The sequence below is a fragment of the Photorhabdus sp. RM96S genome (assembly GCF_042879335.1).
Taxonomy (GTDB): domain Bacteria; phylum Pseudomonadota; class Gammaproteobacteria; order Enterobacterales; family Enterobacteriaceae; genus Photorhabdus; species Photorhabdus kayaii.
Window position 1 is genome coordinate 57,672 of sequence record NZ_JBHFKT010000002.1, and the last position, 54,840, is coordinate 112,511.

Below are 54,840 nucleotides of genomic sequence, written 5' to 3' on the forward strand. Positions count from 1 at the left end.
GGTGCGTGGCTTTCCTACATAGGTGTCGATGTAGTCCAGCACGGGCGCGTAGTTTGAAATCTTGATGGCGAACTCGTAGGAGCGTTCGCTACGCCCCTCGTTAGAAGAAGCCCCCTTGACATAGGAATATCCGTAGACAAACACCTTGTCGCTCTTGGGCTCGTACTCGACAAAACGTGGCTCGAACCGCATAGTCACGCGGTCGTTCTTGATCTGTTGAGCTTGAATTTCGATGGCATCAATCACATCCTGATAGATGCTCGGTGAGAGAAGCGGTGTGATCCGCTCTTTTACAAAGTCCACCGTTCCTGGCGTTACGTTCCCGAGGAGCTGAGCAAAGGCGAAACCCCAGGCCTCTTTGTAGGACTGAGAGGCGTTGCTTTTCGTCACCCAGGCTTCTTCCGTCAATGTGAATGGCTGGATAGTGACGATGGTTTCCTTGCTGAACACTTGAACCACCAGCAGGAAAACGATAGCGATAAGACCACCCTGAAAGATTCGACCCCACTTGTTTTCTGTTTGGGTCCCTTCCCAGGTCTTGAGATACTTTTTCAGGTTCAAGGCAAATACCTCCGGACAAACGGGTTCTTGAGAGATTTGGCCTTGGTCATGATGAACCCGGCCCAATAGATCATGTGGAGCAGGTATCCATCCGGATGGTTATCCCTGAATCGACGATAAAGGTTGGTTACAAGTAACCCCCCCAGAAAGCAGATCAGGGCCTTGCCGATGATGACCCCAATCGTTAGCCCCAAAAGCATTGGGGCCAACTCATCTGCGCTCCACAACAGCAGATGCGGGGGCTCATCGACCCGGCGCGGTATCTTTACAGGCTTCATAACAACCCTCTTCTTTTCCTAGTGGCCTGTATTCTCATTCAGGGTCACTGATTTTTTGCCACGGCTTCGCGCCCTTTTCGGGCACTTCCAGCGACAAATAAAAAAAGGTGGCCTGAGCCACCTCTTTTACATTTACTGGATCGGTTATTGATTTTGAGGAACCGCTGCCGAGTCTTCTTCATTGGCCGGACGGATAACTCCCTGCGCTTCCTGTTCCTTTTTGGCCTTAGCTTTAAACTTGAACATGAAACTGTAGGCCGCCAGTAGGAAGAAGCTAAGAATGCCCCAGTAGGTCTGAACTGACCCCAGAGCCTTAGTCGGATCATTTGCAGCTCCGTTGACAGCTTCGGCGGTCAGCGTGACCCACTGATTCCAGTCAAATCCTGCTGCAAAAGCAGACAACCAAAACGCGACCGCTACGGGAAGGATAAAGATGCACATAAGCACCGCGTTCATCAGAAACCAGAAAAACTGTTTATTAACGTTCACACTTCCTCCCATTAACCAAGAAAATTGAATGCGTGTTCCAAGTTGATCCCTGCAACAACGCCTATAACGAACATCACCTGCCAGACGAGAAACTGCCAGGAGACGAATGAACCAGATGAGCTTTCGCTTTCTCTGACGTGAGCTTGTGTGGACATAGACCCTCCAAATAACTTGTCGTCATCACGGAGTAATCGTCTCTTAATTGAGCAATCTAGGCACAGTGCTGTTACGGCCCATTTTGGGCACCTTGAGGATGTTTATTCGATAGGGGGGAGGAAAAGACGGGAAGAAAAACTTTCACATGTGAAAGTTCAAAAGCGGCCAGTGGCCGCCTGTTTCACATTGTTCTGTTGTGCCGGAGCTCTCGATAAGCATCCCATGCCTGCTCTGATGAGACACCGCGACGACCAACATCAGTAGCGCATTCAAGGTCCATCTTGTACTGCTTAACCTTCTGGTCTGCTGTGTCGCCCCAGCTCATGGCTGATGGGTACTTGGAAACCAGAAACACATTTTCAAGTTCAGCCTGAAAGTAGTCGTTTTGTAGCAGAGGTTCGGTTTCACCATCATCCCAGCGGATGTAAGCCTTATCCTGGAGAGCCTTCAAGTGCAAAGACAGCAATGTGGAGATTATTTCGTCAGCCCGGATGTCCTTATAAGCACACCAGTGTGGCTTAACGGTGATGACGCCATTAACCAAAACGATGTCACACGCCAACGTGGCTTCCACATTATCGTTGACATCTTGACGCGCATAAATTTCCACAAAGCCAACCTGCTTGGTATCAACCTTGTCGATGAAACTCCAAAAGCTGGGGTGCGACGTTCCATCGCTGATCGTCAACAGACCGTCATGCTCTTTCAACATTCGATTCAGTTGTGAGGTGAAGAATTCTGCTGACACTTTTCTTGCAAGGGCCTCCATATCACTCAGTCGTAAAGTGGCTCCTCCACTCCCCTCATACACATCTCCAAAAAAGAAATCTCTTTTACGCATTAGGCTTTGCCTCCTTTAATTGCTTGCTGGGTCTGCTTGATCCAGTTCAACGGGTTTTCACAGTCAACATGGTTGGCAGCGGCACCAACCACTGTTTTGTATGCTTCCGTGCCAGCCGCTGTGTGTACCGCCAGCATAAACGAAAACATAGGATCATTTTGCATAGTATCTATCATCATTGCACTGGAGGTGTCTCTTAGCTGACAGTTTTGAACCCTCAGGTTGAGCACATCTTTTGCCACCATTTCACAGTCAGGACATACCTTCTCAAGGTTCTTGAGCTTTGCGTCGTCATTGAGCACATCAGGTGCTGCTGCGATGGCAGTACCGGCCATAAATAATCCCAGCGCCAGCAGATGAATTTTCGTGGTTACGTTCATAGTTCCTCTATATCATTCCAATTTCGTTTCGGTAGAAGAACAGTGGTCCATTAACTGTTCTGAGTTCCGGCGTTACTTGTTTTACTCTTGAGCAGAGATACTGATTGAAAAAGTTGTGGTATCCGTACATAGCTGGACGTGTAAAAACAGAGTAGATAGTGATGGTAATGGCCACACCTGCGGCCCACCCGATGATCTCTGGAGAAAAAAGCCCCGGCACATCGTTGACACGATCTGAGTCTACCAAGCGGCACACCACCAGCACCCAGAACCACATCACCGGCATTACAAAGAGCATTCGTCCGATACTAGCAGCGACCACCTTCACCAGATTCACACTCTGCGACCAGTAAAGGCCAAAAGCTGATAGCGACTGGCGACGTGACATCTGGTAAACGTTCAATGGGATGTCGCATAGATGCACCCCATCTTGATTGAAAACCGAGTAGCTCATCACCCCTCCCTATACTCGTTTCTGGAGGTTGCCGAATGTCAGACCAACCAAAACGCAGCACGTCATCATTGTCATCGGAATGACAACCGGATCGAGCGCTATAGGGATGAAGAATGCGATGAATAATCCTGCCATCAGGTACATTGTTCCGCGAACGCTATACCGATGGAGAACCGGACTCGCATAATCGAAGTTAGTCCGCTTAATTCTCCAGGTCATCATCCCGTCATATACCGCAGGCACAAACAGGATAAGCATATAGGGAGCCCACGCGGCGAGGAGCGCTACCCGTGTGTAGAACTGGTAAATGACGTTGACAAAGGCTTCCATGCGGCCTCTGACCCACGCAAACCAGACCTTTCCCATGTCCTGCATACCTTTGGACTTTTGCCGCTCCTCTTCTGATGGGATAAGCGTTTGGTACATCCCCTCATAGAAGCCTGAATCAATAACGCTCGACCGGAACCAGGTGGATGCTTTGTCCTGTATCCAGTCCCTAGCTTCTGTTCCAAGACTTTGCTCCACCAGCACAGACTCTCGCTTTATCGCTCTGTCTGTCCAGTCACCAGGGATCAGCAGCAATATTGCCAGCAGCTCAATAACCAGCAGCCATGCGACCAGCAACCACGGCTTTTTCATAGTCGGTTCTCCTTAAAACAGTTTTCACGCTCTCACAAGTGATGAGTTCATAAAGCAAGCCACGCAAAGAGGTCTCATCCTCATGAGGCTGCGGGTTAATAGATAGTTCTCCTGGATGGGAAGAAAGCCACAGGGAGAAAGGTTCTCCTGAATCGACAGACCATGAATCACCGCCACTATCGACAATTTGCACTTCCAGCGCACGGCAGGTTTCAGTGATCAGGGTTTCCAAAAACGCCCCTATTCTGGCCGGGTCTTCGTACTTTTCTCTTTGCTCATGAAACACGAGCTGGCTGTAGCGATGCAGGGCCTCTTCAATGATCGGGTATATCACCGGCTCCTGATTAGCCTTAATCCCATCAGTGATGTAGCAGCTTAGCTTCTCGATGATGGCCTCCGATGCAGGCCAGTCGAATTGAAGGATACTTAGGATGTGAGCGTTCTTGCGTCCGCGATTTTTCAATTCATTCATAACCCTGTCGAAAGGGTTCAGATCGACCATGATGGCTACCTCGTAATCTCTATACTTCTTGTCACACATAGCTCTTCTCTTACTGGGTCAATATGGGCAGACGGCCTTTTACGATTGTCCCGCCTGAAATTTTGGCTATGTATTCTAGGTTCGGAAGCATCCCAAGTAACCGGGCAGGGAACAGATCCGCTTCCTCCTCCATCAAACGCTCGCCTTGGTTGCCTCCGTGCATAATGGGCTCCTTGCCATCAGAGTTCTGGCCCTGGGTTCGCATGACGTACTTGAGCCTGGTCTTTGGCAGGTTATCTGCGATATACTCCTGGGTTTCACCATCAACAATACGAAGAGCAAAAGTGTTGTTGATATTTCCCAGAACCTGGAGCGCTTTGTCTTTGCTACCCAGTCGAGCGGCAAAGTCAGCAAAGGTCTGGGTTGCAACGAAGAGACGAAGTTTCGCGCCACGACCTTTGTTCAGAAGTTGGATGAACGGGTCGTTGATCACCTCTGCGGCCTCGTCCACAAAGATGTTTACGGGTCTGTTGTTGACGCCATAGTTGTATCTGTCACCCGCAACGGCTGTCAGATCTGACAGGAAGATGGAACCCATAGCGCTACCGACCATGTTGTCGGTCAATGAGTCCAGCCCCAGGTAGGCCACTTGAGCGTTATTGATGATCTTGGCGGAGTCAGTTATCTGACGCTCGTCACTCAAATCTGATGAGTCTGGAGACAGGAGCGGCCCGAGCTCTCCGGACGTCAACATGTTCATGATAGGCAAAAGGTTTGCCACCATCTTGGAGAAGTGCGTCTGGTCGTGTTGGAACATCGACAGCAGACCTTCAAGGTCTGAGTTAGGGTGTTCAGGCTGAATGACGTCGTAGTAAAACTTCATCAGCGCGAAAGCGATCTTCTCACGAGAACCGTTTTTGACTTTCTCCAAATAAGCCGCGGCTTCTGCTTCCCAGTCAGGCATCACTCGTTCTGAGTAGGCCTGAACGGCTTTGATGACCAGACCAGCAGCACCCCCCTCAAGGAAGCGACGGAGCTTTGTCAGGTTAGGACGATCATGAGTGATGACCAAACCCTGAGCGATGTTATTCAGCGCCTGCCAACCAAATGACTTGAACGGGTCGGCCCCTGCTTCCGAAGGGATCAGCGCGGCCAAGCGACTTGCTATCTCAGTCACTCGGGTGAAGTTCCGCAGAGGGTCGATACGCACCGACTCTTCCGGGAATGCCGGATGGAATGAAACGAATCTTTCCGGCTGCCCCATAGCTTCACAGGCTCGTCGGGCATTGTCCCGCATCTCCTTATCCCCTTTCGGGTCTATGATGATCACCGCCTCTCCGCGCAGAATGGCCTGTGAGATCAGGATGTCAAACATACGGGTCTTGCCCGAGCCGGTGGTTCCTACTATCAGCGAATGCCCCTCGGTGTGCTTGAGTGGCTGCATCAGCTTCTCTTCTTTGGGCTCTACCCCGTGAATCCAGGGCTGGCCGATAGGCAGCTCCTTTTTCTTACCCTGTATCTTCCGGACAACCTTTTTGACCGTGGACTCTTTGCCTACGATGGAGGTCCAGTCGCGTTTCAGGATTTCAAACACGCGTTGGGCATGGCGGTTTTCCCACAGAAATCCACTACCAAGCCACATATCTTCCGGCGTGTCATTGATGTACTTCTGGAGCTCCGCAATGGAAATGAACTCCAGGTCCCGGCCTCTCAAATGCTTTTGGAGCAGATGAAGTTTGATGGCCTTGGGCAGACGAGCCATTGCCATCACGCCACAGATCCCCGTCATCCAGTAGAAGGGCTCCGGAGGCATCGTGCTGACTTGCTCTACGGCCAAAGCCGCTCCGGAGGCGGCAAGCCAACCTGCCACAGCATTTTTTTCATAGTTGGGCCGCCACGGCATCTCGTAGGCGAGCGGGTCATAACTCATTGTCATGTTTCATCTACCTCTAAATACAATTTTCCCTGACGTTTCTTGAGCAAAGGGCGTCTCTGTGCCCTACTCAGCATCCCGCCGAGGATGTGTTTGCTGATCCCGATATTTTCCCCGGCAATCATGTCGAAGGCTTTGTCGCTGGTTACTAAGCAGCCATCCTCTTCCAAGACAGGTGTCACGAGCCATCGGCCCGAGCGTTTTTGGATCATGTCCTTGAGCATCTGGATCGCTTTCTGAGGGGTGACACCGGACGGCAAGAAATCTTCCTCGTTGATGTCTTTCGGGTTTGTTTTCGCCTTAGGTGGCTCAAACTCCCTAACCTCTGGCTCTTCCCTTTCTCGCACCTCGACGTGCCCCAGCTCCCTCTCTCGCTCAACTTTTGGCTCTGGAGCCGTTGGTTGAGCCTCTCGTTTGGGAAGGTGAGCCACGTTCTGCTTTTCTTGGAGCGGTTTGCTTGTCTGGTTTTCCACACCGGCAACGACACCAGCTATCTTCTCATTCGGCTGCTGAGAGGGCTTACCTTTCGCCCTTTGTGCCGGTGCGTCTTTTCCGGAATCAACCACTGTCTTCTGCTGTTGTTGCTTTTTCTGACTCTGTTGTTTCGATGCAGACTTTTTCTTGCCTGCATCCAAGCCAGGAGGAGAGACAAGCTCAAAGGCATCCTGGTATCCACCCATTGAAGCCTCTACATCCTTGATGGCCGCCACAACTGCATTTGAAAGCTGTTCTGCCAGAACAATCGCTTTCACGCCGCTGAAATCACGGACTTTGCGACCGGGCATAATAGGATCAGGGACAATCGCGTTGGCTTGAGACAGCTTCGATAGAACCTCTGACGGCGCACCCAATGATCGAGCTCCTTCTGGGTATAGGATGACAACCTGCCCTTTCATCAGGCATAGAACCTCACCTAGCGTCGTTTTCCCTTCCAGAACAGGCATGATCGCTTGCTCAAGTAGAGAGGTGGCATCCCCGTAGCCTGCCAACATTTCAACGAGCAAGGTCTTAGCATCTTTCTCATGCTGGTTGGGTTTATCCGTATGTGGCATTTCTGGCGCTGATGCTGTTTGTTCTGGTGAGTCAGTCAGCATCGGTAGTGGTTCAATAGCCCATGATGGCGGTTCATCAGAGCCTCCTAACATTGGGAAGTCATCGCCCTGCAGGAGGTGTTGTTCTTGTGCAACAAAGTCCGATTTCGGCTGCTCGCTTTGCTTTTCAGGTGCCATAGCGTATGAGCTGTCAGAGTTCGTTTCGTCAGTGCTGCCTGTGTCTGCCGATGCGCTGAAAGCGTCAAATGGGAAGTTGATGTCCCCCAATCCCCCACCAACATCCCTGAGAGCTTGCAGTGGGTTGTCGTTTGCCAAAGGCGGTGCGTTTTTGGCGATGTCCTGAGGTGATAGCTCTTCTTGGGTTTGTTCCTTTGTGTCACTCTTCGATTTTGCTTTAGCCGATTTAGTCTGCTGCCTGACCTTCTTGCCAGCGTCTGGCTTAGGCATTTCAGTTGATCCAGCACCCTCTTGCTGTGGTGCCTCCTCGACTGGCGTTGAAGTGCTTTTCAGCATCTCCATCGCATCACCAAAACCAAGACCCGCTAGGGCTTTCTCGGCTTCCCGCTCTGCGGCCAACATGTCGTCGTTCAGAGCGGCACCACCTTCATCTTGGTCGTCATCGGCATCATCTGGATCAACGAACTCAATCTCAGCATCCTCAACATCGCCAACAACTTCCGCAACGACTGCCGCAGGAGGCTCAGTCGTAAACACCAAATCGTTTGATTCGAGACGGAGCATAAGGATCTTCACGGAACCAGCCGCTTCTTGGAGCATCTCAGGCAAAACTTCCCAGTAGCGGTAGTACGCACGTTCGCCTTTTTCCTGCACCGTGTTTGGGACAGCAAAACCACGCTCGATGAGAATATCGGCCAAAGTGTCAGGGTCTCGTGGGATACCGGGGATCTTGTCGTGGCTGATCAAGTCGTAGAGATCGCCAAGCTGTTTCCATGCGATGAATACACCTTGGTTGAGATGCCAAACTTTCGCGCCGGGCTCATTGACTTTCCATTTCCCGGTTTTCACCAAGCGACGGATAGCATCGAACACGTACCGCTCAACAGGCACACCATAGGAGAACTCGTCCACATCGAGGCGACTCTGGCGAAGGTCCCTTGATACGCTCTCTTGGTCAGCGCGAAGCATCAGCTTAGTAACAGGCTGATTGACACTGGTGCCAGAGATCGCTTCCAGCATTGCTTCCATGATGGAAGGCCCTGACTTGGATAGAAATTCCCGCGTTTCAGCCGGGATGATTCGATCAACAGCCAGCAATGAGAACTGCTCGTGTCTTTTGTGTCGCTTATCGCGCCACCGGATAAAATAACGGTCGATTTTGTGACGGTCTGCCCAGTCATGAAGTGACTCTGAATACGGATTCCATGTGATCGACCCATCTTTGTCCGTAATAGACACATCTGAGAGAGGTTTGCCCACGTCATGCAATAACCCGGAGAAACAACTCGCAAGTCTCCAACGCGGCTCATTGTCACGGCGTTCCCGAGGTGTTCCCTCGATTGAGAAGATCACCGCCTCCGATGCCTGAGCTGCCCAAAAGGCAACTTCAAGTCCGTGCCGGAATAAACCACCAGCGCCACGGTGGTGGTGAGATTCGGAAGCGGGGAGCAGGTGAACAAACGCGGCATACCGCTGGATCACAGGCAGAACCAGTCGGTTGAAGTCGTCCACAGTAAAACCGAGAGAGTTCCGTACTTTCTCAATCAGTTCTGCTTGGGTTGCCAGTATTTTGTCGAGCGGGGCCACTGGCAGACCCTTGGCAAAAGGTGGGTATCGAGGGATTTCTTCATCTTCCACGTCTTTAAGCGGCAGCACTCTGGCGCTTGGCGCAGTCTCGATCACACCACTTCGCCCACCAAATAACTTGTTCAGGGCTTTCAGCATGTAGGTTGACCATATTCCTATCGTATTTCTCGTCGCTACATGCTCTCAAAACATCTTTAGATCGCACACACGCCTATCTGTCCAATTTGGGCAGTTTGAGAAACCAGCTTTCCATCTCCTCCCTTTTAGAATGGGCTCATCGACAATTTTTGATGAGGAACGACACGATGAGACAACTGATAGCAATTCTGGGCGTGGCAATTTTGGCAGGGTGCGCCTCTAACGCCACCGAGCAAAAGCCCCAAACTCAGGCTGTCCCTGCCGAGAATGACAAACCGGCCCGAGTCAGCCGTGAGTTGTCTATGGCGTGGGACAACATGGGGCGCGGTGGTGCTGCATTACGCCAACCAGGTTATATCCATGTTCTGGGCGACGGTAACGTCAGCGCAACGTTGAATAAGGCCAAAGATGAATCTGTTGGTTATGACAAAACCCCAGTAGGAATTAAACAGAACGGCGACGTGAGCGAAGCCATCAACACCTTCAAGTCCATGAACAAAGGCAAAGGCTACTCGCTGTATGAGTTGTCACGCTGGGAACGCTATTGCAATAGCGGTAAAGGTATGGATGAGCACGATTGGCGCTTTGTTGAAGCTGAGGGGGCAACAAACATCCCCCAAGATGTTGTAACCGGCTGCATACCGCCCACTCACTCCTATCAAGATTATCTGAATGCCTGGACGCATTTTTGTACCAGTCAGGCTGTAACCGACGCAGACCGCCGCATTGTGCGCGAATCGGTGCGTCCCTATTCAGTGGTGAACCCATGCAAAACTCTGAAATAATAAACCACATAGAGCCGGGCCGTAAGGCAGAGCTCTTCGACGCTTTATCAATCATGCTCCAGGAGGCCGGTTCGAGGGGTAATTCCCACGAAGCGGCCTATGTCATTTCTGGAGTCCTTGAAAACCTCTCCAGAGACTATCCAGAGGTAAGAGGTCTGGCGCAAAACTGGACTGAGCTGGCGAATCTGGAAACAAAGATTAAGGGGGCTGCTTAATGGACCTTTATATCTGCGAAAAGCCCCCCCAGGCCAAAGATTTAGCCGGAGTAATGAAAGCCTCACAAAGAGGCGACGGGTTTCTCCATGATGGGGGAAACCGAGTCATTACCTGGGCCTTCGGACATCTCCTTGAATTGTATATGCCGGACGACTATGACGAGCGATACAAGTCATGGTCGCTGGAAACACTTCCTATTGCTCCTGACTCTTGGCGTTACAACGTTCGCAAGAGTGCGTTCAAACAGTACAAAATCGTTGAAGGCCTAGTTAAAAAAGCCAGCACCATCTACATCTCCACCGACTACGACCGAGAAGGTGAAGCTATCGCCCGATCACTTCTGGATCGATTTCGTTATTCAGGTCCTGTTCGCCGGGTTTGCTTGACGGCTCTCGATGAATCAAGCATCAAGAAAGCACTGAACAATATCAAAGACGGCAGCGAAACCGTCTCGCTCTACTACGCAGCGCTGGCAAGGCAACGTGCTGACTGGCTGGTTGGGATGAACGTAAGCCGCCTCTACACAGTGCTGGCCCGAGATGTAGGCTTCAATCACACACTTCATGTTGGCCGGGTTATCACTCCAACTGTCGCCCTTGTCTGTCAACGGGACAGAGAGATCGCTGGCTTCACACCGTCCCCTTATTGGACGCTGGGCGTGAACGTGTCGGTGCAAAATGGTCAATTTGCTGCCCAATGGATACCGCCCGAAGAGTGCAGCGACGAGCAAGGGCGGTGCGTTAATAAGGCCTATGCCGAACAAGTGGCCTCCCAAGTTAACGGTGCCAATGCTGTTATCAGCAAAGCAGAGACCAAACCGGGCAAAGAGTCTGCTCCCCTCCCCTTCGATCTGACTTCGTTGCAACAATACGCAAGCAAACGATGGGGATATACCGCTCAGCAGGTTCTGGATGCGGCTCAAGCCCTATACGAGACGCACAAAGCCACAACCTACCCCCGTACCGACAGTCGTTACCTGCCTGAGAGCCAAAAGGAGGACATCCCGGATATTCTCCAGGCGCTTATTTTGTCCGATCAGAACGTTTCAGGGCTGGTGGCTGGCGCAGACACCCATCGCAAGGCTAGGGTCTTCAATGACTCAAAAGTGACCGCGCACCACGCAATCATTCCAACACCCGCCAGAGCAGACATCAGTGCCATGTCTGAGATCGAGTTCAATCTCTACGACGCTATACGTCGTTTCTACATCGCGCAGTTCTACAGCGAGTTTGAGTTCACCAAAACTTCCATAGAGGTGCAGTGTGAACGTCACATCTTTGCGGCCTCAGGTAAGACACCTGCCAAACAAGGCTGGAAGGTATTGTTTGCTTCTGATAGCGAAAGCAGCCCCAAGGATGAGGGAGAGGATACCGACGCGCCGGTGGAACAAGAGAAGCTCCCAAGGGTTAGCCAGGGCGAACCCGCGTTGCTGAATGGTGCTGAGCTGGCAAACAAAATGACTCGGCCACCACCACACTTCACCGAAGCGACATTACTTGCCGCGATGGAGAACATTGCCCGGTTTGTGACTGAGGAGAAGTTCAAGCAGATCCTTAAAGACACAGCCGGTCTGGGCACTCCAGCAACACGCGCCAGCATCATCCAGGGAGCTGTAGATAAAGGCTATTTCAAGCGTCAGAAAAAGGTACTGCTTGCAACAGATAAGGCTCATGCACTTATCGCCGTGCTTCCACCAGCAATCAAGTCCCCTGGCATGACTGCGGCCTGGGAACAAGAGCTTGAAAAAGTCGCCACCGGCTCAGGCAACATGTCTGTCTTCATGAAACAGATTTCCACTTGGATTTGCCAGATGGTCGATCAGCTCAAAGTGGCTGCGCCGGTTCTGACCAAAGAAGGTGGTGCGATGGCTAAAGCATTTGAAAGCGCAAAACCTCCCTCACACGAATGCTTCAACTGTGGTGGAGAAATGCACAGAATCAAAGGGAAAAATGGCTTCTTCTGGGGTTGTCAGAACGAGGCTTGCAAAAAGACATTCCCAGACAACAGAGGCAAACCTGAGAAGCGTATCGCTGCGGAGGATTGCCCAGACTGCCCGGATTGCGGTAGCCCGATGCGCCTTAGAAAAGGGAAAGCTCCTGGTAAAAAACGAGCCTCTAAGTTTTGGGGTTGCACCGCTTATCCAGACTGCAAAGGCACAATGCCTTTCAAAAAATCAGACTTAGAATGAGGAATTAACTATGTTCGGATCAATCATCTTAGCTTCCATACTAACAACAAGTTCAGCCATTACCCAAGATACAGGTAAAAGTATTTCATCTGGAATAATGGCTGCGTCAGCAAGTTATTTGGCACAAACCATAATGCCGCTTACTTCTGGACTGAAAAGTAATCATAGCTATCAGACCACGGAAGTAGTTGATATGGCAAAGGCTTTGGGAGGTCTAAAAGATCTTCCTGAATTTATTTACGTCATTACTGATGTAAATGCCCACATGGCCGATATGTGTAATCGTGTCTGGGAACCACAATCTTTGGCCCTAACCCCATTCATTGTAGAGATGGTAGAACTGCGGAAAGCAAATGAAAATAGCGCCTACGAAAAGGCGCTATCCGAACTCAACTACTCGCTTTTAGAAGATTAAAAAAAGGGGCCTGATGACGGCCCCTAATTTCAATTGACTAAATTTCTTTGTTATAACTCACTCTAATTCACATGAATGGCGAATACTTCAACCGGGTCCGACCCAAAGTGAGGATGCGTAATAATAATCTGAGAAAAACCACGCCAAGGCCTAACTTCTATCCTGGACATGTCGCCAGCCTTTGGATAGCCACACTTAACATGGACTTCATCATAATCACGGCCTTCAAGCCTCTTTTTCCAATACTCGGTAACGAGGCGATATTCATCTGATTTTTCTCCAGATTTAATTTGATCGAAGTAAATCTTTTTTACTGGCAGATGAAGTATTCGTTTTTTCATAATCACCCTTAGGGAGTAAAGTTGGGGCATCGAGGCACCCGGCAAAAAACTCCTTTTTCAATTTCCGTCTCTCTTGTTTCATGAGCCAGTATAATATCCGCAATAACACGAATATTTCCCTCGTAGTTGCGAATGGCCGCGTCCCTCATAGTATTTAAGGTATCTTGACACTTCGCTCGCCTGAATTTAACAAGCCAACTTTGCCGATCTATCTTGTCCACACCAAATCCCATTTAACGAACCATGTATCCAGCTTTTTTGGCAGCAACATCAAGTTCGGCAGAAAAACTGACGTCGGACTTATCTGCCGCATTATAAAGGGCTCCACACGTAGGCCATGAGCGGCCCACCAGTTTCATAGCCAACGCATCCGCCAGCATTTCTCTGATCTGTGTTTCAACCTCACCAAACTCGGCCAGAGTTTCATCTATGCCAGACTCTTCCATCAGCTCGATGAGCTGCGGCCGTTTGAGCCAGACGCCTGTTTGCATTTCCAACTGATCTCTGGCATCAGCCACCAATTGGCGTTCAAGGGTGACTCCATTCGCGGTTTTAACAATGTGCTTTGGCTGACGTTTTACCTTTTTTGGCCTGGACACATCAGAGATAACCGTCACCGGCTTGCCACGCAGTTCACGCGGCAACGGTCCACTTAGCCCCAGAACTAAGCGACGAGCATACTCATGCTCGTATGGTTTCAACCCTCGACCTTCACGGTACATCTCAGTATCCACCAGCAGATCACCGCGCTGCCTCGCATTTTCCTGAGCTTGTTGGGAAAAGACAGATTTACCTTTTCCACTGGCCCCCATAACGAAAATATGATCCCCGACGTTGTTATCAAAAAACATAATGTCTCCTACGTGCCTGAATTTATGCTCTTATCGTTCAAATAGCTGGTGGCTTGATTGTTATGCCCACTGATACTCTGGGCCACGAATTATGTTTCGACCGCTTTTCCCTTTGCCATTAGCTATATTCTCTTCGTTCTTCGCATAACTCAGCTTACTCAGTATTTCTTCTTGTGTGGCGATATGGCCGCGCATTAAAAGAGCATTCAGCAGGTATCCAGTGAACACATCCTTACTCGGCATACGGTCAAGTAATTCAACATACTGCTCGTTCGTCAAATCGTGGATCTCACAATATTTTTCCACCGCCTTTTCGTAGGCTTCTGCGTAGCCATGTGTGGAGATCCTGAAAGCAATATCCCCGTTGCCGTAACCTGGCTTTGTGACGAGAAAACAAGGTGTAAAGTAGGTTCTCTTCACCCCCATCCGGCTCCGGTTCTCGATACTGATATAAGCTCTCAGACCCTCAGCAATGATGTTTGGCCCGGAGTTACGCCGCAGCTTACAAGTCTTATTCTGGCGTTTGACATATTCTGCCTCCGCTTCCCATTTTCGATCCAAGCTGTAGGCCAGCCTGTGAGCCGTTGCGTAGGAATACTCTCTCAAGGAGAAGTATTCCTGCCTGTAATCATCCGCAACCCCAACTGTTCGAGCTACACGAAATCCGACAAAACCGGCGTCATGGGTCCCCTCGCCGTAGTAAATGACTGCCATTATCTACCTTCCTTATTTCTGATACCGTGCTGCACCACGGTATGGCGACCGCAATTCACATTCAGGTGGTCCCGAACTGCGGCCATAACCGCCGAATGCAATCTGTAATCCACACTTTGCCCAAGCGTTTCTGTGGCTTGTTCTTTTGCCATCCACGACACATCAAAGCTCTCAGGGATCGACATCAGATCTTGAACCAGATCGACCGATGGCTTGTAAATGCGTCCACCATCTTGGATGTACACCGCGTCTTTGACCCCTCTATCCTGAGACTTGAGAATGGTCGGGCAACTGGTGCTTTCTCTCGTCAAGAACGCAGGCATCCTGCGAGAAGTTGACTCTCTGGCTTGAATTGACTTCAACGCTGTGACGTCAGCACAATCCCCGAGGTGTTTCTCGATCACCGGCCACAACCGTCCACCAGCTCGCTGTTGAGGTTTCGGTGGAACGAACCCAGGGAAGACCGAGGCCACCATGTAATAGCGCTCTCTCCCCTGGTATGCGCCGAAATCAAGACCGTTTAAGACCATCTCAGTGAGGAAGTACCCCATACGCCGCAAAGTAGTGCCCATCATCGCCCCAGCTCCGGATGCTTTGAAATTTGGCACGTTCTCCACCAGCACGACCGCAGGGTTTACCACCTCGATCTGTTTCAATGCCGGATAAACCATGTCGAGCATAGTGGAGAGGTCTTCAAGAGAACGCTCCTTGTCCTTTGGGCTTTTGGCGTTTGAGTGGTCATCACACCCCAGCGAATAGTGGGCCAAACCAATTGGTGGACATTCTGCCAGCAAGGTTCCAAGGCGATCCAGCTCCAGATGATGAATGTCTTCATTCAGCAGGATACGCGGGAAGCTGTTCACCAGCGTATTGAGCGCATGTACTTCACTCAGGTTCCGCCCGGAAGCCCTGTCTCTTGCTTCAACTGGACGATGCTCCAAAACAATCTCAGCCTTCCAGCCAAGAGCCTCCATAACATGAATGTCTACCCCGCCAGTCAATGCCACAAAGGCACGGAAAGGGCTGGTTTTTTTGAATCGGTCAGCAATAGCAAAGGCTCTGTTTGCTACAGGAGTGAAAACAACTCGGCCTTTACGCATTTCGACGTGGAAACGCTCTGTATAGCGAGGAAAGCACTTATCTATGAGCCCTTGCCCAGAAAACTCAATGACGGTTTCCAGCGAGTTATTGGAGCGACTCTTTGGCTGATACCGGCGCTGATAAACCTGGTGTGTCTGTAGCTCATCAGACGCCGGGATCACCGAAAAACCGCGCATCCTCTCACCTGGCTCAACGGCGATGCCCATGCCAGGCTTGAACCCTATAACATCCAAAAAATTGGACGAAACTCGCACCTTGCGCTTATCACCTACCCGATTGAACGCAAGTTGTTTGGTTACTACGCAAGGGGAGACAATCGGCAACATTGGTCAACCTCTTTTATTATTGTTTTGTTCTCTCTTCACCATTGAGGCAGCGGTTTTCAGAAGTCTCTGGTTCTCCGTCAGCTCCTCTTGGAGCTGCTGGGTCTCCTCTTCGGCTTGTAGCTTTTTCAGCTCGTTCTCGCAATATTGGACTTCTTCCTGCAAGCTGGCTTTCGCAAATTTGAGTGCCGCCAACCTTGTCGTGTAGATACCAAACGGCAATTCGCCACCTTCCCTGAATTGCTTCAAGCACCAGCTCGGTATAGATGGCAACCAACCAAAATCCCCGTTCTTTCTGGATCTCTTTCCCCAGGTAACACCATCTATCTTTTGAGCCAAATTGACGTAGTGCTGATCGCTGGTTGAGATAGCCCCTTCCTTTCGGAACGGACAATTGGCGCAAGGTTTCTTCAAACGGAGATGATTTTCTTGCTTTGGCATACACACCACTTTCACAGCATCATTTTTTGGTTCTATGATATGGACATATTCCATGTAGTCAATATCTCACTAACAATTACTTTATATGGGACGCAAACACGCCCATTTTGGGCAGATAGCCAAGTTATTTGGAGGTTTGTATAGACCGAGGAGGATAAGGAGGAGACTTTCACATGTGAAAGTTTTGTTTCTTGGTATCGTTTTATTGTATCTTGATATTATTTTATGATGCTGTAATAATCATAAATAAGGGCCGCATCGCTCTTCGACCTTCGTTGCAGCCCTTACAACACAATCAAGCAATTAAGGAGCTTTGTTATGCTGCAAGGCAATACTAACACGAATAAGCGCATCCCGCTCGCGGCGTTCATGAAATGGCCGCTGGCAAAACGTCAGGACTTCATCGACCGGGAAATGTCCGGTTGCCCCGACTTTATCAAGACGTCTTTGCTTCGGCATTAAGGCGATCAGGAAAGCAAAGAACCTCGCTTCGGCGCTGAGGAATCCCCAGAAAATAGACAGGCATAGCGTTATGTGATCTACTGATTGTTCCACCAAGTCAATAAGGTCACTGCTATGCCTGTACGTGAAGTATGTCATAACTTCTTTAAAGATGCTTTATCACCCTTTCATAAATATCGTCAGAATGCATTAATCGATGCCACTATCGCTTTGATTAATGGTGCTTCTCTTACGTTAACCAGCATTGGGCGCTTTTTACCCGGAAACGCTCACGTCAAACATAAAATTAAACGTATTGACCGGCTACTCGGTAATGAAGCTCTTCATAGGGATATTCCTGATATCTTTCGCAACATTATTTCAATGCTCACTGAGTCTCTGTCGCTGTGTGTCATTGCTGTTGATTGGAGTGGATATCCGTCACAAGAACACCATGTGCTCCGTGCGAGTTTAATTTGCGATGGACGCTCAATTCCTTTGTTAAGTCAAATAGTTCCCTCATGTGAACAACAAAATGTAACGATACAAAATGCATTTCTTGACAGGCTAGCGCGTGCTGTTAACCCTAAAGCCAGAGTAATTATTGTTACGGATGCAGGTTTTCAAAATGCATGGTTCAAACATATAAAAACGCTCGGTTGGGATTTTGTCGGACGCATTCGAGGCAATACTCAACTAAGACTTGAAAAATATGGTGAGCTTTGGTTTAAACGGCAAGCTTTAAAAGCCACTACAACCCCACAGTTTTTAGGGTTTGGTACATTATCAAAAGCAGAATATGCACGTTGCGATGGTTATTTTTATCTTCATAAAAGACCGAATAAAGGTAGAAAATTCAAAAAATCACGATATCGAATGGTGCGAAAATCTCAGGTCAAAGATGGGCGTTCGGCAGCAATGGAGCCTTGGCTTATTTTTACTAGTATGGATGATTTTAAACCTCGTCAGGTGATGAAAATTTACAGCCGAAGAATGCAAATAGAGCAAAATTTTAGGGATGAAAAGAGTGAACGTTTTGGATTTGGTCTTAGAGCAAGTTATAGCCACGGGGCTGGTCGTTTATCAGTATTGAGTCTACTTGCTACACTGAGTTCGGTTGTACTTTGGCTGATTGGTTTTTATGCCGAAAATAAAGGAATACATCTTAATTATCAGGCAAATAGTATTAAATCAAGAAGAGTTATCTCTCATCTGACATTAGCAGAGAATGTCTTACGCCATTCCCCGCTAATATTATTTGAAATAGTGCTTAATAAAACCCTCAAGCATCTCGCCAAAATCTACCAAAATATGGTTTTGATTTATTAGCGCTGATTTGTGGGGATCCTTCAGCGCTTCGGCGGGGTTCTTCGTTTCTACCTCTTGAATGTTTCGTCAGAACAAACTGGAGCGCTTATGTCGCCAGAAACACAACAACTTACATCCAAGGCTTTATCTCTCATTGAGCAGTCCCGTTACCGAATGGGCACTTCTCGGTTTGTTGAGGCCTTTATCGACCAATGGGCTTATTTGCAGACTGGCCTATATCCAGCCAAGGAGGAGATCCCGGAGGAACTACAGCCGGTCGCCTTCGAGCTTTCCCATGTCCTGTCTGCGGCAATGAAGCGTGATCCCACCAGCGATGTTTTGGGCTACGTCCTAAGCATGTCTGGCTTCCACAAGAAGGGCACTAATTACTTCCCCACCCCTCCAGAGATTGGCCGCTTGCTGTCACTCATTGTTGGCTCACAGTCTTCGACAGACTTCTATGAGCCCTGCTGTAGCTCTGGCATCAACGCCATTCACTGGATGGAAAACCTGATCGAGAACAAAGGCCCAGAGGCCTTGGCCGAAACCTCAATCTACCTGGAAGACATCGACCCATTAATGGTGAAGTGCTGTATGCTCCAGCTCTTCCATTATTTCGAGTCCCGTGACGCCACGCCAAAAACGCTGAGTATCATCGGCATAAACACCCTCAGCAGACGAACCAAGAATATCGCCTACTACGCAGAGAAACCTCCAGCATCCGCCGCCACCGTGGCCGCATAAAAAACCCGCCATCTGGCGGGTTTTCCATTCAATGCGCTGCACGATAGCACCTTACAGCTTTCCGTACCGGTTCAAGAACGAAGACCTGTCTAAGATCCCCCAATCTGTCAGCATGTAGTAGCCGGTGGCACCCCGTTCGCCGGTTGATTCCCTGACGAACAAGATATTCATTCCGAATTCATCACGCAGAGCAGACAACTGTCTCTTGATAGTTGATTCAGGAATTTTTGTTGCCTTGTGAAGGTCCTGGAGACTTGGCTTCTCCGTTTTAGACAGGGCATTCACCAAAGCAAATTTTCTTTTCATGTCCTGTGAGATCTTCATATTCACCTGTTCTTGACAGGCCCAACCTCTCTGGCTGGGCCTCCTTTATTAGCCTTCGACACTCAGGAGTTCAATGTCTGACACAGGCACATGAACATGCTTTTCCTTGCCTTCGCCATCGAGCGTTTTAACCCAGACAGTAGACGGAACCAAAGCAACACGGTCGGTCATGATGACTCCACGTTTGGTCTCGCCATCCAGTTTAACGTTGACAGCAAAAATCAAACTGTCAGCCCGAACGTTCTTCCATTCCTTGTCCTTCGGCAGAGGAGGAAGAGCATCACCGCCTTCTTCATCTTTGTTCTTGCCGCTGTTAGCTGGCTGCTGGACAGGATCTTTGTCCTCACCCTCTTCGTCACGCAAAGGGTCTGGGTCTTGGTCATCATCGTCCTGACCATCGGAATTTTTACCCCCTTCCAGTTCCTCTTGGACAGGGATCTGGTCGTCATTCCCGATTTGTTCCGACGTACCATCCCCGCCTGAGTTAAGGGCTTGCTCGTCGGTGTTGCCAGCGCCAGGTTCATCATTCTGGCCAGAGCCAGTCAGAGGGCCTTTTTCCATTTCGTCTTTGATACGTTTGGCATCATTCAGCAGCTCACGGCTTTGTTTCCGGGTAATCCCGTCAGACATAGCCACAGCGCAGACAGCGCGACATCTTTCTTCGTTCAGATCGAACAAAAGACGAAGATTATTCAGTGTTTCTGTGTCAGAACATACTTCATTATCGTACAACTCGCGCACACAGTCAGGTAGCTTGAGTAACGACAGATGCGTAGATACGAAAGTGATATTCTTCCCGAGACGGTCAGCAATATCCTTTTGCTTCCAGCCATCTTCGATAAACAGATTTAAGGCCTCGGCAATTTCTACCGGCGTCAAGTCATCCCGTTGGATGTTTTCTATCAACTCACCCGCAGTCTCGTCCAGGTTGCTCTGGACCTTATCGTTGACCACCAGGTCGATGGTCTCAATACCGGCATGTTTACACGCCCTCCAACGCCGCTCCCCTTTTTGGATGACGAACTTGCCTTCTTCGTTCTTCGGGAACACGATGATCGGAGATTGCTGTCCCTCGGTCAGAAGGGTAGCCGCCAGCTCTTCAATGTTATGGAAACGCTTACGAACCTGGACCTTGGATACAACGTCATCAACAGGTACGGTAAGAACTTCTTTGCCTTTCTTGCCTTTGGCGGCTTTAGCAAGTTCGGACAGGCCTTTTAAATTATTCAATGCCATCGCTTAGCCCACCTTCTCTAATAGTTCTTCCAACACCGCCTCAACCTCTTTGGCCGCGACATGCCCATAGCGCAATTCCCAGACCGGGATGCCATCTGTGGTCGCCGTATCGAGCGGAGGCCGGTGCATGATTTTGTTCTCAAACAGCAGATCCGGAACTGTGTTCTCAAGCGACTTGAGGGCTTTGCCATGATTGACAGAGCGGTCCATGTCGTTGATCACAATGCCTAAAATTTCCAAATCTTGGTTGTATACCTCGCGCACACCAATAATCGTGTTCAGGAGACCTTCTACGCCGTCCACAGCGAAGCCGGAGAGCTTTACAGGACATGCCACATGGGTAGACATCACCAGCGCAGCCACCAGCTTTCTGCCAAGGCTAGGCGGACAATCAATCAGCACGTAGTCGTAGTTCTCAAACAGTTCAGCCAAATGGCGAGCCGGATTCATAGCCTGGTCAAGAGGCACCGCCTCCATCTCAAACAGATCCGGGTCGTTCTTCGGCGTGTGAATGAGGTCAGCCCCGCAAGGGCAGTGCATGACCTCAATGCCGTCCAGCTCGTAAGCGAACAGCTCTGCGGTTTTGGTTCCAGTGAGGATAGGCTCGTAGTCGCCATCCTCAAGCTCTCGTCTGGGGGCCAGTCGAGAGGACGTGTTCCCCTGACCATCCATATCCAAGACCAGCACTTTCTTTTTCTTCTGTAACGCCAGATAAAAGGCCTGCTGGATACAGAGGGTACTCTTACCCACCCCGCCTTTCTGGTTGGCGAAGCTGATTACTTTTGCCATACCCACCTCTATTTTGGTTTCTTGCAGGTGATCCAGACCACCCCCAAACTTTCACATGTGAAAGATTGTAGCGATCATAAAATGATACTGCAATATCTAATTATGGTTCTGTTAAAACAAACTTGAAACAAAAAAACGGCCATAAAGGCCGTGTATTGACAAGGTTTGTGCTGTCAGCGCAATTGACTTGCTGCCCCAAGGCCATTCGCCAATAACTGCTTGGCATCGTTGAACAGCGCGGAGCCCCGTTCCGGCGTGAGCAATTCCGGCATATCTTCTCGCGGCCAAGTACCGGCAACTTGAATGAGCAAACTGGCGGCCCAGTGAATCTGCTTTTCTTCACTTTCATCGGCCAGGGTGCATACGACAGGGAAACCGTACTTACGCCTCCAGCGACTCACCTCTTTGAACGATACCAGCTCAGGCTTTTGCAGATCCCGGCTGTAGGCCTCAACTATCATGTGGTTCAGTTCTTGAGCGTCCATTTATCCCCCTTAACGGTTTTTTCAAATTCTTCCTCAAACATCGTTTTTAATGTGATTCGTATCTCTTCATCCTGGATGTCATTGACATCAAAACTGGTAGCGACAGCCTCACTTCCAATGCCACAGAGAACGTAGCCCCGGCCATCAGGACCAATTTTAAGAGGCACAACGGGAAGTGGTGTATTGGAGCACACTCCAGCAATGCCCGGAGAAATAATTGGCCCCCCGCGAGGAATAACCCAGTTACCTATAAACCCCCAACCAATTTGCGTCGAGATGGCATCAGGCTGGTATTGTTCACCCCAGAAGTTGATTGCTGCCTGCTGATGTTGTTTACCAGCATGGTAGATATATCCGGCCACAAGAAGCACGGAGAGAACAAACATAATTGCCAATTGGCGCAAGATTTTTGCGATAAAACTTAAACTCATAGGTATTGTTCTCTTAATTAAAAGCTCCACCGCCCACTGTTGCTATAGCTGGGTTCATCCAAAATCCATCAAAGCCGGTGAACATTTCCGCCTGGGTGCGAATGTACTCTAGGATGATGTCACAAGCGATCCAGCGCCGGTTATTCCTTTCTGCGGCCAACCCGCTCTTATTCGACCCACTAAACGGATCAACAACCAGGTCGCCCTCTTCCGTCAGGAAGCGGATAGCCATCTCAGGTATGTCTGTTGGGAACATTGCCGGGTGCGGTGGCAAACCCAGTTCTATAGCGATTTTCCGAAGCTCCAGCGTATCCGCACAACGGTGGCCGCGCTGGATAACGTTTTTCGGTATCCGTCCTTCCGTGACATTAGAGAATGCGTTCCCTCTCAGTCGATATGCCCCGTCACCATAACTGACCACTCGACTATCACCGCCTTGGGCCATCAGCTTCTGATGTTTCTCTGTATGAGGGATCAGGACCCTTCTGTTGTCAGAACGCACCCTGTCAGGGTCGTTGGTGAACCAATAAACAGGCTCCCATCCGGCACACAACTGGTAACGGTTCACACAAGCCCAGTGGGTTGGACTTGGTGGTTTGGACAGGTTGATCCACGGCCATCTATCCATGAGAGACAGCCCGAGCCGATCATGGAGCGCCAGCACCATTCTCTCAACGTAGAGAGATCTGGAGGGGCTCTTGGCCTCGAAGATGTCATTGCTGACATTCAGAACAACGCTTCCTCCAAGCACCAGGTTCTTGACTATCGGTTCGAGCGCCTGAGTAATGAAATCCACCCATTTGGCTTCATCAACGTTTCCATAGCCACGCTGTATCCGGAGCGGAAACGGCGGAGATGTCACACACAGATGCACCGGCTCATCGAGGTCAGAGAAAAAGCTCTTGTTGTTTGACCACACCGCCAGCCCAAGATTTGTTGAACAGGCGACAAGTCGAACTCCACCAAGCGCTTCATGCAGGCCCTTCTTGGTTTTGCTTGAGAGCTCCCAGACACCCCGCTCGCCGTCCACCTTCTGGAGAAGGTTCATCGACTTGAGGGTTTGCTGATACCAGCGTATCTGTCTTTTCAGCTTGCTCCGCTTGACCTCATCATGCCCCTCCGTACCCTGGAATATGTTATTGAGCACAGAGGTCGTTCGGTGCTCTTTACATCATGCTCAGTGTAGAAAGGCCACCAGGTTAACCCAATAGACCCTGTTAGCAGCACCAGCAATACCGATGAATAGGAAAGCCAGTATTGCCCCGGCCTTCAACCATACAAAAACACTTCTCACAATCATCCTTCCTGCTTTACAAATGGGCCTCTGCCATCGAGAGGCTTTGAAAAAATAGCCCCCGGCTCAGACATGGCCGCCTCGACCTCGTTCTTGTTAAAAGTCTCTGTCCACCAGCTATTCATCTGGTAAACCGTGATATTAAGAATTGACGCAGCCTTACTCTTACTTGTGGCCGCAACGACAGTTCTGAGCTGTCCCTCATCCCCATAAGTGATCCCGCCATAGACCTTCAACTTCGCCACTATCGCTTTCTCCACCCAAAGATGTCTCTCACGTCCCGCACACAGAAGAACCAACTTACCTTTGGCAGGAACGCATCGACCAACACACCTAAGGCCATAACAAACAATGGTGCCATCAGGATTAAGCCCAAACGTGCAACAGTCCCATATATACCTGCACAGATGAGTAAGGTTGCGATGACAGAGCAAACTAGCTGATGCTGACGCTTCAGTCTGGCTAGTTCAGACGATTTCTGGTCACTGTTCATCATTGAGCTCCGCGAGTTGAACACTGATACTTACTGCCGCTGGAGGGGAAAACTGTACTGTCAGTCCAGATTCAAGTCTGATAGAGGAAACCACCAGCGCCGGATGACGCCGGTACGACCGCAATAATGGTTCCCCCTTCCAGCAACTGGATCGCATCCTCAACAGTACAGCGCCCCATTACTGATTACCCGCCAGATCCAGCTCTTGCTAGTCTTCATTGGGCTCTTCGGTCTTGGGCTCCAGCTCCGCCAGCTTGGCTTTCAGCTCCTGAAACGCATCGACATCTTCCCGGCTCAGAGTCAGGGTGAACGTTTCCCCATCATCGTTCGACTTGATGTTATCCAGGCGACTGGTGATAGAGCTCACGCCTCGGTGCATGACTTCAACCACTTTTTTGCCCAGGCGGGGACCTTTCTCGACAGACTTTTTGGTCAGTTTTTTCGGGGGCTTCTTGCCGCCATTGCCATTGGCATTGGCCTGATCTTCCTGCGCTTTTTTCAGGATCTCAACAGCGTTGGTGCCGTGCTCGTTGTAGAGCTCCTGAGCATAGGTGGCAGCCACTGAGCCTTCCTGAATCATCCGTTTCAGCTCCAGAGGCATCTCCAGAAGGGCTCGGGCGATACGAACGTGCTCAGCCGAACGACCAACACGCTGGGCAATCATCTGGTCACTCCACCCCCAGTTTGCAAGCCGAGCGTAGATCACCGCTCGCTCAAGCGGAGAAAGAGGGAGCCCGTCGTTGCTGGTGGCGATGAGAAGGCTTTGTTCAGCTTCATCGCCTTTATGCTCACGACCTGCACGAACTGAATGTCGGCACCTTCCTCGATAGCGAGCAAGATGGCGCGGCGACGGCGATGCCCTTCACGGACATACACCTTTCCGTCGATAACCTTGACGATGATCGGCGGAACATAGTCACCACGCTTGTAGGCATCGGCCAGCACTCGAATACCAGCTTTGATGTCAGGGCGCTCGTAGTAGTTCTCGCAGAAAGCGCCACGGGTGTTAAGCCCTTCTTCTTCCAGCAGAAGCTGGGGAGCAATAGTGAATCCATCCCCCTTTTTCAGTTCTTCGGGGGCGGTTACGCCTTTGAGAGCGCGGAGTGAGTTGATAGCAGCCATTCGTTGGTTCTCCTTGTGACTTGCTCACTTTATAGAATCACTTTTTGATACTGTAAACAATAAAAAGACACCTTGCAAGACTTTCACATGTGAAAGTTTTATTTGTTCGCTGAGTCGTCTTGCTCCGACTCAATCATCATTTTTCGCATCACTGCTATGATGGCTTGTGCCGGTTGAGCGCCACCGAGGAGCTGGCTCTTTCCGGTCTGGTTGTCCACGACAAAGGTTGCAGGTGTACCATTAACGCCGTAACTCTTAGCCTTCTGGATGTCAGCTTGAACTTTTTCTTCGTACTTGCCAGAGCTGAGACACTCACGGAAAGCATCCAGATCAGCGCCTACACCAGTGACCACGGAAGCAAGGTCATCAACGCCACGACCATTACCTTGGGAACGGTGGAATACATCATTAATAAAGACCCAGAAGCCTCTATTGCCCTTCTGCTCTGCAATACATTCAGCGGCCAGAGCTTCCTTATGGGCAGCAGGGTTATGGAAGTCGAGCGGCATGTGCTTCCACTGCCAGTTCACATTGCCTTTGCTGGCATCCACAATCTGTTTCGGTGTGTCATGGAATTGCTTACAGAACGGACACTCCAAATCAGAAAACTCCACCAGCGTGAATCGAGCACCAAGGTCCCCATAGATGTGTTTGCCATCTTCGACCTTTTCAGGTGCAGCCTCGAACTGGGCATACTTCTGATCGATGTCAGCTTGTTGTTTCTGCGCGATAAACTTGTTGATGCTTTCGGCCACAGCAGCTTCAAACTCTGCCTTGCTTTTGAAGGTGATGCCTTCGGCATCCTTCACCTGGTTGACCGTAGATTTCACGCTGGCGATTTCTTGCGCCAGCTCCTTCTCTTTCACGAACTGGTAAATGCCGAGGCCGGTTCCTACGAGTCCCAAAAGAACGGAGGCAACAACCCCGAGGCGTAGCGTTTTGGTGCTTTGTTCTGTCATGTCAAACTGCTCCTATCAGTAAACTTTCACAGCGCTGAGTTCTTGCACAAAAGAACTGGCTTCGAGCTTGGCTCGTTGAGTCAGTCTCCGGATGATGTCTTCGGTTGGTGTGTAATCCACCATACTGGTCTGGTGAATGACATCTCGCGCCACGGAGTTCAAACTACCCAGTCCATCAATCAGACCAATCTCTTTGGCCTGTTCACCGTTCCAGAGCAATCCAGAAAACACCTCTGGGTCGTCTTTCAGTCGATCACCCCTACCTGCTTTCACTCGCTCGATGAACTGCTGGTGGGTTTTTGATAGAACGCCTTCCCAGAACGTCTTCATGTCAGCGGTAAGAGGGGAGAATGGATCGAGAAGCGCTTTATGCTCTCCGGAGGTGATAGCCCGGCGCTCGATGCCGAGTTTGTCCATCAAGCCGGTAAACCCGAACCCAGAGCTGATAACGCCGATAGAACCGATCAGACTGGAGCGATCAGCGTAAATCTCATCCGCCGCAGAGGCGATGTAGTAACCGCCTGAGGCACCAATGTCATCAATGATTGCGTAGACCTTTTTATCCGGATGCAAAGCTCGCTGCGCCTTCACTTCTTCATAAATTCGCCCTGCTTGAACAGGGCTTCCGCCAGGGCTGTTGATCCGAAGCACGACGGCTTGGGAGTTAGGGTTGTTGAAAGCAGCTTGAATGGACGGGATAAGGTGATCAGCATCTGCAAGTGTGCCAGCAGCAATTTCGCCACGGATGTTGATATACGCTGTGTGAGGGGCTCCCACTTTGGCGCTTTGCCACGGCATCCCACCTGGATTAGATGCCAAGATGATGAAACCGATCATGAGAAGCACAAAACCCGAAGCCCTGAGCACACGGATCATGGTCCGCCAGCGGCGGTCTTTCACCTGCTCTTTGTGGAGGGTGAACATGTATTTCTCGATGAGTTCTTTCTCCCAGGGGATCTCTTTGTTTTCAGCCATTAGTCTTTCCTTTTGCATGTTTCGATAATTTGTCCCCAGAACTCTTCATCAGCGCTATCAGCCCGTTCTTTGACTTTCTGGTAAACAAGGTTGGTGTTGAGCTTGTGCTCCCGGCAGAACTGCGCGACGTTGCTGTAGGTCCTGTCCAGATAGGTGAAGGGTTTTCCTTTACCTTTCTTCTTGGCGAGGATGAGTTTCCACTCATCATTGGTGAGCTTGTCTGCGGCCTTTCCTTTTTCCGCAATGCGCCTACGCACAGTTACTGGGTCAAGTCCATGCGCTCTGGCTATGCTGGCAACGCAATTAAACTTCCGACCGTCAATCAGTACGGTAGGCAAATCCCCTGCGGCGGCTTCTTTGAACCGAAAACCTCTGTGTCCGGGCTTGAAGATCCCCGGTGCAAGTTGCTCCCGGAACTCGATCTCTTGTTCTGACCTGACAAACTTGCTGTCGATTTTGCTAAGCATGTACTTAGCCCGAGCGATTACCTGGTAAAGCGTCTTCTCCAGGAGCATGGCGTCAGCAGCTCGACTCGGAAGACCAATGTCGTCTTCTTGCTCGATACCCAACATTTCTGCATGGCTGGAGCCTTCGGCATGTCGGAAACAGCCGTCGTACTCAAAAAGAAAGGAGGCCAAACCTCCTCTCAGCTTTGCTTTGAACCGGGTATTGGCCGCGTTCTCTGGCGCTGGTGCCAGCTCGGACACTTTTAGCGGCCAACTTCCGTAGGTCTTCCTCTCCAATCCGGCATCCTGGCTGCATAACCTGAGCCAGAGCAGATTCATCAGCACACCCGCGTTCTTTCAGCTCAGCCAAGAGGTAGGGAACTCGTACTACCCCCATAAGCTCAAGCTCCCTGAATCGCGTGGACCACCAGCTCACAGAGTTTCCCGTACACAGGAGCCAGGCAGAGTGAAGCCATCACCATGCCAAAGGCTTTCGATGGAGCCTCTTTGGCGAACTTGGTCAACCACGGCATCATGCCGCACAGAGCAGCAACCATAGCGCCAGCCATCCCCAGGGAAGGGAATGCCATCACTTGGGCCAGAATGAAGAAACACTGGGCGTATGCCGCATAGGTCATCGCCTTCTTATCTGCTGCCGTGAACTCCACGGCATCTACGCTTTTGACTTTTTCCATCACATTGTCCTCATGCAACATCAGGTTTTCCGAAAAATCTCTCATACACTTCGAGGTCGAAGGCCAGTATGGTCTTTGCTGCCTTTTCACTAAGCTGGTGGAGGCTAAGCATCTGAACCTTATCAGTGCCGGTCACTTGCAGGTCCACTGCGAACCACATCCCACCTTTGGTTACGGCCAGAACTTGCACCGCCCAGAGCTTGTCGAACGCAATGACGTTCAACGCTTCAAACGCATCCTTCGCAGCTCTAAACCGGCTCCGGACAGCATCTTGTTGCTTCCAAGCCATGAACTGGAGAAGGGTCATTCCACCAGCCATAAGGGTGATAAAACTCAAACCATTGGCGGCAGCTACGACAGTCGCTACCAAGGACCCCAACATGACGAAGCGGTTATGTTTAAGCTGGGCCACTATTCACCTCCTATACCAACCAGCGTACAGGACTTTTCAAAAATGCAACCCCGCCTAGCTGCCCAATTCGGGCAACCCTAATTCAATCCAGAACTTTCACATGTGAAACTTTCCGCCACAGGAACAGGAGGGTTTTACCTGACCAGAACGGATGGATTGGTAGCGGTGCCACAGCTTGACCACTTCTTTTTCGCTGAGAAGGTTTGTCTTGATGTAACGGACTCTATCCCCGTCCGCTGTCTCAACAACGGTTCGGACATAGCCGTACTTGGCAACGGGTGCCTTGTACTTGTGTGACAGAATTACCCGGTAAACCGAGAGCTGGATAATGTCCGACTCATAGATGTGGTTTACCTGGCGTAGCTTGGTGTCCAAGGGAATGAGAACCCCATTCTTGGTTTGGTACACCTGGTCAACCCTGCCGTGCATGGGCACCGGCTGTGTGGTTGATACGTCCTGTTCGGACAAAAACAGAGTGGCCGAGCGCAGCTCATAAGGCATGTTCTCTGATTTCCACCACGCCCAGGTGTCTCCAATGCCGCGTTTGCGCCACTGGTCCACTTTCGCAATGACGAAAGGGGCGATGATCAGGACGAATATCCAGAGAACTGCCTTCATGACTACCTCCGGCCCCTAAACCACTCAGGATGATTGGATACATCCATGTTCTTAACCTGTGATGAGAAGACCAGTACCTCTTGGGTCGTCAGGACGGTCTCAGGAGCCCGAGCGATGAAAGGTCTCAGCAATCCAGAACCTGCGTAGATATTGATGACCATGTGCAATCGCTCTGTTGCTCCAGACACTCTCCGCCAGCTCCGGTAGGTTTCTGTTGATTTGGTATAACCAACCAAGGCAGGAGCCAGCGTGTCGGAGGTAAGGTGAAGAGGCAGCTTTATCGTGTCGAAGTCAGCCTGCTTGATAGTGAACAGACGGATGTGATCGTTGCGGTAGTCACGTACATAGATGACATGACTCTCAAATGGGTTGGAGTGGTTAAAGGCATCCATACCCTAGCCAGCAGCCTCAAGATGTGCGTTTGACACTGACTTGTCGTAATCAAATTCCACGCTATTACTCTCCGTCTTGTCGTTCAGGAACTTTCACATGTGAAAGTTTTCCGTCGGTCATGATGTCCAGGACAGCTTTGCCCAGCCTCATCCCTTTATGGTTTTGAACCGGGTCTCCCTTGTAGAAGAATCCTGGTTCGTTATCGGGATGGAATACCCCGTGAGGAATGTTGTCGTGATCGCCAAGCCACATACGTAGCCTTAGATCCACCAGCCACCCATCATCCAGGACAACCCAGAAATGCGGTGTCACGATGTCCTTGGTATGTTCGTTTCGCACAAAGCCATACATGCAGTCGTGCGGGACACCCGCTTCATTCAGTAGGTGGCTTACCGCCCATGTCATGTTGTCACATTCCATCTGGCAGTCATCCAAGGTCATAAGGACAGCTTCCAGTTCCCGGTGCCACTCCGTCATCTGCTTGGCCGCAGGTTTCACCACCAGCTCGTTTTTGTTTTCTGCCAAGATGATGTCATCCTCATCAATATTGCATTCGTCTATCGCTTCCGAACGGATGGATACGGCCTCATCCCAGTCATCGCTCGATCCGAGAATGCTCCAACCCTCAAGGCCATAATTCACCCATACGATGAACCGCTTTATCGTTTTCATGTGCGGCCCCCTTTAACCGTGCAACGTTCCCACATACTCACCCCTTCAAACTGTAACCCCACCAAAAGACCACTTATTGATGATTTTCAATCAACAGCGGTAGGTTGTTCCTGAGCTAACCTCACTGAAAAACCACCTTTAGATTGCTTTCTGGTGCTTATCAAGTTCTCCTGAGTGATTAGTCGTTCTGAAAACTTTACTTTTCATAGTATCATTTTATAATACTACAATATATAAAAACAACCCAGTAAAGTAAAAAGAGCGACTTATGTTTAGACGAGGAAACCAAGGAGATTTGTTCGATGACCTAGTGGTGGTGCCATCCCTGGAGTCGGTCCTTACCGGCATATCCTCCAATCAGCTTTGTGACGATAGAACAACGTACTTTTCAGCCCCGGATGTGGACTTGAGTTTGTACGACCACATCATTGTTTGCCTATCCGGAGGGAAGGACTCGATAGCTGCGTATTTGCGGCTGGTGGACATAGGTGTTGATAAGTCAAAAGTGGAGTTCTGACACCATGATGTTGATGGTCAGGAGGGCAGTTCGCTTATGGATTGGGCTTTCATGCACGATTACTGCCGTCAGCTCGGGGAGGAATTGGGTATCCCAATGTACTTCTCGTGGCTTGAGGGCGGTTTTGAGGGCGAAATGCTCAAGGAGAACACCTACAGCCACCCCCATCGTGTAGAAACGCCTGAGGGGCTTCTAGTGCTGCCTAGAGACCATAATCGCTCTAAGCCTGGTACACGTCTTCGTTTTCCCCAACAGTCGCCGTCACTGCAAACAAGGTGGTGTTCATCGGCCTTGAAGATTGATGTTGGCCGCAGAGCTCTTAATAACCAAGATCGCTTCAAAGGGAAGAAGATCCTTTTTATCACTGGTGAGCGCCGGGAGGAAAGTGCAAACAGATCCAAGTACAACCAGCTTGAGGCTCACGCCTGTGACAGAAGATATGGGAAGACTGCACGGTTAGTGGATGCTTGGAGGCCAGTTCTTCATTGGACTGAGGAGGAGGTGTGGGAAGTGATTGAGCGTCACCGCATCCTGGCTCCAGTTCCTTATTGCCTTGGTTGGAGCCGGTCGTCGTGCATGACCTGCATCTACAACTCACAGCGCATCTGGTCCACGATCCGTCACTACTGGCCTGATAGAGCTGGGAAAATTGCTCAGTATGAGCAAACCTTTGGTGTGACGGTATCAAGAAAAAAAATCGACGTCATAGATTTAGGTTCTACTGTTTCGCCGATACAGATTAGTGATGTTGAGGCATTGGAGCAGGTATCCAGAGAAGATTATACGCTCCCGATCTTTGTGCCAGAGGGGCAAAAGTGGGTTCTCCCTGGTGGCGCATTTGGCCGAGAGTCCTGTGGTTCTGATTGATTTGTGCAGAGGTTGCAATGTTGGATTTTGTTCTTTTGGTGTTTGTGGGTTTGGCATTGGTAGGCTCGCATTACTGGGGATGCAGTATGGTTTCCTGAGTGAGTCTATCCTGAGGGAACATGCTCTTATCTCTGTGGTGGTAGTGCTGCTTTGCGGACTTGGTTCGTTGCGTTTCAGTGGATCGTTCGAAGGATCTCTGGAAGATCGGTCAGTGTCATTTCCGCTATCAAAGCTGTGATGTACGAGTCTGGTTACTTTGTTCTGTGGATGCTCGTATTGTTGGTGATACTCGTCCTGTTCGGCCTTATATGTGAGACTTTTTTCTAAGAAAACAATGTTGATTGTTTTCTGTTCAACGATCATAAGGATAAATATAAAGATCTTTAGATCTTTGTATAAAGGATTAAAAGCGGTTAAAGACAGGTTAGCCGCTCTAAAAAGTACCTTAACCCACTGACAATGTTATCTTTTCCTGTTTTATTCCGTGCAACGAACCCACATAGTTACGTGCAGTGTTCCCATAGGTTGTCGTGCAACGCTCCCACATGCCTTTGGATCTTATCCACCGTTATCCACACGGAACCCCTTTTTTTTCCACAAAATCTTTGAAAAACAGAGGTTCGTGTAGAGTTCCCATATATCCGCTCTTGCGTTCGTGCAATAGACCCATATGTTTGATGTGAAACGTGCAGTTGTCCCACATATTATCTTCTAGCGTGCAATGCACCCACATATCAAAATCTGGTCGTTTTTTGTACCGTGCGGCGAACCCACATGTGACCGTGCAATGTACCCACATATCAAACTCCTGTTTATGCACAGGAAATGTGGATAACTTTTGGCCTATTTTTGTGTGCGCGTGATCACTTTTTGGGCTGTTGGGGTTATTTTGTGGGTGTCAATCTTTGTTCTGCTTTGTCAATCGTGCAGATAACCCACATATCAAGATGCCCTATGCTAACTTTCGTGCAACGATCCCATATATCAAACCTTATAACGCGCAGGTTTCCCACACCCTCAACCCTTGATTATCAATGTCTTACGTGTACGGACTGAGCGCTGAGTGGGCTATCCTCACGTAATCAGAGCTTCGCTTGCACACTACATGCACTTCGTTTTCGATTATCGTGCAACGATCCCACATATATAGCTCCAGCCCTCTCTGTATCTGGGCTCCAGTTCGCAGCATCTGTGCAGCTCACCCATATAGGAGGTATGCCGTTTCTGGCCTAACACGTATCCGCGCTTCAAGTGCTTTCTCCTGGCATGAAAAAAGGCGCTTACGCGCCTCTCTGTTCTAGCCCTGGGGGTTAGGAGCTGCTGATGACTACCTCTCCTTGCGCTGGCGCTCATCAATGATGTCGTGGTCGATCATGCCTTGCTTGATGGCTCTCTGTTCTGTTTGCTGCTTACGCTTGTTGGATGCCATCACTTGCTTCACAAAGTTCTCATGAGGCCTTATGACGTAACGCACGTCTATTACTTTGCGGCCATCCTTAATCTGGTTCGCGTCGTAGTCGCTTATGACCTCTTGTTTGATAAGGGCCTCCAGCGCGAGTTTCATTGCCCTGACGTTTTCTGGCATTCGAGGGCTTAACTCACGAGGGCTTTGAGTCAGAAAGCTGATAAGCGAAGGGGTGTATGGCGAATCTGGGGATGCTTGAGTCCAGTAGTGACTCATTCTCTTGTAGATGTACCGGGCGAGAGGGGAGCGGATTTGCATTCCGATCTTGTAGTTGTACTGACGAAACGACAAATTCATGATCGATTCGTTGACCAGCGGATTGAACTGTACGTAGCACCTGGCGTTACCGCCTTTCTTGCGGAACTCACCTCTGGTGGTCAAGCCTACCATCGGGAAGAAGCTGGAGCTGATGAAGGCTTCACCGTCATTACTGATACATTCGAGTGTTGCGCCGCGACAAACTTGAATCGCTTCCTTGATCTCGTTCAGGTTGTAACCGTGACCCATCTTCGACAGTTCTTTCTGGAGTTCGTACAGAGTGAACATAACTCCAGCTTTGCCCTCGATCATGTGCCCTTTGCCGTTCACCGCGAGCTTGCGTAGCGCGTCCTCAAGGATTTCCTCTCGCTGTCCTGCATAGATCAGAACGGTTCTCCCGTCATCTTTCTCGATGATGGCTGGTTTCACTTTTACCGTGAATTGCTGACCTCTGATTGTGCATTGTCGCGTCACTACAGCGTTAGAAAGATCTTCGTGCTCTCTCTTTTGGTCCCAGATGTACTTGGGCAGCGCATCGTAAATTTCGATAGTGTTGGAGTAGTCGTCTTTTTTGGCCGGAGATTCAATGATCTCAAACAGGCTCATTTGTGGTGAGTCTTTGATTACGTCGAGTTTCTCCAGGTCTTTGTCTTTGGTTCTCTTGCTCATGATTGTTCCGTCGATACTATCTAGCTGGTGGTCCATGCCGCCAGCAGTGTCAATACTCCCGCCGCTACCGTTGCTGCAAACACTAGCTGGTAGATGCGACGCTTAGCCCCCGCAGCACTGTTCATGAAGCGCAGGGCAGCAGCCTCATACCGGAAATGGGCGAACTCACCCCGTAGAGTGTTATCAGTCCCCTGTGGCGATTGTGGGCGTTTTGACAGGGCAGGGCGAGGATGGTTGGCGACTTTCCTGATCATCGCTTCACATTTCCCCAGCTTCGCCAGTTCGGTAGCCGCTACAGATGCTGTCATGTTGTCACACCTCGTCGTTGTGTGTCTTGTTTAGAAGCCGCTCATACTCGTTGAGCGCTCTGCGGATTTTGGCTAATGCTGTCGCTCTTTGTCTTAACGCAGCATACCTGCCCTCTACTTGCTGGATCAGTTCTTGTGCCCAAGCTGGCTCTTTCTTGAAATGAGACATGCTATAAGCGTGTCCGCGACCCTTCTTGATGTGTGTCGATAGAACCCTTTTCTTTTGGCCGGGTACTTGCTCAACAAATCTGTTGCGATACCACTCTGCTACGAGTGATACGCCGAGTATGCGAACCCTTGTACCGACGCGCCCTTGTTCGTCCTCTGACGCTTCTTCACGCGCAGATTTGTGTGCGCTCCAGTACATATCCGCTTCCTGCTGCGCTTCGACAGCAAGAACCGCTAAGGCGTGATCCAGTTTGCTACGTACCTGTGCAACAAAGTCACGACCTTCTGTTTCTAGCAGATCCTCTGTTATCTCGGATCGTTCATCTTCGAGCTTAGGATCTAGCAGATCTAACCATCGTTCCATTGGTAGACTCACCTCACAACCCTCCCAATTCCTATCCAATTCCTATCCACATGACTATTTATCTGGAATTTAACGCTGATCATTCCATTACTGGAATCTAAATTTGTTACTAGGCTACCCCATCTTTGGAATTTGTCAAATATCCCTCTATCTATCTGGAATCTTGCCTAAACGTTTCTGTGGTGTGATTTATAGTTGTGAATTTTCAGCCAAAGATTCCAAATATATTGGATAACGGATGCTAGATTCCGAAAAACTCTTTCACTCCAAACTGTAGTGGTGGACGGAAAGCGGCTTTTGATTGAGATAGAGTTCCGTGGCTCTGGATCTATCCGTGCAGCGTTCCCATAGGTTTCTTCGACAACCGATCAAAAAGCCATCGAAAAGCAACCTAAACGCCCCTTTTGGGCAACTACAGAGGCTATCTGGTAGCGCCTTTAACTTTATTCTCTCTCCATCACAAGCAAAACAATCTAAAAGCAATCTCTGGAGGATTTCATGAATCAATTTGTTCTGGGTTTGGACATTGGCTACTCCAACCTGAAAATAGTAATGGGTCATAAAGGCGGGGAAGCTCGCACTATTGTTATGCCTGTCGGGGCTGGCCCACTGGATCTAATGCCACAGCAGTTAACTGGTGGTGCTGGGACCAGTATTCAGGTTGTTATTGATGGGGAGAAATGGGTTGCCGGTGTTGAACCGGAGCGCCTACAAGGATGGGAACGCGAACTTCACGGTGACTACCCTTCGACTAATCCGTACAAAGCGCTGTTTTACGCAGCACTCCTAATGTCTGAGCAGAAGGAAATTGATGTACTGGTGACAGGCCTCCCAGTAAATCAGTACATGGAAGTCGAACGCAGAGAAGCATTGAAAGCGAGACTGGAAGGTGAGCATCAGATCACTCCAAAACGCACGGTGTCAGTTAAATCTGTCGTTGTTGTGCCTCAGCCTGCTGGCGCTTACATGGACGTTGTTAGCTCAACCAAAGACCAAGATCTGCTCGAAATCATCCAGGGAGGGAAAACCGTAGTGATTGACCCAGGATTTTTCTCCGTGGACTGGGTAGCGCTTGAAGAAGGAGAAGTCCGTTACCACTCATCGGGAACTAGCCTCAAGGCTATGTCGGTACTGTTGCAGGAAACGGATAGGTTTATCCAGGAGGATCATGGTGGCGCTCCTGGCATTGAGAAAATCGAGAAAGCCATCCGCGCCGGGAAAAGCGAAATTTTTCTCTACGGTGAGAAAGTGTCAATCCAAGACTACTTCAAGAAAGCATCGGCCAAAGTAGCTCAAAATGCACTGGTGCCTATGCGTAAGTCGATGCGCGAGGACGGGATGGATGCTGACGTAGTTCTACTTGCTGGTGGTGGTGCTGAGGCATACCGTGATGCGGCCAAGGAACTCTTCCCTAAGAGCAAAATTGTACTGCCGAACGAATCTGTGGCTTCCAATGCCAGGGGCTTCTGGTTCTGCGGCTGATAAATAGGAGGTCGCGGTGTCTGTTAGCAAATGGGATGGAAAAATATCTAATCTGAATATATCAGAGCAGGCTTTTCCAGAGCTATATCGTGAACTGTCCCAAATGCAGCATAAGGCGCGTAGTGATCGGCTACGCGCCCTTGCTCTATTGGGTCTTTATTCTCTTCGATTTTCTGGCAACATTGGTTCTTTTGAGCAACAGAGTTCAGAGCGTCAACCTGCATTGGTTCAACCCGAGCCGGAGCGATTGGATGATAAGCTGAACTCTCAGCGCGATTCACTTAAAGGAAAACTGTTGGGCTCCGTATGACATGAAAGACCACGAGGAGTTCTCTACGCTATCAGCGGCTGAGCGTAGAGAGTTAATAATCGCAGAATTAAAGCGAAAAAGCCGCATAAGAACCCTGTTGCGAGGTCTCCCACTGGATGAAGTTAGGGAGATCATAGACAGAATGAAAGGTGTACTTAATGAACTGGAGGAAGAGTACAAAAAACGAGAAGAAGAAGAGCGAGAAAAGCGAGCTCAGGCCGAAAGGATAATGAGCGACATGGAATCTTGCGGCGTGGACATCAGCCTTCTCAACGAGATGTTCACAAGCAAATCAGAACCTGATAATGCTAAATATTCAAAAGACGGGGTATCTTGGAGTGGTCAAGGGCGTCGTCCAGATGCTTTCAAGGGGCTTGGTGCGGTCGAGTTAGAGCGCTACCGGATACCTCAGAAGAAGTAAAAAAAATGAGCGCCGCAAGGTTGAGGCGCTCATCTTTCGGTGAAAATGTCATAGTTTACTCAAGCACACTCTTTCTCCCCACCACCATGCCTTCCTTGTTCTTTGCAGAACGGACATTCAACGCAGGTTCTTTGATTAACTGAGGTGAAGTACGTGCATTTGCAATTATCGCACTCCTCCAGCATTGCATCTCCACTTCGCAGCTCCGAAGCAAGACACCATGCGTCAGTAATATCGAACGGAGCCCATCGAGCGCCTTTCATACCTGGTACTTCTTTGCGGATTGCGTGGTACATCCTGAAAGCCTTATTTAAGGCTTTGATGTTCACTGAACGCAACACAGCGTCACCACCAATGTTGAAGTAGAGTTGCATTAGAAGAGATGCCTGAATCTTGGATGTGTGACTATGAATAAGAGTCGCACCACCCCTGAACGTCCTGGATTTTCGTTCCAAGGTGTATCCATCTCTCTCCAGATCCTGATAAAGCCGTCGCACCTGTTTGTAGGTCAAGCCGGTCTCGATCATGATGATTTTTGTGATGTATCCGGCGAGAGCCATGTGCCTGGCTGTGACCCAGCGACCCAATGTTCCAGAGTTGCCAATGTTCATCTCCACCTCCCACGTCCCTGTAGAGACTGTTGTAGTTTTTTCAAAACTGGGTGAGTTACTTCTTCACGGCTCTCATCAAGTATTTCTTCAATGATGCTCGGAGCAAAACGGAGCGAGAAGTGCGTCACCGTTGTTCCAGACATGTGACGCAATTGACTGTCTGTTGCCTTGGCAACTAGCTCTGCAAGTTCTCTCGAAACCCCGAATACCTCTTTAGCCATCTCAGGGTCTCTTGAGGCAACTCGGTTAAATAGCAACCAGTAAGCAGCATCAAACTCATCGACGTTGTGGTTGATAAACACAACCGGATCGTAGGCCCCAGATAGCCTCGTAATGATGTTCTGCTTTGCCGTTTCGAGCTTGAAAGAAATTAATACACCAGAGGCAAGAGCTTCTAATTGAGGGGATGTCGCCAGTGACAACTGGCGAACAGTACCCATGCTCAAAGAAAATTGAGAGGCCGCATCCTCTGGACGTTCTTTTGCCAGAGTACATAGCAAGTTCCACAGAGTCAGATCGAACTCGTAGACATTTCTATCTGCTTGCTCTTGATCAAGGTTGACAGCTCTGACGTCCCACGCCCCAATAATATCCAGTTCCAACATCTCGCCCCTCACAGATCACGAAGGTTGCGATAGATAGCCAGAATTCGGCTACCGTAATTTCTGGCGCGGATTTCGTCTTCCCAGGCATGATAACGACCAATGCCTAGCTCCAAGTCATTTGGAGATGACTTAATAGCCTCCGACAGCACTTCCGCCCCGACCATGACGTTAGTTTCGGGGTCAAGAAGATCTGCCGGTGAAGAAACTCTGTGACCATTCCAACGAATATTCACTTGCATGAAACCGACATCAATGGCACGACCATACTCCTGCTGAAATTCAACCAGCTTAGCTTTCGCTTGGTCTTCCGACTTCGCATAGAAAGGCAGTCCCGGTACGCGCAGCGTCCACGGCCAGGGACTTATTGCTCCATCACCTCTACCAGAGGCGGATTCGGCCAATGCGACTGAATACACCAGAAGAGGGTCGAGGTTGTGGGCTTTCGCCGCTTTGTCGAAGACTGTCCCACTCAGGTCAATAGCATTCGCTATTGACGTCAGGAAAGCCGCAGACAGAGCCAATGCCTTGGCTGTGTTTTTCATTAGCTTGCCTCCTTATGTCTGAGTGGTATCTCGTGAACTACGTCATACCGCTCCGGCCAAATTTCAGACGGCTTCATGCCTAAAGCTGTAGCTATCTCATGCTCCCAACGAGGGCTGGGCTTGTAGAGAGCTGTAGACACCACCTGCCGAGATGTTTTGTGTTTTCTGCCCAATGCGGCCAGAGAAAGTCCTTGGATCTTGAGTTTGTACTTGATCCATTCGCGTTTTTTCTCTGGGTCGCTTGGGATGTCTATCACTTGGCATTTATCCATTGTTGTTGCCACCCCTTAAACTGCGTTTTTGCCCATACAAAAAGTGAGTTATTCAATGAACGCTTTTAGAGTTTCTCTATTGTCACAAACTGACATATTTTGCGCCTTTATAAGCCCAATATATGATGCTGTCAACAATAAAAATCCTTTAAAAACATACACTTAACTTTGTATCGACGGAGCAAAGTTACAATACTGTTAGTAATCAATGGGATACGGATATTTTTGCAATGGCAATTAGAAAGTGCGCCAAAGGAATGGCGTAAATAGCGCACTGCGGGTGCGTTATTTTGAGATATTTAATAGCGTTTAGGTATAAGTGATTTTTGGGATACAGCGAGGGCTGAAATTGCGAATACAGCAAGAGCTGAGGAGGGTAGGGTAGGCAAAGGCACTCCCCAACCACACAAGGATGATGGTGTTAACTGGATGAGATATTTGGAAAAGAAAACTCTGCGAAGATGCAGATGGGAACCAGAGCGTTAGCAATGGCCTATTCCATAGTGTATGCGATCTGTTTGACATGTTCAACTATGTAATGCTTTGTCAACAAATGCCGTGTTCCGTAAGGGGAAAACTTTCACATGTGAAAGTTTCAGAGAGAATTCTAGTTATAAAAATTGGCAATGGAATACTTGTTCAACAAAAAATAGTCAAAATTTCACAGTTGCATATTTTGATGCCGTGGTAAACTAGAGGTAATGAGTGAGGGGGGTGGTATGAAACATGTGATCAATATTCTACTTTTGGGGATGGTTCTTCTTGGGATAGCCATGATGGCTGATACCACTTGGGGGCTTGGTGTGGCGCTTGCTCCTTTTGCTGTGTGGGGTTCTCGTTTCCTGTTCTTCATTCACAAAAGTCCTTGGGCTGCTGTAGTTTTTTGGGGCGGAGTCGCCTACTTCCAATGGCAAGTTGCTTTGGCTGTCGGGATTCTGTTTGGACTATCATGCTTCATTCGCTCTGCTCGGTCAGCGTATAAAGAGGCACCGCCTATTCGACGTAGGAAGAAACACGCTGGTGGATTTCAAGATTCTTATGACTTTGACCAACGATACCATATTGGAGCTGGAGACGAATAAGGGGGCCATGAGGCCCCCTTATTATTGGATTGTTTTTTAGAACCGCTGATTTGCTATGTTGTACCCCCTCACGGCAGTTAAATAACTCCCTGAACGATCTCCGGCATCCGTCGAGTTCTGCAATACGTTTACCAATTTGTCTGTAAACTCCTCATTTTGCTGGGAAAGAATAGGCTGACCCCCTTCCATCATTGGTGAACCATCCGGATTGCGTTCTGCATACTCCATCTTTAGGTTCTGAACAGCCTGATTCATGCGGCCTTCATTTGTATCAAACGATTCAGCATAAACAGCGGATTGAGCTTGGGTAAGCCCATAGCGGCTTTGAGCGATAGATTGCATCGTCTCTTTAAACTCATCACCGTACTGGTTCATGAACTGTTGTGCTGCTCCACCACCGGCCTCTGCGGCAGAAGATAGAGCTGCTGCATAGAACGCTCCGCGCTCCTCAAGGCTCATACCTTTAGCTGCTTCCGATAGGTCAGATTTCCCAGTTAGCCATTCTTTAGCTGCATCGTAACCGCTTGCAGCGGCGCCCATGACGTTACGACCTAGTTTAGCCATGCCAACCATCGCGTCACCGGCCCAACCGAACTCTTCTTGAACAGCTTGGTCTCCTCGTTGAGTTGCCGCGATGAACTGGTCGCGTTGCTCAGGTGTCATTGTTCTCATTTGATCCATTGCTTTAGAAAAGACGTCAGCGCCAGCTTGACCTCCGGCGATAAGAGCTCCACCAGCTTGCTCAGCTCTACGTCCCATCCAGTCTGAGGAGTTATCCCAGGCCCCCCATCCCGAAGCGCTCCAAGACATTTCAGGTAAAGAGTTCATAAGATTGTCCTGCGCTTTTTTAAGTCCAGGGGCTGACACATTCCGTTCTGTTTGCTGCGCTTTATTGTCAAGAGCTGCTGTCCCAGCAGTATGTTCATTTTGAACAAGAGGGCTATTTGTTGGCAACTGACCTGCTTCTGATGCCGGATTGGTTCCTGCCATACCGGCAACATTCTCACGGAATCCAGTTGGGATGCTGGGACCACTGCCAACAGCTCCTTGAACCTGCCCTGATAACCCTTGAATATTCGGTCCCTCAATACCGTTATTTCCGTAGGCGTCACCACTAAACGCACCATTACGACCTGATGCGGTGTTTATCGCTTGTAGCGCGGCTTGATACCCTCCGAGTTCCTTGCCTTGTTCGTAGTTTTTGGAGTTGGTCATGGCTGTCATACGCGCTGCTGCCTGTGCCACTTGAGGTGACATTCCATAAGCCTGGTATCTTTGCTGTAGAGACGCCGCCTCGTCTTTAACAGACTGTGGTGCGGCATTACGGAAATAGTCGTTCAGTTGGTTCATGGCCGCAGGGGTTTGCGCTACCGCACCACCAAGAGTTTTAAAGTCGGTGTTAGTCATAGAGCCCATTTGGTTCTGGAGTTGGCTCATTGTAGTGAAGGTATCTGATGCGGACACCAACTCAGAGGCCGACTTAGACAGGTTCTGGGACAGGTTATCTCCCCATGTTTGCTTAAATGATTCACTACCAGAATGGCTGAAACCTTGAGCCAGTTGGTTCGTCAACGCTTGACTGTCGGTTTGCGAGTAGCTCACACCTTTCATAAACTGGGACACATCACTCGCTGACCAGCTTGAAGAGTCTTGAGTTGAGGACTCTGTTGCTCCCTTGGCCTGTGCTTTGATGTCGAGGACATCACTACCACCTGATTCTCCACCGCCACCAGCCGGAACAAGAGCCGTACTACTGGATTTAACTCCAGCAGCGGCCTTCATTGCTGCTCTGGCTTTGCCAACCATAGGCATAAGCATGGATGCAGCTTCATCCACATCGAGAGTGCCCATAGCCTGCATCGCAAAAGCACCTTTGACAGCATCAGAGTGGCTATCATCCACCTGAAACTTATCCATGAAATTCTTGGCTTGCTGGTTGATCAGTTGACTCTGAGCTGTGTTTTGGGACGAAACATTGCGCCCAACATTGGAGAGTCTCGAATAGGCTTGGTCCTGACTTACTCCATCAGAAAAACCTCTACCCAGAGTGCTCTGGAATGCTTCAGACTTCTGACTTTGTAACGCCTGTGCAGAACTAACTCCTGACGCCAAAGTGGAGCCAAGCGAGAAAGTGCTGATCATGCTTTCTACGCCGTTTGCAATCGCGCCACTGAACTGGTTGTGATTGTAAGCTGGCTGACTTTGCATAACCGGACCTTGCTTGAGTAGATCTGGAGTTTGCATCTTTTCGTCAACGTGGTCAGAACCACTGATTCTCGATGCCAAACTGGTGAAAGCGTAGGTACTACCTGTAACGATGAACAGAGAAATCACCGGGGTGGCTGCTGCCAACATCCCGCCTGTTGCTATCCAGTGTTGCAGCACATCTCCGGTTGAAGATAGTGCGTACATGGAGTTGAGACCACCAGCGCTGAGGCTAGACATCTCATTAGACGCTGCGGTATGAACAAAAAGGTTGATGATCGAGAGAACCGGCATCCATAGCTGAATCCAGAGGATGGTTTGTACATATTTACCGGCTAACTGGAGACCGAAGCTACCCATCACGACGATAAAGGCAATGATCGGGGTGATAGCGTAAATGAAGCCCTCAAAGAAAGTCAGCATTGGGCGGACAACGGTCATGAACATCGACTGCTCTGCGGCCCATTGCGTGTTCCGTTGCTGAATAGCTTGGTTGATCATCAGTGCAGAGCCATAGTCCTGGAGATCCTGATAACGTCCCGCTGCGGCTTCGTAATAGAGAGGCTCAAGAACGGCGGCTTTCAGGTAGTCGATTGATGATGTTGTAGTGGCTCCCATAGCTTGAAGAGAATCAGTCAGCTTCGTTAGGGCGTTATCGCCGGTTGATGTGTCTATGCCAAGCAAGCTGTTCAGGGCATCAACAACAACTGGACTGCTCAGGTTGGCAGTGGCAGTGCTAATTGCTACCCATCCGTCTGTACAGGTGTAGTCTGTCCCATCTGGGTTTGAAGTAGACAAATACAACCGAGTACCGTAGAGCTGCGAGTTGAAACGCAAAGCTGAATCGGTCGAGCGGTTCATTAACTCATCAAGGGACATGAGGTTGAGATCGACTTTAGTCAACGTGCATTCCCTGATGTAGTTGTTCCAAGAGCGTCTCACGTCAACGTAGCCGCCGCCATTTGCTGAGTTAAGAGCGGTGAATACCCCGGTGTCATAGGCTCGCCTTCTGACGTCGTTAAGCAGTTTCAACGTTTCGGAGAAATGGCTTTCCGTAACATTAGGGACGATCACGCCATACCCGGTTTCAAACAAATTGGTGATGGTGTATCCCACGTTGGATATGACGCCACCAGCAAAACCGACACCAATAGGTACATTGGCTACGACCCGAACTTGCCCAGTGTAAGCGTCCTCGATAGTCACTGTTGTAGTAGGGCCGAAGAAACAGGCATAAAGAATCCAACCAACCAAAACTTGTTGGAAGTTGATTTGCTTTGCGCCTTGAAAGACAGACTGAATACAGATCATTAAGACCCCGAGAAGGAGGCCAATATTGACCATCTTCTCGAAGTCTCCTGTGCCGGTGATCATTGATACTGCAATCAGAATTTGCTCCAGAAAGGCAGAGTCACCGATAGAGTAGATTGAAAAAGCTCCCATTCCAATGGCCCCTTAGTTCGTGCTAGGAGGATTGGACAAAGTTGCCAGCATGTATTTTTGCTTGCGGATGTTGTCCAGTAGGTTGTTGTATTTCTCAATCTGGCTTGAAAGATCGCCGTATTGAGAGGCCAGAATTGTGTATTCAGCGCGGATCTGCTGTTGTGATTGCGCCAACAGCTCCAGAGCCTCTTTCTTATAGGGTGACTTGCTGTTAGCCATCGCAATACGAGCTGCACGGAAGAACTCCTCCGAGAAGCTATACATCATCGTTAGGGCTATTGCGCCTGACGACTCGGTGGCGAACAGGCTGGCGCCGTCTTGTGAAAGAACAGACAAATTACGAACAATGGTGCCTATCCCGCCAGGGAGGTTAGAAACAAAGGCTTTTTCTGGGTCGGTTAAGGTTCCAGAGTTCGTTGCGTATTTGTAGATAACACCCGGCGTAGAACTGGTGCCCAGCAGCATGTCGGTGATCTGGTTCTTGATCCCTTTAAGCACTACAGTTTTATTGGTTGTCCCTGCACTCAAACAGTTGGTCGTATCACCATCACAGGAATAGATTTCAACGGAACCTCCTGAAATAAGGTCTGATAAGGTGATCTTGTTGCCTGGCAGAGTTGTCAGTGGTGTCGTTTTCGCACCCGAGCCGGTTGAGTTGGGGTCGTTTACCAGATCACCAATGATTACTGTGCCGGTTAAAGACATGATCGCTTCAAGCAGGGTGTTATCCCCGTACTGGAACCAAGTGTTGGCGTTGTTGCTCTTTAGTTGCTTCCAGACAATGTTGCCAATCATCTTGTTGTATTCATCCGGCTTGTTGGCTTTCAGTTCCTCCAACGGGCTCTTACCGCTGGTTTCCTGCTTGGACCCGAAAAAGTCTTCATAGAGGCCGGAAGTCGTAGCGGTGATAGAGGCGTCAGTTTTGTGTTTAACGTCCATGCTGCTGGTCAGGTCGTTAACGATCCCTTGAGCGAGCTGACAGGAATTTCCCAGATGTTGATTGAGTGCCTGGACCTTCTTCTGGAAGTTTTCTATCCATTTAGCCCCATCCGGAAAAACGTTATCCAGTGCAAGTTGGAAGGCATAACCTTTGGCGTTGGCTGCTACGGCGCGAAGGAGCTGGACAATTTGGTCGGCATTAATAAAGGAAAGTGACCCACCGAACAGATCAACACCACCACAACCGGCTTTCCATGATGGAGGGGCAAAGCTGACCAGGTTCTCATCAAAGATGCGGGTTTTGGCAGTGAATCTACCACCAGCTAAGACACCACGCCGTTGGCTTTCATAAACACCAGGAGGTGTTGCATTGCTCATTTCGTTGAACAGCTTGTCCATCTGAGACTGGAGGCCGTTTGCGGCTATTGCCTCTGTTGGAGCCATGAAGAGGCTGGCAGCCACACTCAGGGCAAGCAGGCTCCTTTTTACTGTCTTGTGCGTGACCATCTTAGTTCTCCTGTAATTTGTCCCGGATGTACTTCATAAGTTGCTCCGGTGGTACAAAGTTGTTTTTGTCTCCGCTCGCTTGTGATAGCTGTTTGAGGTCTGAGCCCAGCTCTGGTGAGGCCAAGCGTTCGGCTATGTTGTTTTCGAGGTTGAGCACCGGACGTGTGCGATTGAACTCTTCGTCAGTTACCCAACCGTTCCGTTTTGCTGCTACCAAGATCCTGTGGTTGAGCTCTGGAAGAGACATTGGTCCTTGTCCTATAGGTGCAAACTCACCGTCTGGGGATGCGAGGTAAACAGCAGGGAAAGTCACGATGCCAAGTTGTTTGGCATGGCCTTCATCGGTTTTGTAATGAGGGAAAAGGCCGCTGGGGAGCGGCTTGCCATCCATCGAGACAGGAATGATCGAAAAGCCTTCTCCCTGTTCCAGCATCTTGATGAGCGGTGCTTGCAAGTCGCTGTAGTCGTCGTCCGATTTGTAGAAGAAAAATATCCCCACGCGGTCGGCAACACTTTTGAGCAGCATATTTTTAGCGTTGCCAGCATCTCGGTCCACTTGCTGCGAAGCAAATGTGGCCGCAGGGCGTCTGGTGATTTCATCCAAAAAAGGATCACCGACAACGGCCAGCTCGGTTGCGTCGGAGAATTGTTCCGAACGATCTATCGCAAATCGCTGCAAGTAGAGGAACGTCCTGACGTTTTCAACTGTCGGGTCGTTCCAAGCCAAATCTTTGTACTTGGGTAAGTTCTCTCGGAACCATTCAGCCGAAAACATTTCCGGAGCGCTTGGTTGCGGATCGGTAGGCTTCGTAGGAACTGGCTTGGCTTCTGCCACCGGCTTCGGCTTAGGTTTTTCAGGTTTTTTCTCTGGTTCTTTTGGCTCTTCTTTGTACCAGAACCAGCCCTCTTCTTTTCGCTCATAGAAACCTGATCTCGTTCCATCTTGAGCCCAGGCCTGATGTGATGCTCCCAGCGTGAGCGCTGCTAGGAGCAGTAAGTTCAAAGGTGATTTTTTCATAGTCTCACGCACGTATTTTCCCATGTTCGATATGGTAGAGGTGGGAGGCGTGAAATTAGGCAGGTGTAAGCGCCCATTTAGGGCGCTTAGAGCGTTTTATTGTCATCCTTAAACCACCTCCTAGGGAGGTGGTGATTGTCCCTGTGAGGCTCTAGCCTGAAGGAAACCCATGTTGGAATATATCCACTTACTCACCACAAGTAAGAAGGAAATCACCATCATGGGTCTCTATAGAAGTTCATCACATGTATTTTGGCGTTGCAAATATCACTTGGTCTGGACCCCGAAGTATCGATTTAAGATACTTCGGGATAAAATAGGCAAGGAGCTTTATAGATCAATTTATATACTTTGCAACATGAAAGATTGTGAGGTATTGGAGTTAAATATTCAACCGGATCATGTTCACTTGGTTGTGATGATCCCGCGGAAATTATCGATATCGACGTTAATGGGAGTCCTGAAAGGGCGTAGTGCAATAAGGCTTTATAATAAGTTTCCGCATATACGTAAGAAGTTGTGGGGGAATCATTTTTGGGCGAGGGGTTATTTTGCGGATACAGTAGGCGTAAACGAAGAAATAATCAGACGGTATGTAAGGCATCAGGATAAAAAGGACCAAGAGTTTGACCAACAAATGGAGTTGTTACAGGATTAACTCGGATATAGCCCCCTTTTAGGGGGCCCAATGTAAAGCCACCTCCTAGGGAGGTGGTCTTTTACTGTCAACTTTCACATGTGAAAGAATTAACCAAACTACTTGGACGTGTCCTCTTCAACATCTTTGGCCTCGGCGGCCATCTTTATCTGCTTCTCGACTAAGCGCTTTTGGGTAATGTAGCGGATAACCATCTCTACAGCACTGTTCAAGGCGAGGATACGCATTGCCCTGGTAGAGGCTACGTAGAGCAGATTTATTTCATCATCACGAGCCATTGGGTCGAGTTCAGGGTCTAATACATCCGGAAAATCGTCATATAGCTGCACAAAGTCCCATTCCAGTCCCTTGCACCGATGGGCAGTTGAAACCGTAATGTCGGCCCCAAACTCTTCTTTGACAGTATTACGTCGCAGAGTGGTGAGTCGTTCAGGGATTTCATCGTAGCTGTTGATGATCTTGACGGCCCTCATCATTTCAGGGTCCTTGGTCGCCTTCGCCACTTCCTGATACTCGAAGTAGTCCTCATACTCGTCAAGTAGCTTCTTATTTTTTACCCGGTCAGGCTCAGCCATCGAGAACCAGTACAGATCCTGGAGTTCATTGATCTGGTAAGCGTCAATTCCACCTACCCAGAAAACTTGAGCCCCGGATTCGGTCGCAGATAGCGCCGTCTCAATGACCCCCATGACGGTTCGGTGAAGTATTGCGCGATGACCCACATCACCTGGTAAAAACATGACTACCTGATCCGCTGGTCCTCGTCCAACAACGGGGCGTGTTTCGCCTTTGAGTTCAAGAAGGGCGTTTGCCACCAGCGAGACGTTGGGGCCAAAGCGGAAACTATGGGTGAGATATAATTGATCGGCGTTCATGAGCTCTTTGCTGTCAAGAGCGTTGTTTGCACCTCTGAACCGATAGATTTGCTGGTGGCGGTCTCCAACCAGGATAACCTTGCAGTTCTGTTGTAAGACGATGCTGCTTGTAACGGGGTTGGCGTCTTGGGCTTCATCAAAAAGTATGGTGGTGTACCGTCGGGACAGATTTGGCATTCCTAGCTGATACTGTTTGAGGTAGCAGTCGTGTACTGTCGGGAACGGATCTTGAACGTTGGTCATCCGCTTCCATATCAGCTCGGCACCTTCAACCACTTGGATTTGGTATCGCTCTTGTTTGGATGTCAGCACTTTCCCCGTGTCGGCGCGAGCAAAGTGTGTATAAAGAATAAGCATGTCTGCACTGCACATGAAGGCGTTGAGCGTATCAAGGATGTCTTTGGCAAAAGTCCAGTTCTTGGTATTCACTGCCTGGGCAATATCAGTAAGCCTTAGGTTTCCGGTGAGTTTATGCTGGTAGCCCCTCCCTATAGTGGCATAGGCGAGCTGGTGGGATGTTTTGCAATCCACGTTTGCCGGAAACTTTTCTCTTGCCTCGTCGCGGATGGCACGATTGTATGCCAAGTAGAGAATACGGGAATCAGGGTTGTTGTGGGCGTATTTCACCAGCGTGGTAGTTTTACCCGTGCCAGCGTAGGCCTTAACGACAAGGCGAGGCCCTTTATACTGAGTTATCAGTGATTGTTCAGGCGTGTCAGGAGGTAATTGTTTCATGAGGCCTCCTACGCCAAGCACATCTGGAGAGTGATGCGCTTCCTTTGTGTTGCGAGGAACATGCTGACTCGCTTTTCTTCTCGGGGGATGGACACTTCACAATCAAAGTCTGTCCACCAGTCTGGGGCAGTGCCCTGGGCCACGTCCATAACCCAGAGATACAGTCGTTGTAACCATCCATAGTCGCCAATAGATGAGGACGCTAATACCATAGCATCCTCTATCTTTGCTTGAAGAGCTGCTGCTCTGTTTCGCCACTCTTCTGAATACTTAGCCTTTCGTGCCATCAGTTTTCCTCTTTCTTTTTCCCTCCCTTGCCAGCTTTAAAGAGCTCTTGCTCCAACCCTGAAATTTTGGTCAGCGCATCATTGAGTCTTTGTTCAAGGCTTTTGGCCTGCTGGTCTTTTTCCTGCAACTGACCAGCCATCATTCCTTTGTCTTGAACAAGAGCGCGTGCTTCTGCTTCGGCGCTGGATAGTTTTGTTTCCAGCTTTGTGACCTCTCCAGATAGGCGCTCGCACTCTCGTCCAGAGGATTCGCCATGAGCTTTGGCTGTGGCAAGGGAGTCCTGTGATAGGGCCAATTTGGCCTGTATGTTTTCGAGCTGCTCTTTTAAAGATGTATTCTGCTCTTGAGCTGCCCGGAGCTTTTCTGTCTGCTCTATACTTTTGCCTTTTTGCACCTGCAACTCACCCTCTGTAGTTGCCAATTTTTGGCTCAAAGAGCGATTTTCGCTTTCAGATTGTTCTAGGCGATCATGTGCTCGGGTTAGATCAGCGGCTTTCGCTTCCAACCTCCTTTCCAATTCAACGATCCGTTTTTCCAGCTTATCAATGTCGATCAGCGAGCGTTCTAGCTCCGCAGACTTGAGGGATAGCGAGTTTTCGGACTTGCTAAGGGCTGTATCGAGTTCAGCTTTTGTGTTGGTGAGCGCTTCAAGTTGTTCTTCCAATAGTTCAGCACGTTCTGTGGCATTATTTGCCATGTCCACGGCTTGCTGCATGTCTTCCTGGTACTCTAGTTCTTTCTGGCGCAGTAGCTCACGCTCGCGTTCAAGTTGCTCATCAGCGCTCGCTTTAGCTACCGTGTAGATCTTCCGTAGGAAGAGCTCGGCATCACTCATAACTGATTCAGGCAGGACTACTTCTACCGGTTCCTCATCGAGAGAGTGCTCCTCTGACCACTGCTTGAGATACGTTGAAACGGTGGTGAAGCTCCCTTTGCCAATAAGGTCTCTGACAGCGATGACCGTAGGGCGCTTACGATTGAAATTGTTTGGGTAAAACAAAGCCAAAGCCCTTCCCGTGGGGGAAGAGCTTTGTTACGTGGTCACGTCAGTTCACTCAGGGAAGGATTCGATGGTGATTCCACCGAAGGTGCCAAGGATTTCAGATGCCGCTTTATCAGATCGCGTTTTGCGTTGTTCTGAGGCGTCGAAGCTACGAAGTAACTTGAGCTGAACCTCCTTATCCTGGAGAACGATTAGGGGCATTGGCGCGGTAACGGTCTTGAGTACGCCAGCGGCCATGACGTTTGCCACTGGTTGAACCTTTACTTCCCTTCGTTCCCGGAGATAAGGCTCCGGAGTGCTGGCTATCTTCTGGATAAGTTGCTCAAGGGGGAGTTGATAGTCTGGCCCAGATCGCTCCAGCTCCTCTCTGATACGTTGCAAAAGCTCATCTTTTACCGGCTTTTTCAAGGAGTCCTTCCGTTGCCAGGTGAAGCGGATGGAGTCGATGTCGCCATTGGCATAGCACCGGATTTGTCTGTAAAGGTGGAGAGTCATAATGCCAGGGCAGTCCGCTCGAAGTGCTTCAAACCTTTCTTGTCTGGTTGGGTACGTCGAGATAATGAACTCCTCGATACCGGCTTTGGCCGCGTTGATTCGTTCAACCGTCGCCGCAATTTCGTCAGCCACACCAATCCTAGAAGGGGAGAACCAAAGAACCCCCACGGTGCGCCTGGCAGACTTCTGCGAATAGTCTGGGTTGATGTGAAGATCTCTGTAGCTGTGCGCTGCCAGTTCAAGAGCTTCGCGGCCTGTTTGTTCCGTTACGACAATCTTGTTGACGGGTTCGTTCTCCATTCCTTTTCTGGTAGGAGGGATGGCCGCAACTTTTGCGTACCGTGGAGGCAGTCGTTTGATAAGGGAGGACAGGTTCGTTAAGTCGCGGCACATGGCCGAGAATTGTTCCGATATGAAGTTTTTAGCCATGTTGCCGCCTATGTGTGGGTTTGTTCTAACAGATCATTGGTTACATAGTAGACAGTATTAGACCATCATGCAACGAGGGGAAGGGGCAAGAATACGCCTCCGCTTCGCGTCGGCGGGTGCCCTGTTTGACCTTCGCGTGTGAGATTAGATTGAGAAAAAGAGAGAAAGAAGAAAAACGCGGGGTAAGCCAGAAATATGGCTGAGGGGAACTGTATTGCATGATGGTCTAACTTTGTGGATTTAGGACGGCTTTTAGGGTGTCTGGATATGTGCGATTAAGACAGATTGCGGTCCATCCAGGGGTTTCGGGAGCAATGGAACAGTGAACGCCGTTAAGTGGTCAATTTAAATAGCCATTTAATTATAAATCAATAGATTAATTTTCTTCATTGAAAGGTCTTAACTCACCTCTGTTGACAGCATCTGGAACCGTAAAGGTGTAACGCCCCTGCATGTTAATGTGTTCACATAGTAGTGGAGACAACCTCTTCACATCTTCGTCATGAACCGGATATCCCTCTTGCCTGAGTTGTTGTACTGCGGCATCCATGTAAATCGTATTCCACAGTACAATCATATTTAGCACTAATCCTAACGAACCCAATTGATCTTCCTGCCCTTCACGATAGGCCTGCCTCAGCTCACCACGTTTTCCATGAAATACATTTCTAGCTACCGCGTGTCGTCCTTCACCACGATTAAGCTGCTGTAATGTCTTACGTCGTTTGTTTTCATCATCGAGGTAAGTCAGTATATGGATAGTTTTGTCTGCACGACCGATCTCCGCTATAGCCTGCGCCAAGCTGGTTGGCCTATCGCCCGTTTGTAAGGTTTTCATGATCGATAAAACGTTCAGACGTCCCAGTTTGAGTGAGGCAGTCAATCGTAAGACGTCATCCCAGTGCGGGACAACTTTTTTCTCAAAATTCAGGCGATGTGAGGACAGAGAATTAAATGGACCATAATCTGCTTTTGGATCTGTGCGCCAGAATCTGGCACCGCCTGTATCCGCCAGGCGCGGGCAAAACCGATACCCCAACAAACGAAAGAGACCGAAGATAATATCACTGTAGGCGCCCGTGTCGGTCATGATTTGAGAAGGCATTTTTTCCGTTTGTTGTTCCAATGCCAACAGCCGTTGAGATACTTGATTTTATTATGGCAATGAGAGAGCAGCCTTAACTCATTTCAAAGGATCCTTGCGGGATCCTTTAACTTTTCTCAATCACAATCCCTTAACGTGAGTTTTAGTTCCACTGAGCGTCAGACCCCGATAATGGAAGGTTATATCATGGGAATTGTTTGGATGTTAGTAAGGAAATTCAAAGTGATACAGTAGATATGATATTTGCTGATCCTCCATTTAATCTTGATAAACTTTATCCTTCTAAAATGGATGATAACTTAAAAGAAGAAGAGTATATCAAGTGGACCCATCAATGGTTGGATGAATGTGTTCGCATGTTAAAACCTGGGGGATCACTGTTTTTATGGAACTTACCTATATGGAATAGCAAGATAGCAAATTTCTTGCATGGTAGGCTTAATTTTAAGCACTGGATAGCTGTTGATATGAAAAACAATATGCCTATTCAAGGACGCCTATACCCTTCACATTATACTTTATTAAAGGAGAGAAAGCTAATACATTCAAGCCTGATAGATTAGCTGCCCAAATTTGTCCTAAATGCTTTGGTGATCTTAAAGATTATGGAGGATATAAAAGCAAAATGAATCCTCTTGGTATTAATCTTACTGACGTATGGTATGACATTTCTCTAGTTCGACATAAAAAATACAAGAAAAGAAATGGAGCTAATGAGTTAAGTATTAAGGTTCTTGATAGAGTTATTGAGATGGCGACCAAAGAAGGGGACTTGATTTTTGATCCATTTGGTGGCTCTGGCACAACTTATGTAATGGCGGAGATTAAAAATCGTAAATGGATTGGTTCTGAAATCGATGATTGTGTAATTATCAAAGAACGATTTGGAAATATTACGGAAGATAAAGAACATTTAGTTAATATTCGTGGGAAACTGAATTCTCTCTTTCCATCAACCATTAAGAAGGAAAGGGAGAAACGAGGATTGTGGACTGTAGAAAGCATAAGAGATAAAAATAAAAACAAAGAAAGTGAAAAAGATAATAATACTTAATTAATGTTTCTTAGTTTGGTGGAGTTATGGTCCTTGCCAGCAAATCGGCTAGTAGCAAAACTAGTGCACCCATAAGCATGGATTTCCCGGATAATGCATGGCATCGGTCATGGGCATTAGTAGATGGTAGGTTTTTCCTTTCTGGGTAAACGTCAGCAACTGGGCTGTCATTTCCTTCTCCAGCCCCTGCCATTTTTTACGGGATTGGGGCTGGGTTTTCAGACGGACCAAATGATCGCCTTTTCCCAGATGCCGTATCGTTGTGCTGTCTGAGTAAATACACGACAAACGACATCGCTTCCTTGCCTCTAGTGGGCCTGTATAACAACTCTGGGTGCAATGAAGGGACGATACACCAGACCATCATTTTCAACGGTAGGAGACGCTTGCGTAATGTCACCGTGTCGGATTCAGCGAGGCAGCGGCAATAAGTTCCGGATTAAGGAAATATTATAAAAAGTCAATGTATTACGTGTGGCACCGTAACAGGAAATAAGGTCAAGAGCCTGAGTAATGCGCATAAAATCTATGGTTCCCCCCAAAGTCCAATATCAGCTTTTCAACCCGGAGTTGATGCGCAATAACCTGCTTTTTATCCTTGTAATCTTATATAATTAACCACATGTGTACTGCCGTACAAACTGGTTTTTATTAAAGGAGGCAACATGGGTCATACCCGTTACGAAACTGATGTGGTCGCTTGGGCAAATGAACAAGCAGCATTATTGCGTGCAGGTAAATTCTCTGAGATCGATGTAGTTAATATTGCTGACAAAAACTGTTTTGCCAAAATTTGGTCTGATGCAGTTTCTTCCGCTGTCGACGAAACATGGCTGGATATGTTCCCGGATGAGTGTGCCTGGAATATAAGTCAGATCCTTTCACAGGAGTTCTATCCTGATTAAGCTTCAATGTGACGTACTGACTTTAGTTGGTACGTTTTTTGAAGTGGCTATTTGAACTTTTTGTAGTAAAAAGCGCTATGCACACTTATTGGAAACATTAAGCATGTTTGAATTATCAGCAAAGCTTCCTGACAGAAAATATCCTAGAGTAGTGAGGCGTAAACTACAAAAATACTCGATAAAAAGAAAGGTCAGTCAGCTTAACTGACTGGCATTACAGCTAATTGCCAGACTTATTTTTAAAGCAAAGCTATTGAAATATTTCGTTCTCTCCGCTGCTTGTATTCTTCTAATAGCTCCATGAGGGCATTGTTGATATTGATTGATTCCTGAGTTCGAGTTATTGCAACATACAGCAGGTTCATTTCATCAATAATAGCCTGTTTAGGCTTTTTCATTATTAAAGCTTCCAGAATGCTGGGGTAGTCATTGTTCATAATAACATTATTCCATTCCATGCCTTTGGATGTATGAGCAGTGGTGACGATAAGATCCGCTTCCTTCTCTGTTGGGGCTTCGTTTGCACGCATTGTGTCAACCATGCCAGGAATATCGACATAGCTTTCTATTAGCCGTATGGCCCGAATCATGTTGATATCTTTGGTCGTCTCAGCGATTTCCTGATAGTTGACCCAGTTACCATAATCACTGAGTACACGGGGGTTTTTAATAGCCTGGTAGTTGCTGGTTTTCATGGCATGGAGGTCAAGCAATTCATCAAGGTTGTATTTGCCAATACCACCGTTCCACATGACCCGTTTACCCCTAATTATTGCTTCATAGGCCGACTGGATGACACCCATGTACGTTCGGGATATGACCGCATGGAATCCATTTTGTGCGATTTCCTCGGGCTGCGCCA

Annotated in this window: 62 protein-coding genes and 4 pseudogenes (2 of these 66 running past the window's edge); 15 read left to right on the forward strand and 51 right to left on the reverse strand. The window is 49.0% G+C overall.

The features are described from left to right. From ACGF49_RS01505 to mobH, 11 genes are all read right to left on the reverse strand, one after another. A protein-coding gene (locus ACGF49_RS01505; RefSeq protein ID WP_387489080.1) for a TraE/TraK family type IV conjugative transfer system protein crosses the window boundary here: on the reverse strand, positions 1–561 show its 5' portion. 66 nt of this gene lie to the left of the window's left edge; 561 of the gene's 627 nt are visible here — the first part of the coding sequence; its start codon is at positions 559–561; the stop codon falls past the left edge of the window. After that, positions 558–839, reverse strand: coding sequence for a type IV conjugative transfer system protein TraL (traL, locus tag ACGF49_RS01510; protein WP_000805625.1), 282 nt, complete (start codon positions 837–839; stop codon positions 558–560). Before traL ends, ACGF49_RS01505 begins: the two co-directional genes overlap by 4 nt. Positions 840–983: 144 nt before the next feature. Continuing rightward, positions 984–1,328 carry a hypothetical protein gene (locus ACGF49_RS01515; RefSeq protein ID WP_387489085.1) on the reverse strand — a complete coding sequence of 115 codons (345 nt, stop codon included), beginning with the start codon at positions 1,326–1,328 and terminating at the stop codon, positions 984–986. An 11-nt stretch (positions 1,329–1,339) separates the two neighbouring features. After that, on the reverse strand, positions 1,340–1,483 hold the full coding sequence (locus tag ACGF49_RS01520; RefSeq protein WP_387489088.1) for a hypothetical protein: 144 nt from the start codon (positions 1,481–1,483) through the stop codon (positions 1,340–1,342). Between the two features lie 182 nt (positions 1,484–1,665). Beyond that, positions 1,666–2,325 carry a hypothetical protein gene (locus ACGF49_RS01525; RefSeq protein ID WP_387489091.1) on the reverse strand — a complete coding sequence of 220 codons (660 nt, stop codon included), beginning with the start codon at positions 2,323–2,325 and terminating at the stop codon, positions 1,666–1,668. Further along, positions 2,325–2,705: a hypothetical protein gene (locus ACGF49_RS01530; RefSeq protein WP_387489093.1), complete on the reverse strand. Its 381-nt coding sequence runs from the start codon at positions 2,703–2,705 to the stop codon at positions 2,325–2,327. The genes ACGF49_RS01525 and ACGF49_RS01530 overlap by 1 nt, the downstream gene beginning before the upstream one ends. A gap of 7 nt (positions 2,706–2,712) precedes the next feature. Beyond that, complete coding sequence (locus ACGF49_RS01535; protein WP_387489095.1) at positions 2,713–3,159, reverse strand: hypothetical protein; 447 nt, start codon at positions 3,157–3,159, stop codon at positions 2,713–2,715. 9 nt (positions 3,160–3,168) lie between these two features. Next, positions 3,169–3,798: a DUF4400 domain-containing protein gene (locus tag ACGF49_RS01540; RefSeq protein ID WP_387489098.1), complete on the reverse strand. Its 630-nt coding sequence runs from the start codon at positions 3,796–3,798 to the stop codon at positions 3,169–3,171. Further along, positions 3,755–4,300 (reverse strand): hypothetical protein, encoded by a 546-nt coding sequence (locus ACGF49_RS01545; protein ID WP_235319487.1) that lies wholly within the window; start codon positions 4,298–4,300, stop codon positions 3,755–3,757. Before ACGF49_RS01545 ends, ACGF49_RS01540 begins: the two co-directional genes overlap by 44 nt. A 49-nt stretch (positions 4,301–4,349) precedes the next feature. Then, on the reverse strand, positions 4,350–6,215 hold the full coding sequence (gene traD / locus ACGF49_RS01550; protein WP_387489102.1) for a conjugative transfer system coupling protein TraD: 1,866 nt from the start codon (positions 6,213–6,215) through the stop codon (positions 4,350–4,352). After that, on the reverse strand, positions 6,212–9,166 hold the full coding sequence (gene mobH, locus ACGF49_RS01555; protein WP_387489105.1) for a MobH family relaxase: 2,955 nt from the start codon (positions 9,164–9,166) through the stop codon (positions 6,212–6,214). The genes traD and mobH overlap by 4 nt, the downstream gene beginning before the upstream one ends. A gap of 167 nt (positions 9,167–9,333) precedes the next feature. On the opposite strand from mobH, the gene ACGF49_RS01560 reads away from it, so the two are divergent. Genes ACGF49_RS01560 through ACGF49_RS01575 form a run of 4 tightly spaced genes read left to right on the forward strand, consistent with a single transcriptional unit; the run spans position 9,334 to position 12,770 of the window. Then, positions 9,334–9,951, forward strand: a complete 618-nt coding sequence (locus ACGF49_RS01560; protein ID WP_387489108.1) for a hypothetical protein — start codon at positions 9,334–9,336, stop codon at positions 9,949–9,951. Continuing rightward, on the forward strand, positions 9,933–10,166 hold the full coding sequence (locus tag ACGF49_RS01565; protein WP_387489111.1) for a hypothetical protein: 234 nt from the start codon (positions 9,933–9,935) through the stop codon (positions 10,164–10,166). The genes ACGF49_RS01560 and ACGF49_RS01565 overlap by 19 nt, the downstream gene beginning before the upstream one ends. After that, entirely contained in the window at positions 10,166–12,355 is a 2,190-nt protein-coding gene (locus ACGF49_RS01570; RefSeq protein WP_387489113.1) for a DNA topoisomerase 3, read from the forward strand. Before ACGF49_RS01565 ends, ACGF49_RS01570 begins: the two co-directional genes overlap by 1 nt. A gap of 10 nt (positions 12,356–12,365) precedes the next feature. After that, entirely contained in the window at positions 12,366–12,770 is a 405-nt protein-coding gene (locus ACGF49_RS01575; RefSeq protein WP_387489115.1) for a hypothetical protein, read from the forward strand. Between the two features lie 62 nt (positions 12,771–12,832). On the opposite strand, the gene ACGF49_RS01580 is transcribed toward ACGF49_RS01575, so the two are convergent. The 6 genes from ACGF49_RS01580 to ACGF49_RS01605 form a co-directional block, all read right to left on the reverse strand. Next, complete coding sequence (locus ACGF49_RS01580; RefSeq protein ID WP_036813089.1) at positions 12,833–13,111, reverse strand: hypothetical protein; 279 nt, start codon at positions 13,109–13,111, stop codon at positions 12,833–12,835. A gap of 233 nt (positions 13,112–13,344) precedes the next feature. Further along, on the reverse strand, positions 13,345–13,962 hold the full coding sequence (locus ACGF49_RS01585; protein WP_387489118.1) for a phage head-tail adapter protein: 618 nt from the start codon (positions 13,960–13,962) through the stop codon (positions 13,345–13,347). A gap of 60 nt (positions 13,963–14,022) precedes the next feature. Further along, positions 14,023–14,568, reverse strand: coding sequence for a hypothetical protein (locus ACGF49_RS01590; protein ID WP_387489121.1), 546 nt, complete (start codon positions 14,566–14,568; stop codon positions 14,023–14,025). Positions 14,569–14,675: 107 nt separating this feature from the next. Next, complete coding sequence (locus ACGF49_RS01595) at positions 14,676–16,103, reverse strand: DNA cytosine methyltransferase (RefSeq protein ID WP_387489124.1); 1,428 nt, start codon at positions 16,101–16,103, stop codon at positions 14,676–14,678. A gap of 3 nt (positions 16,104–16,106) precedes the next feature. Then, positions 16,107–16,541 (reverse strand): hypothetical protein, encoded by a 435-nt coding sequence (locus ACGF49_RS01600; protein WP_387489126.1) that lies wholly within the window; start codon positions 16,539–16,541, stop codon positions 16,107–16,109. Positions 16,542–16,844: 303 nt separating this feature from the next. Beyond that, on the reverse strand, positions 16,845–17,141 hold the full coding sequence (locus ACGF49_RS01605; protein ID WP_387489129.1) for a hypothetical protein: 297 nt from the start codon (positions 17,139–17,141) through the stop codon (positions 16,845–16,847). Between ACGF49_RS01605 and ACGF49_RS01610 the strand changes: the two genes are divergently transcribed. Beyond that, on the forward strand, positions 17,118–18,311 hold the full coding sequence (locus ACGF49_RS01610; protein ID WP_387489131.1) for an IS4 family transposase: 1,194 nt from the start codon (positions 17,118–17,120) through the stop codon (positions 18,309–18,311). The two genes, ACGF49_RS01605 and ACGF49_RS01610, sit on opposite strands and share 24 nt — an antisense overlap. 87 nt (positions 18,312–18,398) lie before the next feature. After that, the gene (locus tag ACGF49_RS01615; protein WP_387489134.1) at positions 18,399–19,034 is read left to right on the forward strand and encodes a restriction endonuclease subunit M; all 636 of its coding nucleotides are present in this window, start codon (positions 18,399–18,401) and stop codon (positions 19,032–19,034) included. Positions 19,035–19,085: 51 nt separating this feature from the next. On the opposite strand, the gene ACGF49_RS01620 is transcribed toward ACGF49_RS01615, so the two are convergent. From ACGF49_RS01620 to ACGF49_RS01705, 18 genes are all read right to left on the reverse strand, one after another. Continuing rightward, positions 19,086–19,358: a helix-turn-helix domain-containing protein gene (locus tag ACGF49_RS01620; protein WP_025887054.1), complete on the reverse strand. Its 273-nt coding sequence runs from the start codon at positions 19,356–19,358 to the stop codon at positions 19,086–19,088. A 48-nt stretch (positions 19,359–19,406) separates the two neighbouring features. Continuing rightward, entirely contained in the window at positions 19,407–20,594 is a 1,188-nt protein-coding gene (locus ACGF49_RS01625; RefSeq protein ID WP_387489138.1) for a ParB/RepB/Spo0J family partition protein, read from the reverse strand. A 3-nt stretch (positions 20,595–20,597) separates the two neighbouring features. Then, on the reverse strand, positions 20,598–21,383 hold the full coding sequence (locus tag ACGF49_RS01630; protein ID WP_036813076.1) for a ParA family protein: 786 nt from the start codon (positions 21,381–21,383) through the stop codon (positions 20,598–20,600). Between the two features lie 173 nt (positions 21,384–21,556). Next, positions 21,557–21,868, reverse strand: a complete 312-nt coding sequence (locus tag ACGF49_RS01635; protein WP_036813075.1) for a hypothetical protein — start codon at positions 21,866–21,868, stop codon at positions 21,557–21,559. After that, entirely contained in the window at positions 21,850–22,299 is a 450-nt protein-coding gene (locus ACGF49_RS01640; RefSeq protein ID WP_387489142.1) for a hypothetical protein, read from the reverse strand. The genes ACGF49_RS01635 and ACGF49_RS01640 overlap by 19 nt, the downstream gene beginning before the upstream one ends. Before the next feature lie 13 nt (positions 22,300–22,312). Next, the gene (locus tag ACGF49_RS01645; protein ID WP_387489384.1) at positions 22,313–23,347 is read right to left on the reverse strand and encodes a DNA-methyltransferase; all 1,035 of its coding nucleotides are present in this window, start codon (positions 23,345–23,347) and stop codon (positions 22,313–22,315) included. A 248-nt stretch (positions 23,348–23,595) separates the two neighbouring features. Next, positions 23,596–23,838, reverse strand: a complete 243-nt coding sequence (locus ACGF49_RS01650) for a hypothetical protein (protein ID WP_036813071.1) — start codon at positions 23,836–23,838, stop codon at positions 23,596–23,598. After that, entirely contained in the window at positions 23,838–24,089 is a 252-nt protein-coding gene (locus ACGF49_RS01655) for a hypothetical protein (protein WP_036813069.1), read from the reverse strand. Before ACGF49_RS01655 ends, ACGF49_RS01650 begins: the two co-directional genes overlap by 1 nt. A gap of 205 nt (positions 24,090–24,294) precedes the next feature. Continuing rightward, positions 24,295–24,750 (reverse strand): hypothetical protein, encoded by a 456-nt coding sequence (locus ACGF49_RS01660; RefSeq protein WP_387489145.1) that lies wholly within the window; start codon positions 24,748–24,750, stop codon positions 24,295–24,297. Positions 24,751–24,788: 38 nt separating this feature from the next. Beyond that, on the reverse strand, positions 24,789–25,208 hold the full coding sequence (locus ACGF49_RS01665) for a ParB/Srx family N-terminal domain-containing protein (RefSeq protein WP_387489148.1): 420 nt from the start codon (positions 25,206–25,208) through the stop codon (positions 24,789–24,791). 98 nt (positions 25,209–25,306) lie between these two features. Further along, positions 25,307–26,167, reverse strand: a complete 861-nt coding sequence (locus tag ACGF49_RS01670) for a DsbA family protein (protein WP_387489151.1) — start codon at positions 26,165–26,167, stop codon at positions 25,307–25,309. Positions 26,168–26,182: 15 nt separating this feature from the next. After that, positions 26,183–27,142, reverse strand: coding sequence for a S49 family peptidase (locus ACGF49_RS01675; protein WP_387489154.1), 960 nt, complete (start codon positions 27,140–27,142; stop codon positions 26,183–26,185). Continuing rightward, a complete protein-coding gene (locus ACGF49_RS01680) occupies positions 27,142–27,927 on the reverse strand; it encodes a hypothetical protein (protein ID WP_387489156.1) in 786 nt (261 codons plus the stop codon). The genes ACGF49_RS01675 and ACGF49_RS01680 overlap by 1 nt, the downstream gene beginning before the upstream one ends. Before the next feature lie 62 nt (positions 27,928–27,989). After that, complete coding sequence (locus ACGF49_RS01685) at positions 27,990–28,304, reverse strand: hypothetical protein (RefSeq protein ID WP_387489159.1); 315 nt, start codon at positions 28,302–28,304, stop codon at positions 27,990–27,992. Continuing rightward, entirely contained in the window at positions 28,294–28,695 is a 402-nt protein-coding gene (locus ACGF49_RS01690) for a hypothetical protein (RefSeq protein WP_387489162.1), read from the reverse strand. The genes ACGF49_RS01685 and ACGF49_RS01690 overlap by 11 nt, the downstream gene beginning before the upstream one ends. Before the next feature lie 96 nt (positions 28,696–28,791). Beyond that, entirely contained in the window at positions 28,792–29,313 is a 522-nt protein-coding gene (locus ACGF49_RS01695) for a hypothetical protein (protein ID WP_387489165.1), read from the reverse strand. A 2-nt stretch (positions 29,314–29,315) separates the two neighbouring features. Beyond that, positions 29,316–29,705, reverse strand: a complete 390-nt coding sequence (locus ACGF49_RS01700) for a hypothetical protein (protein ID WP_387489167.1) — start codon at positions 29,703–29,705, stop codon at positions 29,316–29,318. Between the two features lie 64 nt (positions 29,706–29,769). Beyond that, positions 29,770–30,378 carry a hypothetical protein gene (locus tag ACGF49_RS01705; RefSeq protein ID WP_387489169.1) on the reverse strand — a complete coding sequence of 203 codons (609 nt, stop codon included), beginning with the start codon at positions 30,376–30,378 and terminating at the stop codon, positions 29,770–29,772. A gap of 268 nt (positions 30,379–30,646) precedes the next feature. Here ACGF49_RS01705 and ACGF49_RS01710 point away from each other — a divergent pair. Both ACGF49_RS01710 and ACGF49_RS01715 read left to right on the forward strand, forming a co-directional pair. Beyond that, positions 30,647–31,762, forward strand: a pseudogene (locus tag ACGF49_RS01710) (phosphoadenosine phosphosulfate reductase family protein). After that, complete coding sequence (locus tag ACGF49_RS01715) at positions 31,734–32,000, forward strand: hypothetical protein (protein WP_387489172.1); 267 nt, start codon at positions 31,734–31,736, stop codon at positions 31,998–32,000. Before ACGF49_RS01710 ends, ACGF49_RS01715 begins: the two are co-directional and overlap by 29 nt. Before the next feature lie 1,089 nt (positions 32,001–33,089). On the opposite strand, the gene ACGF49_RS01720 is transcribed toward ACGF49_RS01715, so the two are convergent. Genes ACGF49_RS01720 through mobI form a run of 3 tightly spaced genes read right to left on the reverse strand, consistent with a single transcriptional unit; the run spans position 33,090 to position 34,994 of the window. Continuing rightward, a complete protein-coding gene (locus tag ACGF49_RS01720) occupies positions 33,090–34,154 on the reverse strand; it encodes a plasmid replication protein (RefSeq protein ID WP_387489175.1) in 1,065 nt (354 codons plus the stop codon). Between the two features lie 20 nt (positions 34,155–34,174). Continuing rightward, positions 34,175–34,462: a hypothetical protein gene (locus ACGF49_RS01725; RefSeq protein WP_036813050.1), complete on the reverse strand. Its 288-nt coding sequence runs from the start codon at positions 34,460–34,462 to the stop codon at positions 34,175–34,177. A 4-nt stretch (positions 34,463–34,466) separates the two neighbouring features. Beyond that, a complete protein-coding gene (gene mobI / locus ACGF49_RS01730; RefSeq protein WP_387489178.1) occupies positions 34,467–34,994 on the reverse strand; it encodes a conjugative transfer protein MobI(A/C) in 528 nt (175 codons plus the stop codon). 498 nt (positions 34,995–35,492) lie between these two features. On the opposite strand from mobI, the gene ACGF49_RS01735 reads away from it, so the two are divergent. Genes ACGF49_RS01735 through ACGF49_RS01745 form a run of 3 tightly spaced genes read left to right on the forward strand, consistent with a single transcriptional unit; the run spans position 35,493 to position 37,207 of the window. Beyond that, entirely contained in the window at positions 35,493–36,476 is a 984-nt protein-coding gene (locus ACGF49_RS01735; RefSeq protein WP_036813047.1) for a ParM/StbA family protein, read from the forward strand. Positions 36,477–36,492: 16 nt separating this feature from the next. Then, positions 36,493–36,786 (forward strand): hypothetical protein, encoded by a 294-nt coding sequence (locus ACGF49_RS01740; RefSeq protein ID WP_036813044.1) that lies wholly within the window; start codon positions 36,493–36,495, stop codon positions 36,784–36,786. Between the two features lies 1 nt (position 36,787). Then, positions 36,788–37,207 (forward strand): H-NS family nucleoid-associated regulatory protein, encoded by a 420-nt coding sequence (locus ACGF49_RS01745; protein WP_036813041.1) that lies wholly within the window; start codon positions 36,788–36,790, stop codon positions 37,205–37,207. 59 nt (positions 37,208–37,266) lie between these two features. Here the strand turns inward: ACGF49_RS01745 and ACGF49_RS01750 are convergent, their stop codons facing one another. Genes ACGF49_RS01750 through ACGF49_RS01765 form a run of 4 tightly spaced genes read right to left on the reverse strand, consistent with a single transcriptional unit; the run spans position 37,267 to position 39,237 of the window. Next, on the reverse strand, positions 37,267–37,818 hold the full coding sequence (locus tag ACGF49_RS01750) for a FlhC family transcriptional regulator (RefSeq protein WP_036813039.1): 552 nt from the start codon (positions 37,816–37,818) through the stop codon (positions 37,267–37,269). Then, a complete protein-coding gene (locus ACGF49_RS01755) occupies positions 37,815–38,423 on the reverse strand; it encodes a flagellar transcriptional regulator FlhD (protein ID WP_036813036.1) in 609 nt (202 codons plus the stop codon). The genes ACGF49_RS01750 and ACGF49_RS01755 overlap by 4 nt, the downstream gene beginning before the upstream one ends. 8 nt (positions 38,424–38,431) lie before the next feature. Next, on the reverse strand, positions 38,432–38,965 hold the full coding sequence (locus tag ACGF49_RS01760) for a transglycosylase SLT domain-containing protein (protein ID WP_387489184.1): 534 nt from the start codon (positions 38,963–38,965) through the stop codon (positions 38,432–38,434). Further along, positions 38,965–39,237, reverse strand: coding sequence for a transcriptional regulator (locus ACGF49_RS01765; protein WP_387489186.1), 273 nt, complete (start codon positions 39,235–39,237; stop codon positions 38,965–38,967). The genes ACGF49_RS01760 and ACGF49_RS01765 overlap by 1 nt, the downstream gene beginning before the upstream one ends. Positions 39,238–39,956: 719 nt before the next feature. Here ACGF49_RS01765 and ACGF49_RS01770 point away from each other — a divergent pair. Then, positions 39,957–40,319, forward strand: coding sequence for a hypothetical protein (locus tag ACGF49_RS01770; RefSeq protein ID WP_036813031.1), 363 nt, complete (start codon positions 39,957–39,959; stop codon positions 40,317–40,319). Between the two features lie 36 nt (positions 40,320–40,355). Here ACGF49_RS01770 and ACGF49_RS01775 read toward each other — a convergent pair whose 3' ends face one another. From ACGF49_RS01775 to traF, 3 genes are read right to left on the reverse strand one after another with little or no spacing between them, the layout of a single operon-like run. After that, positions 40,356–43,967 (reverse strand): conjugal transfer protein TraG N-terminal domain-containing protein, encoded by a 3,612-nt coding sequence (locus ACGF49_RS01775; protein ID WP_387489189.1) that lies wholly within the window; start codon positions 43,965–43,967, stop codon positions 40,356–40,358. A gap of 12 nt (positions 43,968–43,979) precedes the next feature. After that, entirely contained in the window at positions 43,980–45,413 is a 1,434-nt protein-coding gene (locus ACGF49_RS01780) for a conjugal transfer protein TraH (protein WP_387489192.1), read from the reverse strand. A gap of 1 nt (position 45,414) precedes the next feature. After that, positions 45,415–46,431, reverse strand: coding sequence for a conjugal transfer protein TraF (gene traF / locus ACGF49_RS01785; RefSeq protein WP_387489195.1), 1,017 nt, complete (start codon positions 46,429–46,431; stop codon positions 45,415–45,417). 220 nt (positions 46,432–46,651) lie between these two features. On the opposite strand from traF, the gene tnpA reads away from it, so the two are divergent. After that, positions 46,652–47,089 carry an IS200/IS605 family transposase gene (gene tnpA, locus ACGF49_RS01790; protein ID WP_217471759.1) on the forward strand — a complete coding sequence of 146 codons (438 nt, stop codon included), beginning with the start codon at positions 46,652–46,654 and terminating at the stop codon, positions 47,087–47,089. A gap of 98 nt (positions 47,090–47,187) precedes the next feature. Here tnpA and ACGF49_RS01795 read toward each other — a convergent pair whose 3' ends face one another. The 4 genes and pseudogenes from ACGF49_RS01795 to ACGF49_RS01810 all read right to left on the reverse strand — a co-directional run. After that, positions 47,188–48,699, reverse strand: coding sequence for a UvrD-helicase domain-containing protein (locus ACGF49_RS01795; protein ID WP_387489198.1), 1,512 nt, complete (start codon positions 48,697–48,699; stop codon positions 47,188–47,190). 286 nt (positions 48,700–48,985) lie between these two features. Then, complete coding sequence (locus ACGF49_RS01800; RefSeq protein WP_387489200.1) at positions 48,986–49,993, reverse strand: DNA-binding protein; 1,008 nt, start codon at positions 49,991–49,993, stop codon at positions 48,986–48,988. Positions 49,994–50,038: 45 nt separating this feature from the next. Beyond that, positions 50,039–50,914, reverse strand: coding sequence for a DNA replication terminus site-binding protein (locus ACGF49_RS01805; protein WP_387489203.1), 876 nt, complete (start codon positions 50,912–50,914; stop codon positions 50,039–50,041). A gap of 376 nt (positions 50,915–51,290) precedes the next feature. Beyond that, positions 51,291–52,046 (reverse strand): annotated as a pseudogene (locus ACGF49_RS01810) (Tn3 family transposase); the annotation flags it as partial. Positions 52,047–52,306: 260 nt separating this feature from the next. Between ACGF49_RS01810 and ACGF49_RS01815 the strand changes: the two are divergent. Continuing rightward, positions 52,307–53,073, forward strand: a pseudogene (locus ACGF49_RS01815) (DNA-methyltransferase). Positions 53,074–53,157: 84 nt separating this feature from the next. On the opposite strand, the pseudogene ACGF49_RS01820 reads toward ACGF49_RS01815, so the two are convergent. Then, positions 53,158–53,594 (reverse strand): annotated as a pseudogene (locus ACGF49_RS01820) (transposase domain-containing protein); the annotation flags it as partial. Positions 53,595–53,738: 144 nt separating this feature from the next. On the opposite strand from ACGF49_RS01820, the gene ACGF49_RS01825 reads away from it, so the two are divergent. Next, positions 53,739–53,978 carry a DUF29 family protein gene (locus ACGF49_RS01825; RefSeq protein WP_387489206.1) on the forward strand — a complete coding sequence of 80 codons (240 nt, stop codon included), beginning with the start codon at positions 53,739–53,741 and terminating at the stop codon, positions 53,976–53,978. Between the two features lie 239 nt (positions 53,979–54,217). On the opposite strand, the gene ACGF49_RS01830 is transcribed toward ACGF49_RS01825, so the two are convergent. Continuing rightward, positions 54,218–54,840, reverse strand: the 3' end of a protein-coding gene (locus ACGF49_RS01830) for a 3'-5' exonuclease (RefSeq protein WP_387489209.1). The gene runs 853 nt beyond the window's last position; only the last 623 of its 1,476 coding nucleotides appear in the window; the start codon falls outside the window, past its right edge; the stop codon is at positions 54,218–54,220.

What these genes read in the sequence shown, in the direction of transcription:
- ACGF49_RS01720 (WP_387489175.1), bottom strand. Translation starts at nt 34,154, where the DNA reads ATGAGCAAGAGAACCAAAGACAAAGACCTGGAGAAACTCGACGTAATC.
- ACGF49_RS01530 (WP_387489093.1), bottom strand. Translation starts at nt 2,705, where the DNA reads ATGAACGTAACCACGAAAATTCATCTGCTGGCGCTGGGATTATTTATG.
- ACGF49_RS01535 (WP_387489095.1), bottom strand. Translation starts at nt 3,159, where the DNA reads ATGAGCTACTCGGTTTTCAATCAAGATGGGGTGCATCTATGCGACATC.
- ACGF49_RS01525 (WP_387489091.1), bottom strand. Translation starts at nt 2,325, where the DNA reads ATGCGTAAAAGAGATTTCTTTTTTGGAGATGTGTATGAGGGGAGTGGA.
- ACGF49_RS01645 (WP_387489384.1), bottom strand. Translation starts at nt 23,347, where the DNA reads ATGAACCTTCTCCAGAAGGTGGACGGCGAGCGGGGTGTCTGGGAGCTC.
- ACGF49_RS01770 (WP_036813031.1), top strand. Translation starts at nt 39,957, where the DNA reads ATGAAACATGTGATCAATATTCTACTTTTGGGGATGGTTCTTCTTGGG.
- tnpA (WP_217471759.1), top strand. Translation starts at nt 46,652, where the DNA reads ATGGGTCTCTATAGAAGTTCATCACATGTATTTTGGCGTTGCAAATAT.
- ACGF49_RS01580 (WP_036813089.1), bottom strand. Translation starts at nt 13,111, where the DNA reads ATGAAAAAACGAATACTTCATCTGCCAGTAAAAAAGATTTACTTCGAT.
- ACGF49_RS01825 (WP_387489206.1), top strand. Translation starts at nt 53,739, where the DNA reads ATGGGTCATACCCGTTACGAAACTGATGTGGTCGCTTGGGCAAATGAA.
- ACGF49_RS01640 (WP_387489142.1), bottom strand. Translation starts at nt 22,299, where the DNA reads ATGAGTTTAAGTTTTATCGCAAAAATCTTGCGCCAATTGGCAATTATG.
- mobH (WP_387489105.1), bottom strand. Translation starts at nt 9,166, where the DNA reads ATGCTGAAAGCCCTGAACAAGTTATTTGGTGGGCGAAGTGGTGTGATC.
- ACGF49_RS01655 (WP_036813069.1), bottom strand. Translation starts at nt 24,089, where the DNA reads ATGATGAACAGTGACCAGAAATCGTCTGAACTAGCCAGACTGAAGCGT.
- traL (WP_000805625.1), bottom strand. Translation starts at nt 839, where the DNA reads ATGAAGCCTGTAAAGATACCGCGCCGGGTCGATGAGCCCCCGCATCTG.
- ACGF49_RS01705 (WP_387489169.1), bottom strand. Translation starts at nt 30,378, where the DNA reads ATGAAAACGATAAAGCGGTTCATCGTATGGGTGAATTATGGCCTTGAG.
- ACGF49_RS01755 (WP_036813036.1), bottom strand. Translation starts at nt 38,423, where the DNA reads ATGTTGGAACTGGATATTATTGGGGCGTGGGACGTCAGAGCTGTCAAC.
- ACGF49_RS01665 (WP_387489148.1), bottom strand. Translation starts at nt 25,208, where the DNA reads ATGGCTGCTATCAACTCACTCCGCGCTCTCAAAGGCGTAACCGCCCCC.
- ACGF49_RS01615 (WP_387489134.1), top strand. Translation starts at nt 18,399, where the DNA reads ATGTCGCCAGAAACACAACAACTTACATCCAAGGCTTTATCTCTCATT.
- ACGF49_RS01725 (WP_036813050.1), bottom strand. Translation starts at nt 34,462, where the DNA reads ATGACAGCATCTGTAGCGGCTACCGAACTGGCGAAGCTGGGGAAATGT.
- ACGF49_RS01805 (WP_387489203.1), bottom strand. Translation starts at nt 50,914, where the DNA reads ATGGCTAAAAACTTCATATCGGAACAATTCTCGGCCATGTGCCGCGAC.
- ACGF49_RS01625 (WP_387489138.1), bottom strand. Translation starts at nt 20,594, where the DNA reads ATGGCATTGAATAATTTAAAAGGCCTGTCCGAACTTGCTAAAGCCGCC.
- ACGF49_RS01750 (WP_036813039.1), bottom strand. Translation starts at nt 37,818, where the DNA reads ATGAACATTGGCAACTCTGGAACATTGGGTCGCTGGGTCACAGCCAGG.
- ACGF49_RS01765 (WP_387489186.1), bottom strand. Translation starts at nt 39,237, where the DNA reads ATGGATAAATGCCAAGTGATAGACATCCCAAGCGACCCAGAGAAAAAA.
- ACGF49_RS01540 (WP_387489098.1), bottom strand. Translation starts at nt 3,798, where the DNA reads ATGAAAAAGCCGTGGTTGCTGGTCGCATGGCTGCTGGTTATTGAGCTG.
- ACGF49_RS01635 (WP_036813075.1), bottom strand. Translation starts at nt 21,868, where the DNA reads ATGGACGCTCAAGAACTGAACCACATGATAGTTGAGGCCTACAGCCGG.
- ACGF49_RS01745 (WP_036813041.1), top strand. Translation starts at nt 36,788, where the DNA reads ATGAAAGACCACGAGGAGTTCTCTACGCTATCAGCGGCTGAGCGTAGA.
- ACGF49_RS01585 (WP_387489118.1), bottom strand. Translation starts at nt 13,962, where the DNA reads ATGTTTTTTGATAACAACGTCGGGGATCATATTTTCGTTATGGGGGCC.
- ACGF49_RS01670 (WP_387489151.1), bottom strand. Translation starts at nt 26,167, where the DNA reads ATGACAGAACAAAGCACCAAAACGCTACGCCTCGGGGTTGTTGCCTCC.
- ACGF49_RS01760 (WP_387489184.1), bottom strand. Translation starts at nt 38,965, where the DNA reads ATGAAAAACACAGCCAAGGCATTGGCTCTGTCTGCGGCTTTCCTGACG.
- ACGF49_RS01660 (WP_387489145.1), bottom strand. Translation starts at nt 24,750, where the DNA reads ATGATTGCCCAGCGTGTTGGTCGTTCGGCTGAGCACGTTCGTATCGCC.
- ACGF49_RS01680 (WP_387489156.1), bottom strand. Translation starts at nt 27,927, where the DNA reads ATGAATCTGCTCTGGCTCAGGTTATGCAGCCAGGATGCCGGATTGGAG.
- ACGF49_RS01795 (WP_387489198.1), bottom strand. Translation starts at nt 48,699, where the DNA reads ATGAAACAATTACCTCCTGACACGCCTGAACAATCACTGATAACTCAG.
- ACGF49_RS01620 (WP_025887054.1), bottom strand. Translation starts at nt 19,358, where the DNA reads ATGAAGATCTCACAGGACATGAAAAGAAAATTTGCTTTGGTGAATGCC.
- ACGF49_RS01520 (WP_387489088.1), bottom strand. Translation starts at nt 1,483, where the DNA reads ATGTCCACACAAGCTCACGTCAGAGAAAGCGAAAGCTCATCTGGTTCA.
- ACGF49_RS01675 (WP_387489154.1), bottom strand. Translation starts at nt 27,142, where the DNA reads ATGGCTGAAAACAAAGAGATCCCCTGGGAGAAAGAACTCATCGAGAAA.
- ACGF49_RS01695 (WP_387489165.1), bottom strand. Translation starts at nt 29,313, where the DNA reads ATGAAGGCAGTTCTCTGGATATTCGTCCTGATCATCGCCCCTTTCGTC.
- ACGF49_RS01605 (WP_387489129.1), bottom strand. Translation starts at nt 17,141, where the DNA reads ATGACATACTTCACGTACAGGCATAGCAGTGACCTTATTGACTTGGTG.
- traF (WP_387489195.1), bottom strand. Translation starts at nt 46,431, where the DNA reads ATGAAAAAATCACCTTTGAACTTACTGCTCCTAGCAGCGCTCACGCTG.
- ACGF49_RS01595 (WP_387489124.1), bottom strand. Translation starts at nt 16,103, where the DNA reads ATGTTGCCGATTGTCTCCCCTTGCGTAGTAACCAAACAACTTGCGTTC.
- ACGF49_RS01575 (WP_387489115.1), top strand. Translation starts at nt 12,366, where the DNA reads ATGTTCGGATCAATCATCTTAGCTTCCATACTAACAACAAGTTCAGCC.
- ACGF49_RS01545 (WP_235319487.1), bottom strand. Translation starts at nt 4,300, where the DNA reads ATGGTCGATCTGAACCCTTTCGACAGGGTTATGAATGAATTGAAAAAT.
- ACGF49_RS01735 (WP_036813047.1), top strand. Translation starts at nt 35,493, where the DNA reads ATGAATCAATTTGTTCTGGGTTTGGACATTGGCTACTCCAACCTGAAA.
- mobI (WP_387489178.1), bottom strand. Translation starts at nt 34,994, where the DNA reads ATGGAACGATGGTTAGATCTGCTAGATCCTAAGCTCGAAGATGAACGA.
- ACGF49_RS01630 (WP_036813076.1), bottom strand. Translation starts at nt 21,383, where the DNA reads ATGGCAAAAGTAATCAGCTTCGCCAACCAGAAAGGCGGGGTGGGTAAG.
- ACGF49_RS01775 (WP_387489189.1), bottom strand. Translation starts at nt 43,967, where the DNA reads ATGGGAGCTTTTTCAATCTACTCTATCGGTGACTCTGCCTTTCTGGAG.
- ACGF49_RS01565 (WP_387489111.1), top strand. Translation starts at nt 9,933, where the DNA reads ATGCAAAACTCTGAAATAATAAACCACATAGAGCCGGGCCGTAAGGCA.
- ACGF49_RS01560 (WP_387489108.1), top strand. Translation starts at nt 9,334, where the DNA reads ATGAGACAACTGATAGCAATTCTGGGCGTGGCAATTTTGGCAGGGTGC.
- ACGF49_RS01700 (WP_387489167.1), bottom strand. Translation starts at nt 29,705, where the DNA reads ATGGATGCCTTTAACCACTCCAACCCATTTGAGAGTCATGTCATCTAT.
- ACGF49_RS01610 (WP_387489131.1), top strand. Translation starts at nt 17,118, where the DNA reads ATGCCTGTACGTGAAGTATGTCATAACTTCTTTAAAGATGCTTTATCA.
- ACGF49_RS01780 (WP_387489192.1), bottom strand. Translation starts at nt 45,413, where the DNA reads ATGGTCACGCACAAGACAGTAAAAAGGAGCCTGCTTGCCCTGAGTGTG.
- ACGF49_RS01600 (WP_387489126.1), bottom strand. Translation starts at nt 16,541, where the DNA reads ATGCCAAAGCAAGAAAATCATCTCCGTTTGAAGAAACCTTGCGCCAAT.
- ACGF49_RS01685 (WP_387489159.1), bottom strand. Translation starts at nt 28,304, where the DNA reads ATGTTGCATGAGGACAATGTGATGGAAAAAGTCAAAAGCGTAGATGCC.
- ACGF49_RS01570 (WP_387489113.1), top strand. Translation starts at nt 10,166, where the DNA reads ATGGACCTTTATATCTGCGAAAAGCCCCCCCAGGCCAAAGATTTAGCC.
- traD (WP_387489102.1), bottom strand. Translation starts at nt 6,215, where the DNA reads ATGACAATGAGTTATGACCCGCTCGCCTACGAGATGCCGTGGCGGCCC.